This window comes from Bradyrhizobium sp. T-12 (genome assembly GCF_058314695.1).
The window spans coordinates 6,585,328-6,642,998 of sequence record NZ_CM177756.1; the positions used below are offsets into that span (position 1 = coordinate 6,585,328).

The following is a 57,671-nucleotide window of genomic DNA, read 5'->3' on the forward strand; positions in this document are numbered from 1 at the left end:
GAGCTGGCTCGCCGAGGACAATTGCCGCTGATCGGGCAGCTCGACCTTGACGATGTCGGCGCCCTCGCGCCTGAGCACCGCGATGGTCTCGTCGAGCACGCGCGCGACCTCGGCGTCGAGATCGTCGACATAGAACGAGGCGGGCACGCCGATCTTGAGGCCCTTCAACGAGCCCTTGGTGGCGGCGACGTAATCCGACAGCGGCTCGTGGCTGCAGGTGGAATCGGCGGGGTCAGCGCCGGCCATCAGCGCCAGCAACAGCGCGCAATCCTCGGCGGTGCGGGCCAGCGGGCCGACCGTGTCGAGCGATTGCGACAGCGGCATTGCACCGGCGCGACTGACACGGCTCCACGTGGTCTTGAGGCCGGTGACGCCGCAGAAATGCGCGGGCATTCGGATCGAGCCGCCGGTGTCCGAGCCGAGCGCCGCATAGGTCAGGCGCGCCGCGACCGCCGAGCCGGAGCCCGAGGACGAGCCACCGGTGATATGCGCGACGTTCCAGGGATTGCGCACCGGACCGTAATGCGCGTTGTGGCCGGTCGGGCCATAGGCGAATTCGGCGAGATGCAGCGTGCCGAGGCGGATCTGGCCGGCGTCCTTCAGCCGCTGCAAGGCGGTGGAGGTCACGGTCGGCACGAAGTCGCGGCGGATCAGCGAGCCGCAGGTCGCGACGTGGCCCGCGTCGTAATACATGTCCTTGTGCGCAAGCGGCACGCCATGCAGGGGACCGCGGACCTTGCCCTTGGCAAGCTCGGCGTCGGCGGCCTCGGCCGCCTTCAGCGCAGCCTCCGCCTCGACCGACATGAAGGCATTGAGATGCGGCTGCCACTGCCCGATGCGGTGCAGCAGTGCGCGCGTCACCTCATGCGAAGAGACCTGCTTCATCGCGATCGCACGTGCGACCTCGGTGAGCGTCATGAAGGCTGGCTCGAGGCTCATTTCGACACCTTTTGCGTCTGCGCGATCGGATAGAGCGCGGGCTCGAGATCGAACGGCAGCGTGCCGGCGATGGCCGCAAAGCCTTCGAAGGCGGGCCCTATCGAGTTGGAGATGCGGGTTGCGACCTCGTCGTCCACGGGCACGCCGGCGATCTGCGCCATCGGCCTGATCTCTTTCGGTGTCGGTCTCGTCATGCGGTTGTCTCCCTGGGCGCGCGGCTATGGCCTGAACCCGGAATTGCCATGTAGCACGCGGCCTCGTGGCCCATTCTATCGAGCGCGGTGAGCTTTGGTGTCGCATTTGCGCAGAGCGGCTCCGCAAACGGGCAACGGGTGTGGAAGCGGCAACCCGAGGGCGGATCGATCGGATTGGGCGGATCGCCCGTGATCGGCGGCGTCTCGGTGCGCCTGTCAGGGTCGGAGGACGGCATCGCAGCAAGCAGCGCGCGCGTATAGGGATGCGCAGGGCTATCCCAGACCTGATCGACCGGCCCGAGCTCGACGACCTCGCCGAGATACATCACCAGCACGCGGTCGCTAATGTATCGGACGACGTTGAGGTCGTGGCTGATGAAGAGATAAGTCAGTCCGAACTCGCGCTTGAGATCGGCGAGCAGATTGAGCACCTGTGCCTCGACAGATTTGTCGAGCGCGGAGACGGCTTCATCCAGGATCACCAATCGCGGCGACAGCGCCAGCGCCCGCGCGATGTTGACGCGCTGGCGCTGGCCGCCGGAGATCTCGTGCGGATAGCGATTGGCGAAGTTTTCGGGGCGTAAGCCCACCTTACCGAGCAGCTCGCGCGCGAGGGTGCGTGCCGCGCCGTCGGCCATGCCGTGGACTTTTGGGCCGAAGGCGATGGATTCTTCGATTGTGAGGCGCGGATTGAGCGAGGCGTAGGAATCCTGGAACACCATCTGCATGCCGCGCCGCAGCTCGCGCAAGCTCAGCGACTGACCCACGGTCATGCCGTCATAGATGATGTCGCCGGTATCGCGCGGCATCAGGTGCATCAGAAGCCGCGCAGTGGTCGACTTGCCGCAACCGGATTCACCGACGATGCCGACGGTCTCGCCCTTGGCGACGGCAAAGGAGACATTGTCGACGGCGCGCACGGTGCGTTTGGCGGCGAACAGCCCGCCGCGCACCGGAAAATGCTTGGTCAGCCCGTTGACCTGCAGCAGCGGCTGCGCGGCGCCGCCGCGGTCTTCGACCGGCTCGAGCATGGAGACAGATGCGTTGCTCTCGCTCATGGCTAGTTCCTGATGTCCATGGCGCTGCGCAGGCCGTCCGAGAGCAGGTTGAAGCAGATCGACACCGCGAAGATCATCGCGCCCGGCAAGGCCGCGACCCAGGGATTGACATAGATCGCGGTGCGCAAGGTGTTCAGCATCAGGCCCCATTCCGGCTCCGGCGGCTTGGTGCCGAGGCCGAGGAAGGACAGACCGGCCGCCAGGATCATCGAAACCGAGATCAGGCTCGTGGCGTAGACGAAGATCGAACCCAGTACGTTGCCGAGGATGTGCACGCGCATGATGGTGAAGGGCCCGGCACCCGAGGCGCGCGCGGCTTCGACGAAATCCATGTTGCGGACGCCTGTCGTGACGCTTTCGGCGACGCGGGTGATCTGCGGCACGAACACGACGGTCAGCGACACGATGGAGTTGAGGATGCCGGCGCCCAATGCGCCGGAGATCGCGATCGCCAGCAACACCGAGGGGAACGCATAAAACACGTCGATCGTGCGCATGATCGCGGTGTTGAGCTTGCCGCCGACATAACCGGCGACGAGGCCGAGCGAGGTGCCGATGCCGAAAGCGAGGATCACGGGCAGGATGCCGATCACCAGCGACAGCCGGCCGCCATAGACCAGCCGCGCCAGCATGTCGCGGCCAAGCTCGTCGGTGCCGAGCGGATAACCTGACGTGCCGATGTGGCGCAGGCGGCGGATCATCGAGCCCTTGTAGGCGTCCTCGAGACCCAGCCACGGCGCGAGAATCGCCGAGAGGAAGATCAGCAGCAGCACCAGCGCGCAGGCCATGCTGACCTTGTCGCGGGCGATGCGGCGGCCGACGGTCGCCCAATAGCCCCGCGCCTTGGTCGCAGGCGCGGCCTGCAGAGCGGCGTCAGTGGTGGCGATTAGCGGAAGCTCGCTCATCTCAGCCCCGCTTGATGCGCGGGTCGATCGCGGCTTGCGCGATGTCGACCAGGAGATTGAGGAAGACGAAGAACAGCGCGAGGATCAGGATCGTGCCCTGGAGCAGCGGCAGGTCGCGCTGGAAAATCGCGGAGTTGAGCAGGAAGCCCGAGCCCGGCCAGGAGAACACCGTCTCGATCAGGATGGAGCCGCCCAGCATGTAGCCGAGCTGGAGCCCCATCACCGCCAGCGCGGTCGGCGCGGCGTTCTTGATGACGTGGCGGAACACGCCGCGCTCGTGCAGCCCCTTGGCGCGCAAGGCCTCGACAAAATCCTGGCTGAGGATGTCGCCGGTGAGTGCGCGGACGGTGCGGGTGACGATGCCCATGGGAATCACCGAGGTCGTGATCGCCGGCAGCACCAGATATTTCAGATGGGCCCAGTCCCACGCCCAGGAGTTGGAGCCATTGGGCCCGGCGCCGACCGCGGGGAGCCAGTTGAGCTGCACCGAGAAGATGATGACGAGCAGCATGCCGAGCCAGTAATGCGGCACCGACACGCCGGCGATGGCGAAGGAGGTCGCGACCTTGTCGATCCAAGTCTCGCGGAAATAACCGGCGATCAGGCCGAGCAGGATGCCCATCGTGAAGCCGATGATGGCGGCCGCGATCGCGAGCGTCACGGTGTTGCCGACCGCACGCATGACCTCGGCCAGAACGGGGCGCCCGGTGGCGATGGAATTGCCGAGATCGCCATGCAGGGCACGGAGCAGCCAAAGTCCGAACTGCACCGGCAGCGGGCGGTCGAAGCCATAGGCGGTGCGCAGCTGCGCGGCGAGCTCCTGCGAGGCATCTGCGGGGAGCACCGCAACGAGCGGATCACCCGGCGTGATGTGCACGAGCAGGAAACACACCAGCGCGACGCTGATGACGATCGGGACGACATAGACGATGCGTCTGGCGATATAGGCGAGCACGTTTGGTTCTTTCTTCCTTCTCCCCTTGTGGGAGAAGGTGGCGCGCACTTGGCGCGCCGGATGAGGGGTCGTCTCCGCGGACGATCTTGCAACGGTCGAGGGGTCTGCTCCAGCGGAGAGAGACCCCTCACCCGGCTTCGCTTTGCGAAGCCACCCTCTCCCACAAGGGCAGAGGGTGCATCGCGCAAGCCGCTAGACTACTGCACGATCGACACCGGCGAGAAGTCGATGAACCAGCTCTTCGGCTGCACGACGCCTGTGACCTTCGGGCTCATCGCGCGCGGGCCGACGTCGTGGGCGACGTAGAGGAAGGCGGCGTCGTCGACGGAGGCCGCGTGCAGTTCGGCGAGCGCGGCGTCGCGCGCGGCGGGGTCGAAGGTCTGCCGCGCCTTCTTTACCAGCTCATCGAACTTGGGATTGTTGATGAAACCCCAATTGTTCGAGACCGGCGGCGCCATGCCCGACTGCAGGAAGCGCACCAGCGCGAAGAACGGGTCCATCGCGGCATAGGTGACGTTGGTAGCGTTCGAGCCGTTGGCGCTGGGATCCTTGGCGCCGCGGCGCCAGTTGGTGAACAGCGTGTTCCACTCGATGACGTCAAGCTTCACGTCGAAATAGCATTCGGCGAGCGCCTGCTGCAGATATTCGTTCATCGCCAGCGGCTGCATCTGGCCGGAGCCGGAGGCCGAGGTCTGCGTCTTCACCGTCAGCTTCTTGTTTGGGCCGAAGCCCGCTTCCTGCATCAGCTTCTGGGCGGCGGCCTTGTCGTATTTGATCTCGAAGCTCGGCTTGCCGCGCCAGGGATGACCGGGCTCGAAGGTGCCGGTCGCGGGCACCATCAGTCCGGCAAGCAGGCCGTCCTTGAGGCCTTCGCGATCGATGCAGAGATTCGCGGCCTTGCGCACGCGGATGTCGTTCCAGGGCGAGCCCTCGACGCGCGAGAATTGCCAGGGCCAGACATGCGGCTGCTCGTTGGCGTAGAGCTTGAAGCCGCGCTGCTTGAGCTCGGGCAGCGCATCCGGCGCCGGCGCCTCGACCCAATCGACCTGCCCGGAGAGCAGCGCCGCGGTGCGCGCGTTGGCTTCCGGCATCGGCAGCAGCACCATCTTGTCGATCTTGGGCACGCGTGCCTTGTCCCAATAGCTCGCGTTCTTCACCAGCTCGAGCCGCTCGCGCGGCGTGAAGCTCGCCATCTTCCACGGGCCGGTGCCGGCGGCGTCCTTGGCAAACGCGGTCCAGGCCGCCTGCGACTTCGCCTTGGCGTCAGCGCCTTCCGCCTTGTCGTAGAAGTGCTGCCACTTCGCCGGGCTCGCCATGAACAAATTGGTGAGGTTGATCGGCAGGAAGCTGTCGGGCTCCTTGGTGGTGAGCTCGACCGTCATGTCGTCGATCTTCTTCGCCGAGGCCAGCGTCGGCATGCGCGAGGCCGTGACGCCGACCTGGCTGGCGTCGAATTGCGGCGCGTCCTGCTTCAAGACCTTCTCGACGTTCCATACCACCGCATCCGCGTTGAACGGCGTGCCGTCGTGGAAGGTCACGCCGGGACGCAGCTTGAAGATCCACTTGGTCTTGTCGGCATCGTCGACCTTCCACTCGGTGGCAAGGCCGGGGATCACCACGCTCGCCTTTTCGGCAGACGACAGGTCCCAGCCGGTAAGCGCGTCGTACATGGTGAGGCCGGTGAAGCGATTGCCTTCAAAACCCTGATCGGGCTGGCCCAGCGTGCGCGGAATATCGGCAGCGGTCATGCCGATGCGCAGCACGGTCTCCGCGCTGACCGCACGCGGCCAGGCCGCCGCAGTCGTTAGAGCGAGCACCGCGATCAATGCCGCGCGTGTGTTCTTCTTCGTAAGCATCGCCTCAATCCTTTTCCGGCTTCGATGACTATTTTTGATGCAATCGTATGCAATGGCTATGCCAGAGAGAAACTTATTCTGCAATTTGGCCCTGCGACGACAAGTCCTTGTGTGCCGGAGGCGGGTGTACGCGCCGCGCTGCCTATTCTGGCATCAAGATTGCCGGTTCGCTCCCGCAATCCCCTGGGAGTTCTAGGCCATGCGTATCCGTCTATCGATTTGTCTCGCCGTGCTTGCGCTGGCGTCGTCCGCAATCTCGACGCGCGCCGAAACCGTGGTGCGCTACGGCATCTCGATGGCAGACATTCCGCTGACCACGGGTCAACCCGATCGCGGTGCCGGCGCCTATCAGTTCACGGCTTACACGATCTACGATCCGCTGGTCGCCTGGGAGATGGACGTCGCCGACCGGCCCGGCAAGCTGGTGCCGGGGCTTGCGACCGAGTGGAAGGTGGATGACGAGGACAAGACCAAGTGGCGCTTCACGCTGCGCAAGGGCGTGACCTTTCACGACGGCAGCGCGTTCAATGCCGATGCGGTGATCTGGAATCTGGACAAGGTGCTCAACGACAAGGCGCCGCAATTCGACAAGCGCCAGAGCGCGCAGGTGAAGACCCGCCTGCCCTCCGTCGCCAGCTACGCCAGGATCGACGATTTCACGGTGGAGATCACCACCAAGACGGTCGATTCCTTCTTCCCCTATCAGATGCTGTGGTTTCTGGTGTCGAGCCCCGCGCAGTACGACAAGCTCGGCAAGGATTGGGACAAGTTCGCCGGCCAGCCCTCCGGCACCGGGCCGTTCAAGCTGACAAAACTCGTACCGCGCGAGCTCGCCGAGCTCAGCAAGAATCCTGACTATTGGAATAAGAAGCGCATTCCCAAGGCCGACAAGATCGTGCTGGTGCCGATGCCGGAAGCGCTGACGCGCACCAATGCGCTGCTCGCGGGCCAGGTCGATCTGATCGAGACGCCGGCACCGGACGCGGTGCCACAGCTCAAAGCCGCCGGCATGAAGCTCGTCGACAACGTCACGCCGCATGTCTGGAATTATCACCTGTCCGTGCTGCCGGGCTCGCCCTGGACCGACATCCGCCTGCGCAAGGCGCTGAACCTTGCGATCGACCGCGACGCCGTGGTGGGTTTGATGAACGGCCTCGCCAAGCCCGCCAAGGGCCAGGTCGACCCGTCCAGCCCGTGGTTCGGCAAGCCGAGCTTCGAGCTGAAATACGACCTCGCCGCCGCGAAAAAGCTCGTCGAGGAAGCCGGCTACTCCAAGGCGAAGCCGCTGAAGGCTACCTTCATCATCGCGCAAGGCGGCACCGGCCAGATGCTGTCTCTGCCGATGAACGAATTCCTGCAGCAGAGCTTCAAGGAGATCGGCATCGACATCGACTTCAAGGTGGTCGAGCTCGAGACGCTCTACACGCATTGGCGCAAGGGCGCGGCCGACGAGATCAACGCCGGCATCACCGCCAACAACATCGCCTATGTCAGCTCGGACCCGCTCTACGCTATCGTCCGCTTCTTCCATTCCGGCCAGATCGCGCCCGTGGGCGTCAACTGGGGCGGCTACAAGAACCCGAAAGTCGACGCGCTGATCGACGAGGCCAAGCAGACCTTCAATGCCGCCAAACAGGACGAGTTGCTGGCGCAGGCGCACGCTTTGATCGTCGACGATGCCGCGCTGGTCTGGGTCGTCCACGACACCAACCCGCACGCGCTGTCGCCGAAGGTGAAGCAATTCGTGCAGGCCCAGCACTGGTTTCAGGATCTGACCACGATCGGGATGGAGTGAAGGCCGCGATCACCGCTGCCGTACGGTGGGCAAAGCGTAAGCGTGCCCACCAATTCAACATTGCGGAGTGAGATCGTGGGCACGGCGCTTCTCACAAGTGGACTGGCTACACGCTCGAAACACTACTTCGTCAGCAGCGCGTACGCCCCGGTCCAGCCCTCCGGCGGCGGGTTGAGTTGGAAATCCTCGATCCGAGCCTCGTAGAGCCTGAACAGCTTCTCCAGGGTGTCGGCGTCCTCGCTTCGGCGGCCGCGCTCGATCGCATCGAGCGCGCCCTGCCAGTCGCGGCCGCGATAGCAGCCTAGCATCTCGATGGTGATGTTGCGCAGGCGCTGGAAGGCGGCCGAATGCATCACGTCCTCGCGTCCGGCGATGGCGTAGATCACCTCCGGCTCGGTCTTGCCCTTGACCATGATGAAGTCGAGCTCGAGGATCGCGAACCTGTCCTTGGCGGCGAGCGCCGTGCGGGAGCCGACGATGATGGGAAAACCGTATTCCTTCGACTGGCCTTCCAGCCGCGAGGCGAGGTTCACGCTGTCGCCGAGCACCGAATAGTTCTTCTTCAGGTCGGAGCCCATGTTGCCGACCACGCCGATGCCGGTGTTGAGACCGATGCCGACATTGAGCGGGATGTAGACGCGGCCGCCTTCGGCGGCTTCCTCCTCGCGCTCCCTGTTGACCGTGTCGATCTTCTCCAGCATCTGAATCGCGGCCTCGCAGGCGTTGACCTCGTGCTCGGCATCGTCGAGCGGCGCGTTCCAGAACGCCATGATGGCGTCGCCCATGTATTTGTCGATATAGCCCTTTCGTTCGATGATGACGTCGGTCAGCGGCGTCAGGAACCGGTTCATCAGCGCAATCAGGCCTTGCGGGTCGTGCTTGTAGCTCTCCGAGATCGTGGTGAAGCCGCGCACGTCGGAGAACATGATCGTCATCTCGCGCTCCTCGCCGCCGAGCACCAGCTTTTCCGGCGACTGCGCCAGCTGCTCGACCAGGACCGGCGACATGTATTGCGCGAACTGCCCACGGATCTGCACGCGCTGGCGCTGCTCGCGGACGAAGCTGGCGAAGATCAGCGTCAGGTAGACCGCCGTGGTCGAGAGCAGCGGATAGGTGAAATCGATGAGGTAGCGGTACTGCGCGTAGAAGAACCAGGACACGCCGACCAGGATGGCGGCGAAGGTCGCACCTGCAAGCACGAGGCGCACGGGACCGAGATTGGGCGTGAAGATGATCACCAGCAGGCCGATGATCAACGCCGCGAGCAATTCGACGCCGAGCGCGTAATTCGGCTGCGAGATCACCGCGCCGCTCAGCACGCTCTCCAGCACCTGGGCATGAATCTCGACCCCCGGCATGGTTGCGGACACCGGCGTGGTCTTGATGTCGTTAAGCCCGGCTGCGGAGGTTCCGACCAGCACCAGCTTGCCGGCAAACCTGCCCGGCGGCTCGCTGTTGTCGAGCACGTCGGCCGCCGAGACATAGATCGAGGGATCCCGACGCGCGTAGTGCACCCAGAACTGGCCGTTCTTGTCGGTGGGGATCTCGACGCCCTTGAGGCGGATCGACCTGACACCGGTCTTGTCGGTCCGGACCAGCAGCGTCGGCGTGCCCGTGACGACGCGCAGGATCTCGAGGCTGAGCGAGGGCATGATGTTGCCCTGTGCGCGCATGATCATCGGCACGCGGCGGATGAACCCGTCCCGCTCTTTCCTGATCGAAAACAGGCCGCGGCCGGCTGCAACCTTCTCGATGACAGGCACGTTGCGCAGCAAGCCCGGAAATTCGAACAGGAAGCGTTCGGCCCCCTCCTCGCCGACCGTCGCCACCCCGGTAAACGGCAGCGATTTGTCCAGCTCCGACAAGACGGACGGAAGCCCGGTCTCGCCCAGCACCACGCGCGAGCGCTTGATGGCGTCGGCGAGAATCTGGTCGTTGGTCGGCAGCTCGCGCAGCTTGGCGCGGGTGGCATCGTCGAGATAGCGCATCTGGTTCGCGACCAGATCCGGGTTGAGCCGGTCGGGTTCGGAGAACACCACGTCGAAGCCGATCGCCACCGCGCCGCTATTGGTGAGGTTCTGGATCAGATCGGCGATCCGCGTGCGCGGCCACGGCCACTGCCCGAGCTTGGCCAGGCTCTTGTCGTCGATGTCGACGATCACGACCGGACGCGCCGCCTTGTGGCGCGGGTCGATCAGCTGGAACATGTCGAAGGTGCGCAGCCGCAATTCCTGGATCGGCGGCGGATCCCACAGGCGCGCGCCGGCGAACAGCACCAGCAGCGCAAGGCACATGAGCCGCGCGAAGCCCAGCTTCCGCGCAAACCACCGCCGCAGGATCTTGAGACGTTTCATTCCAATCGGACTTCCTGGCCTGCACCATGCCGTGCGTGCCGATCATGGAGCGTCGGCGCGCGGTTGGCTATTCCCCGAACGCCAGGAACTAAGGGTTTTTTGCTGCGGTCAAGGTGGCAAGGCCGCCGTCACTAGGTGACATGAGGACCGAAGATGAAGTCGCTGGCCTGCAGGTTCGCGCTGACCACGCCCTTCAGCAGGATGGTCTCGTGATTGTCCAGCGTGAGGAGCGTACCGCCATCCTGCGACGCCGGTGACAGATCGCCGATCGAGCTGATGCCGCTGAACTGGCGCAGGTCGATCTTGTCGAGGCCAATCTCGAAATCGTTCACGGTGTGCTGGATGGCATCCTGCGATGCGGCCGGCGCGAACACGAACTGGTCCTTGCCGCCGCCACCGATCAGCGTGTCGCTCGACTCGGTCGCGAAAATGACGTCCTTGCCGTCGGCGCCCGAAAGAACGATTTGCTGGCTGGTCTCTCCCTCGACAAAGATGAAATTGACCGTGTCGGAGTGGCCGGACGAGTCGGCGACGGTCAGCGTGATCTGGTCGAATTCGGGCGGCTGCGGGTAGTCATCGGTGCTGGCGCCCGTCGGATCGTAGACGACGCCGGTGCCGCCGCTCGCGAGGCCGGCGTTGATCTGCTCGAGCGAACCCGTCATCGGAGCGAAATAGACGCTGCTGACGTCCGGATGTGCGGTCGACAGCGTGACGGTGAACGTATCCGCCGCCGCGCCTGCATCTGTGTCGATGACGACGAGATCGTTGACGATGTCGTTGCCGTTCTCGATGATGTGCTCGACCTGGAAGCTTGCGGTATCGATGACCGGACCGTTGGCATCGTTCGCCCCCGTCACGTCGACCGTGAGCGTGGCCGTGCCGGTCGCACCGTGCACATCCGTGGTCTGGACCGTAAAGGTATCGGCGTAGGAACCTGCCGCCAGCGCATTGATCGCCGCGGCGTTCGGGACGTAGCTGTAGCAGCCGTCGGGATTGATCGTCAGCGTGCCGTACAATCCGACAGCCGTCGTTGCCGGGTGATGATCCGCATTGAGGACGGCATAGGTCAGCGTCGCCGTCTCGCCGGTATCGACGTCGTTCCCCGTCAGCGTCCCGTTCAGATCCGAGAAGGTGTCGGCAGCGGCCGTGTCCGTGAGCGGACCGATGTGGAGATCGGCGAGCGTCGGCGCATCGTTGCTGCCGGCGATGTTGACGGTGACGATCGCGCTGGTGCCCGCACCGTACCCGTCATCCGGAACGGTGGTGTATTGCAGCGACAGCGTCTGGCCGGCGGCGAGGAAGTCGAAGGCATGGCCTTGCGAATCGAAATTCCAGGTGAGTTGCGTCTGCGTGGCCGTGCCGTCGAGGATATCGCCGGACGGAACGCTGAGATAGTTCAGGAGGTCCGCATGCGACAGCCCGCCGACGCTGCCGGACTGCGGCGCGCCGTCGAGAGCAACCTGCAGCTCGCCGACCGACACCGTGACATGATCGGTCGCGTCGACGTCGGAGAGCGCCAGCACGCCGTGCGCAAGCTGGCCGGCATTGGTTTCCACGAGATCGGCGACGGCGCCGCCCGGTCCTGACGTGCTGCTTGCCCAGTCCGCATCGCCCTCAATGGCGAGGCTCTTGGCGGGATTGACCGCATTGGCGGCCGTGGTCCCGCTACCGTCGCCGAGCTGGTAATACGCGGCGAGGTTCGTCTCGCTGCCGGTGAGCGCCGTGAAATCGAGCGACTGGATCTGCGCCTGCGTCAGCGCGGCGTTCCAGACGCTGACATCGGCGATCGAGCCGAAGAAGCCTTCCGCGCCAAAGCCCGCCGCGCCCGGCTCGCTCGCGGCGCCGATCATCATGTAGGACGCCGACGGATTCGACGGACTGCCGTCGATGGGGTTGATCGACCAGGCCTGCGAATATTCGAGGTTGCCGTCGAGATAGAGCGAGAAGGCGCCGTTGTCGCGGGTCAGCGCGACGTTGTGCCATTGCGATGCCGCGAGCGCCACGCCGGTATCGGCGATCTGAACGCCGCCTGCGAGGATCTGCAGCTCCATCGTGCCATCGGCATTGACCGTACCGAGCAGGCCGAAGCCCGTCGTCGAAGTGTTGCCGTTGTAGAACAGGATCTGGCCATGACCGGCCTCTGCGCCCCCGTTCCAGTTCACCCAGCCGTCCAGCGTCACCTCGTCGGAAGCGACCGTCGGCACCTCGCCCACCGCGATGGTCTGGCCGTCGAAATTCATGTAGTCCGACGTGACATAGGAGACCGCCGGCGCATCGTTGGTGCCGGTGATCGTGACGGTGACGTCCTGGCTGACCGTGCCGCCATGCTGGTCGTCGAATGTGACGGTGTAGACCTGAGTGATGGTCTGCCCTTCCGCCAGCGATTGCAGCACGGGATCGCTGTTGTCCAACGTGAAGTGCCAGCCGAGCGTCGCAGCGTTGCTGGCATCGCTGCCGGATTCGGACACGGCGTCGATCGTGAAAGTGCCGATATTCGTGCTGTCGTCCTCGAAGCCCGGCAGGGCCGAACTGACCGACGACGACTTGAACACCGCCTGCGCGGTGTGGGTGTCGATCAGGTCGACATCCTGGATCGCCAGCGTGCCGCCGGCCGTCAGCGAGGCGTCGTCATCCTCGGTCACCGCGCCCGTCGCCGCGGCGGCATCGCTGGTGATGGTCGGCGCATCGTTGGCGCCGTTGATCGTGACGGTCACATCCTGCGAGACATACGCGCCGTGATCGTCGGTGAAGGTGACGGTGTAGACCTGGGTGATGGTCTGGCCCTGCGCCAGCGACTGCAGCACCGCATCGTTATTGTCGAGGCTGAAGTGCCAGCCAAGCGTCGCACCGTTGCCGGTGTCATCATTGAACTCGGCGATTGCGGAATCGATCGTGAAGGTGCCGAGCGGCGTGTCGTCGTCGAAGCCCGGCAGATGCACGCTCGAGGTCGACGATTTGAACACCGTCTCCGCAGTGTGGGTGTCGACCAGATCGAGGTCCTGGATCGCCAGCGTGCCGTCGATCGACAGCGTCACGCAGGCGTCCTCGGTCACAGCTCCGGCGGCATCCGCGGCACTGCTGGTCATCGTCGGCGCGTCATTGGCGCCGTTGATGGTGACGGTCACGTCCTGCGAGACGTATGCGCCGTGATCGTCGGTGAAGGTGACCGTGTAGACCTGAGTGATGGTCTGGCCCTGCGCCAGCGACTGCAGCACCGCATCGTTGTTGTCGAGGCTGAAGTGCCAGCCGAGCGTCGCACCATTATCGGTGTCGATGATGGATTCGAGCACTGACGGATCGATCGTGAAGGTCCCGAGCGGCGTATCGTCGTCAAAGCCCGGCAGATGCACGCTCGACGTCGACGACTTGAACACCGCCTGCGCCGTATGCGCATCGATCAGGTCGAGATCCTGGATCGCCAAAGTGCCGTCGATCGACAGCGTCACGCTGGTGTCGTCCTCGATCACCTCTCCGGCGGCGTCCGCGGCACTGCTGGTCACCGTCGGCGCGTCGTTGGTGCCGGTGATGGTGACCGTGACGTCCTGGGTGACCTCCGCACCGTGATTGTCGGTGAACGTGACGGTGTAGATCTGGGTGATGGTCTGGCCCTTGGCCAGCGACTGCAGCACCGGATCGTTGTCGTTGAGCGCGAAATGCCAACCCAGCGTCGCGCCGTTGTCGGTGTCCCCGTTGGATTCCGTCACCGACGGGTCGATCGTGAAGGTCCCGAGCGGCGTATGGCCATCGAAGCCCGGCAGATGCGCGTTCGACGTCGCCGACTTGAACACCGCCTCCGCGATGTGGGTGTCAATCAGGTCGAGATCCTGGATCGCCAGCGTGCCGCCGGTCGAGAGCGTCAGCGTGGCCGCATCCTCGGTCACGGCCCCCGCCGCAGCGTCTGCATCGCTCGCGATGGTCGGCGCGTCGTTGGTGCCGGTGATGACCACCGTGACGTCCTGCGTCACCGTCCCGCCATGATGGTCGTCGACGGTCACGGTGTAGACCTGCGTGATGGTCTGACCTTCCGCCAGCGACTGCAGCACCGGATCGTTGTCGTCGAGCGTGAAGGTCCAGCCCACCGATCCACGGGAACTGACGCCCGGACTCTCGACCACCGGATTGAGCGCGAACGTGCCGATATGCGACGTGCCGTCGCCGAACCCGGGCAGGTGCGCGCTTGAAACTGTCGACTTCAGGACGTAGCTCGCAGTGTGCGTATCGGTGAGATCGGGGTCGTTGAAGACAATGGTGCCGTTCGCCGCGAGCGTGGCCGCTGTATCTTCGGTCACAGCGCCGGCCGGATTGGTGTCGTCCTCGACGATCGTCGGCACGTCGTTGGTACCCTCGACATTGACGTCCGCACCGTTGATGGACACGGTGATCGGCGTGCTGACGACGCCGCCGTGTCCGTCATCGACCTGCACCACATAGTTGAGGGTCAGCGTCTCGCCTTCGGCGAGGAAATCGAAGAGATGGTCGGAAACGCTGTAGGTCCAGATGGCCGAGCCGTTGTTGCCGTTGCCCGCACCCTGCAGCACGGTGAGCGGCACCTCGACGGCGGCGATCGCCGCGAGTTGCTGCGGCGTCAGCGTCGCGCTGATATCGTGGCCCTGCGCATCGAGATATTTGAAGGGCTGGCTGGACGAGAGCGCCGCGCTCACGATGGGCCGGTCGGTCAGATCGACGTCGGTGAAGGTGACCGTTCCCGTGATGGTGTCGAGAGCCTCGTTGCCGGTGCCGATCTTCTCGATGACGGTTCCGCCCGACGTCGCGACGGTGGGCTTGTCGTTGGTCCCCGTGATCGTGATGGTGATCGGGATGAGCTTCGACTCGGGGCTCACCGAGAAATTGGTATCGACGCGGACCATGTAGGTCAGCGTCAGCGTTTCGCCGGCGGCGAGGAAGTCGAAGACGTTGTCCGGGATCGTGTAAGTCCAGACCGCCGAGCCGTTGTTGTCGTTGCCGGCGCCGGGGACGACGTTGATCTGGATCTGCGTCGCTGCGATGTCCTGCTTCTGGAGATCGGTGAGCGAGCCGGTGACGTCGTGCTGTCCGGCGTCCTTGTAGGCATAGTTCGGCGCTTCGGCGAGGCTGATGCTCACCGTCGGCCGGTCGCCGAGGTTTTGGTCGACGAACCTGATCAGGCCGGAGATCGTATCGGCATGGGTGTCGCCGGTCGCGTCAGCACGCTCGGTCAGCGAGAACGCCGTCTTCAAATTGCCACTGGCGTCGAAGCTCTGCGCAATCGGTTGGCCGGGAATACGCAAGGCGGGCGGCGTGGAGGTGCTCGGCCCTTCCGATCCCTGCGTATTGAGATTGACGAAGGTCGCGGTCACGATGGGGCCGGACGCCGACTTGAACACCACGTCCAGGCTCATCGGCGTGAGCGTGTCGGTGAAGTTCGTGGTCAGCTTGGTGTTGGTGTTGTTGTCGGTGAACTTCAGCGTGAACACGTCCGTGATCAGCTTCTGAACGTCCGGCGACATCAGCGCATTGGAGATCGAGACGTTGCCGCCGCTGATCTGGATCATCTGGCCGGCCTGGTTGACCGTCGCGATCGGCAGCAGCGTGATCTTGTCGAACAGGATGTAGGAGCCCGTCGTGCCGTTCGGCTCGACCAGCACCTGGAAGCTGGCCTGCGGCTGCGGATCGCCGCCGCCGGCCGGAACGACGAAGTTGATCTGTGTCAGCACCGCCGTGCCGCGGATGCCCATGGTGGCGACCGGCGTGTCGATCTTCATGTCGCCGTGCTTGGCGGTCTCGCCGGCGACGAAGGTGATGGTGCCGGCGACGAGGCTCAGCAGCGAGGAATTGCTCGACCCGTTGGGGTCGTAGACCATCTCGTTCAGCACCATGCGCGCGTTCGAAGACAAGCCGAACACGGTGCCGTCGATGAAGGTGATGCCGAGGGTCGAATCGGCGCCGGTCGAAACCACGTCGCCCTTCTCGACGTTGTCGCCATTGTTCAGGATGACCGAGACGCCGTTGCGGATCGCGGTCGCGCTTCCGGAGAGCTTGGTGACGTGGCCGATGACCTGGGCCGCGGCAGCGCCGGGCGCGGCTTGCGCAACCTGGACATAGCCGGTGAGCGCGTTGACGATGTCGCCGGTGAGGTGGGCGCCATCGGGCGAGGCGAGCGCTGCGCGCTTGTCACCCCGGAAATAATCGTGAACGACGAATTCATGCCCCTCGTGGGACAAGACGAGATCGAGGCCTGCGCGCTTGAACTCGCCGTTGAAGATCAGGTTGGGGTCGGGAACAACGAACGCGCCGTCAGGCACGTGACCGTGCGCCTTCGCGGTAAAGGAATCGACATGGGCATTGGTCGGGGCAATGACGGGCGAGCGGGAACCCTGGCCGTCCAAGGAAATCGCGCCGTCAAATTGGCCAGCGTAATTCAACCGGGCACCGTAAAAAGGGTTAAAATTTAAGTAAGTATCGACTGCCTAAGCTTGCATAGCATTACCAAGTCCTTAGCGATACCACCTAATGCTTGTGTGATTTCGCATCACTTGGCCGTAGGCGCCCCTGCGGAGCGGCGCCTCCATAGAGAAGCCGAAGTAATCTTTCAAATATTCTGAAGTCGAATTCGGCCTATTTGCTCGCATTTCCAGTCTTCCAAGGCAGCCTGCCGTATAGTCACGGCACAGATACTTGCGTCATCTTTTGTTGGCGGGGTCCCGCCCCATCCTGCGGTAAATACAGAGCTAAATCTGTGACCTAAGTAACAGACCCCGTGAAATAGCGGACTGTTAGGCATAGGACGCAGATTCGACGCCCCCACAACTTGTGCCTGCAATTGGCTCCATTTCGCGGCAGCAGAACACCTCCTAGCCCGGGAATCGTAAAATTTTACGCAATTTGGGCAGGTCGGTTTCAGCCTGTTCCCGGTTTTAGGAACCCCTGCCGGGCGCATTAAGCAGAACAAAACGGCCCGTCTCGCACTATCTCCCCGAAAGCAACAAAGCCCGGCGCGTCGAGGTCGAGGGGGACCCGGTGAAGCCAGGAAGGGGATGTCAGATGGAGACCGCTGCTCGCTCGCGCGCCTGGCGCGCAATGCTTGTCCTGTGCGGATTGATCCTGTTCGGATCGGCCGCCGAGCTTCGCGCCGGCTCGCTGCTGTCGCCGGGAGCCGGCCTTCTCGTGCGCAAATCCGCCGAGCCGTTCGGCGTATTCGCCTTCGCGATTTCGTCCGGCAGCCTGCGGCAAAAATGGCTCGCGCTGAAGGACAGGCTCGACGACGACATGGTGCAGCTTGCGCTGTGCGACGGCGACCGCGACAATTGCGCGTCGCCCGCGGCCCTGAAGCTGCTCGCCATCGTCGACCAGGCCCGTACTCGCGACGGCCGCGCGCGGCTCGGCGAGACCAACCGCGCCATCAACCTTGCCATCCGGGCCGCCAATGACGGCATGGACGACGTCTGGAGCTCACCGCTTGCGACCTTCGCCAGCGGCACCGGCGATTGCGAAGACTACGCCATCGCCAAGCTGGCCGCGCTGCGGCTGGCAGGAATCGCCGCCGAAGACCTCCGCATCGTCGTGGTGCGCGACGCCAGGGCCGGTGAAGAGCATGCGGTTGCCGCAGCAAAGCTCGACGGCCGCTGGCTGATGCTCGACAACCGCCGCATGGCAATGGTCGAGGACGACGCCGCGCGCAGCTATCAACCGCTGTTCACACTCTACCAGTCGGCCGTGCTGAAATATGTCGACGACCCCGCGCGGTTCTCGATGGCGTCCGGCGCGAATTGACCCTCTTGTAAACCAGACCTCCCCACACAACCCCATTCCACCACGCGATCCCAGACGCTAGCATGGCGCTTCCATGCGGGGGCGAGGGAATGCGGTTCATCGTGCTGACTGTGATTGCGCTGCTGACGCTCGCCTCATCCGCGTCAGCGCAGTCCGACCGCTCCATCGCCGACAGGCTGCCGCTGTTTGCCAAGAACAACTGCGCGCAGATCCGCGACCCTGGCAATCAATTGTTCTGCGGAGACGCCGCGCTTGCGGCCGCCGCCGAGACGTTGAGCACCGCGATCGAGGCGCGGCTCGCCCGCCTGCCCGATCGCCTGCCTGCGATCGAAGAGAATGCGATCTGGATCCGCCAGCGCAATCTCGGTTGCGGCATCGTCGGGCAGACCGCGGTCCGCCCTGACGAATTCGACCGGGTGAAGGCGTGCCTGCTCAAGGTGACCGAGGAGCGCGCTGCGATCGTGCGCGATCCCGACTTCGACTGCCTGGCGGCCAACACCGCAGCAGGCGCGCTGATCTGCGCGGACCCGTCGCTGACCCTGGCCGAAGCAGAGCTCAATGGCCTCGTGCTCGGACTGATCAGCAAGCTGGATTCGACCGCGGCGCGCTTTGCCTTCGCTGAATACGGCAGGTGGACCCGCGAACGCGACCGCAAATGCAATTTGGTCGGCAAGGAGAACGTGCCGCTCGAGGAGCTCGAATCCGCGGAGGACTGTGTTGCGGAGCATTTGAAGCGCAAGACCGACGAAGTGCGCGCCGCGAAGGGAGATCCCAAGAAGGTGTTCGGCCGCCAAGTCGCGGCCCGCATCCCCGACACCGACGCGGTCGACTTCTGCGCCGCACGGATCCATGCGGCCAATTCGTGCGGCAACTTCCTGCGCATCAACCGCGTCTACGCGCTCGACAGCCAGGTGACCGAGCAGGAGGCGCAGGTCACGGGCGAGATCGAAATGGCGGTGCTGGCGCCCTTCACTGTGTGTAGCAAGGTCGCGACCACCTGCACCGGCACCTGCTGGGACGCCAGGACCGGTCGTCCGCAGCCAGGCGCCGCCAACAAGGAACGCTCGGCGGAAGCCTTCAACGTGACGCGCCGCCTCAGGATCCAGCGGACGTTTGCGTTCGTCAAAGCCGCCGACGGCTGGCGCTGCCGCGAGGACGAACTGGCGCCGGTGAATTCGGGGACGGCCGGCGGGGGATCGTAGCACTTACCCTCCCTTGGAGGGGGAGGGCCGGCTCACATGGAGCGCAGCGAAATGTGAGACGGGGTGGGGTGACGAACTCTCGGCTTGGCGGCACTGCCCGTGCTGAGAGATCACCCCACCCCGCTCGCGCTACGCGCGATCGCCCCTCCCCCACCAGGGGAGGGTGAAAGCGAAGCATCAGAACATCAGATTGTCCTTCACCAGCACCCAGCGGCCGCCCTTGACCTGCTGCACCTGGGTGATGGTGTTCGCGAGGTGGTCGGTCTTGGAGAACTTGGTCGGCGGCGAGTTGAAGATGTCGAGGAATTTTTCACCCGACTCGAGCGCATCAAGCATCTTCTGGCCCGTGAGGTCCTTGCCGGCCTTCTGCGCATAGAAGGCGAAGGTCATCATCGCATTGTAGCCGATGATCGCCTGCGTGTTGGCGTCGGTGCCGAACATCTTCTTGTAGTTGACGAGCCAGTCCTTGACCTTGCCTTTCGCGGTGTCCTCATAGGGGATCTCGAAGCCGCTCGCGGCGTAGAGGCCTTCGACGGCGTCCTTGCCGAGCATCGGCACTTCCATCACGTTGGTCGGCGTTGCGCCGAGGAAGGTGACGTCCCAACCGAGCTTCTTGGCCTCGGTCATGGCGCCGATGGGTTCACGCAGCACCGCGCCGAGCACGACGAGGTCACAGCCGTCGGACTTCATCTTGGCGACCTGCGCGCTGAAGTCGGAGGCGCCGCGCTTGTAGCTGGTGATCGAAGCCGGCTGCACCTTCATGGCTGTGAGCTGCTGGTTGAAGCCGTCGAGCACGTTTTTGCCGTACTCGTCGTCCTGGTGCATGATGCAGGGCTTCTTGAAGTTCTTCCACTCCATCATGTATTTCAGCGCCGCGCGCGTGCTCTCGACATAGGGCAGCAAATTGTTGAACTTGAGCCGCTCCTGCGGCTTGGCCGGATCGAACTTGAAGGTGAACTCGGCGGCCGTCAGCGGAAAGAGCTGAAGCACGCCGGCGTCGAGCAGGATGTCCTGCGCGGCGAGCACGGTAGGCGATCCCATCGCCCCGACCATTGCGAAGATCTTGTCGCGCTCGATCAGTTTTTGCGACGCCAGCACGGCCTTTTTCGGATCGTAGCCGCTGTCCTCGATGACGAGGCGGATCTTGCGGCCGTTGACGCCGCCGGCCGCGTTGATCTCCTCGGTCGCCATCTTCATGCCGTTGGAGACCGGAACGCCCCAGCCCTTGATCGGGCCCGAGAGATCCTGATGCGTACCGATGACGATCTCGCTTGCCGAGATGCCCTCGTTGGTGACCTTGGTTTGCGCCGCGGCCGGCAGACAGGTGAGCACCACGGCACTCACAGCAAGGCCGAACGCGCTGAACGATTTCGACATTGACGTCTCCTCTCCTAAAGGCCCGTGTTACGCGGAGGGCGGGGGCCGTCGCTCCTTCGCTTTCTCAGACGTGACTTTTCTTCAGCGCATGCCCCTTCTCGGAAAACCGGTTTCCACTCTTCCGGGGCATGCGCATGCCTCACGCCACCGCGCGTTGGCGATACATCGCTTCGATCTCGGCGGCGTAGCGCTTGTTCACGAAGCCGCGCTTCAATTTCATGGTCGGCGTCAGCTCCTCGTCCTCCGGCGTGAGCTGGCGCTCGATCAGGTAGAACTTCTTGATGGTCTCGACGCGGGCGAAATTGCCGTTGACCTGCTCGATCTCGCGACCGATCAGATCCTGAATCTCCGTCGCCCGGCACAGGCTCGCATAATTGGTGAAGGGAATGTCGTGATCCTGGGCGAACTTCTCGACATTCTCCTGGTCGATCATCACGAGGCAGGTCAAATACGGCCGCTTGTCACCGATCACGACGGCATCCGAGATGTAGGGCGAGAATTTGAGCTGGTTCTCGATCTCGGACGGCGTGATGTTCTTGCCGCCGGAGGTGATGATGATGTCCTTCATCCGGTCGGTGATCCGAACGAAGCCCTCGTTGTCGATGGTGCCGACGTCTCCGGTGTGCAGCCAGCCGCGCTGATCGATCGCCTCCGCCGTCTTCTCCGGCTGGTTGAGATAGCCCATGAACAGGAAGTCGCCCTTGATCAGGATCTCTCCTTCGGGCGACAGCGCGACCTCGCCCCAGGACACCGCGGTACCCACCGAGCCGAGCTTGATCCGCTCCGCCGGCATCATGGTGGCGACGCCGCAATTCTCGGTCTGGCCGTAGAGCTCGTGCATGTCGATGCCGAGCGCGAGATACCAGCGGATCAGTTCCGGCGCGATCGGCGCCGCGCCGGTGAAGGCGACGCGGCAGCGATCGAGCCCGATCATGCGGCGGATGTTGCGGAATGCGACCCGGTAGGCGACGCGGCTTGCGAGCCGCAGCGACAGCGGCGGCGCCTTGCCCTCGAGCCTGTAGTCGACCATGCGGTAGCCGATGCCGATGGCGCGGCGATAGACCCATTGCTGGAGCGGCGTCGCATCCTTCAGCGCGATGGTGACGGCGGAATAGAATTTCTCCCAGATGCGCGGCACCGCCAGGAAGACGGTCGGCTGCACCTCGCGCAAATTGTCCGGCACGGTCTCCGGGCTCTCGGCGAAATTCATCACCGAGCCGAGCGCGACCGAGATGTAGTAGCCGCCGATGCGTTCGGCGACGTGGCAGAGCGGCAGGAAGATCAGGCGGTCGTCGTCCTCTCGCGCCGGGATGAAGTCATTGGCATGCCGCATCTGGTGCGTGACGCTGCGGTTGGCGTGCATCGCGCCTTTGGGCGGGCCGGTCGTGCCGGACGTATAAACGAGGATGGCGAGATCGCCGGCGCTGCGGCTGTCTATCATCTCCTGCCACAGCGCCTCGCGCCCGACCATGTGATTGCGGCCGAGCGCGCGAAACTCGTCGAGCGACATCACCATGTCGTCGGAGAAGCCGCTGAGCCCCTCCATGTCGAACACGATGATCTTCTGCAGGCTTGCACAGCGGGCGCGGCAGGCGAGGATCTTGTCGAGCTGCTCCTCGTCCTCGGCGAAGATCACCCTGGTTCGGGAATCGTTGACGAGATATTCGACCTGGGACGACGCGTCGGTCGGGTAGATGCCCGAGGAGACACCGCCGGCGCACAGGATGCCCATGTCGGCATGGACCCATTCCGGGACGGCGTTGGCGATGATGGAGGCGACGTCGCCGGGCAGGAAGCCGATCGCATTGAGCCCGTAGGCGATCTCCTTGGAGATCTCCAGCCATTCGCGCCAGCTCGTCGGCTGCCAGATCCCGAATTTCTTCTCGCGGATCGCCGGCCGATCGCCGCGCGCCTCCGCAGCGCGCAGAAAGCTCTTTGCGATCGTATCAGCGACCGTCAGCACCGCCGGTCGGGCCATGCGCCTCTCCTCCCTGTCGCCTGCCTCCGCTGCCTGCCTTGCCGGCGGTCTATGTCGCGGATGGCAAGCTCATCTTACTGCCAGCTTGTCCTCACCGCCACGTCTTCTTCTTTTTCCAGCGCCGCTCGCCGCGGGCGCCCGCTTCCTTGGCGCCAAGGTAGAACTCCTGGATGTCCTGGGAATGCATCAAGCGGTCGCAGCTGTCGTTCATCACGATGCGGCCGATCTCCAGCACATAGCCGTAATGCGCCGTCTCCAGCGCCACCTTGGCGTTTTGCTCGACCAGCAGGATCGACATGCCCTGCTCCTCGTTGACGCGCCGGATGATGGTGAAGATCTCCTTCACCAGCAGCGGCGACAGGCCGAGCGAGGGCTCGTCGAGCAACAGCAGCGTCGGCCGGTTCATCAGCGCGCGTCCGATCGCGAGCATCTGCTGCTCGCCGCCCGAGAGCTGGCCGGCCGGCTGGTTGATGCGCTCCTTCAGGCGCGGGAAATAGCCGTAGACGCGCTCGAGATCGTCAGCGACGCCGTCGCGGTCCTTGCGCGGATAGGCCCCCATCATCAGGTTCTCGCGCACGGACAGGAACGGGAACACCTCGCGCCCCTCCGGCACATGGCTGAGGCCGAGCCGCACGATCCGGTCGGCCTCCATGCGCTGGATCGGCTTGCCCAGGAATTCGATCGAGCCCTTCTGCGGATCGAGGATGCCGGAGATGGTCTTCAGGACCGTGGTCTTGCCGGCGCCATTGGCCCCCAGCAGCGTGACGATGCGGCCGCGCGGCACTTCCAGCGAGATGCCGCGGATCGCCATGATCGGTCCGTAATAGCTCTCGATGTTGGAGAGCTTCAGGATGATATCGGGTGTCACCGCGGCATCCATGGGTCAGGCTCCAAGATACGCGGCGACGACGTCGGGGTGCTGCTGAACCTCGGCAGGCGAGCCCATCGCCAGCACGCGGCCGTAGTTCAGTGCGATGACGCGGTCGGAGACCCGATTGACCAGCGACATGTCGTGCTCGACCATCAGCACGGTGATGCCGAGCTCGCTCTTCATGTCCCGGATCCAGAACGACATGTCGTCGGTCTCCTCGACATTGAGGCCGGATGACGGCTCGTCGAGCAGGATCAGCTTGGGCTCCGAGCACAGCGCGCGGGCCAGCTCGATCACCTTGCGGACACCATAGGGCAGGCCGGAGATCAGCTTGTCGCGATAGGGTTCGAGATCGAGGAATTCGATGACCTGCTCGACCCTGCGGCGGTGCAGCTTCTCGTTGGCCCGCACACTCGGCAGGAACAGCAGTTCCTGCCAGAGCTGCGTGCTCGAGTGCCGGTGGCGGCCGACCAGGAGGTTGGAGAGCACGGTCGCGTTCTCGAACAGCTCGATGTTCTGGAAAGTGCGGGCGATGCCGAGCTTGGCGATGTCGTAGGGCGGCTCCTCCGTGATGTCCTGATCCTCGAAGAAGATACGGCCCGAGGTCGGCCGGTAGATCCGCGAGATCAAATTGAAGATCGAGCTCTTGCCGGCGCCGTTGGGCCCGATGATCGAGAGGATCTCGCCCTTCTCGATCGCGAAGGACACCGCATCGACGGCCTTGAGGCCCCCGAAATGCAGCGACAGGTTCTCGGCGCGGAAATAGCTCATCGGTTCCGCTCCGACTTCACATAGATCTTCTGCCGCTTGAAGGTGGCGCGCTTGTAGAGCGGGAACAGCTGGAAGAAGAGCTTGATCTTCAGCCAGCGGCCGTAGAGGCCGAGCGGCTCGAACAGCACGAACAGCACGATGATGATGCCGTAGATCGCGCCCTTCAGGCCGTTGAGCGAGGCGAAGGCCGCGACGTTCGACTTGATATTTCCCGCGATCGCCGGGCCGGCGCCAAGCGTCGCCGCGATGCCGGAGATCATGCCGGGCATGTCGTCCTTGAGGTAGGTGAGGAACGGATCGATCATCACGATGAAGATCGCGCCCAGCACCGCACCGTGCAGGCTGAAGGTGCCGCCGATCAGGATCACGATGATGAACTCGATCGAGAGCTGCAGCGTGAACATCTCCGGCGAGATGAAGGAGAGCTTGTGGGCGAACAGCACGCCGGCAAAGCCGGTGATCGCCGCCGAGATCGCAAAGGACTTCACCTTATAGAGCGCGACGTTGACGCCCATGCTGCGCGCCGCCGTCTCGCTGTCGCGGATCGCGACGAAGGCGCGCCCCGTCGGCGAGCGCAGCAGATTGAGCGTTCCGACGATGGTCAGCACCAGCACGGCAAGGCAGAGGAAATAGAAGGCCGGGCTGTCGCGCGGCACCGTGACGCCGAGCAGCGACAACGTCTTGACCCGCATGCCCTCGTTGCCGTTGGTGACGCTTTCCCAGCGCGCCAGGATCTCCTCGACGATCAGGGCGAAGGAGATCGTGGCGATGACGAGGTAGATGCCGGTGAGGCGCAGCGCGGGAAAGCCGACCATCGCGCCGATGATGCCGGTCAGGCCGCCGGCGGCGAGGAAGTAGACCGGGAACGGCACGTTGTATTTCTGCAAATAGGCGGCGGTGTAGGCGCCAATGGCGAGGAACGCGGCGTGGCCGAGCGAGGCCTGGCCGGTGAAGCCGGTGAGGATCAAGAGCGCCACGCCGACGGTCGCATAGATGCAGACGAAGACGAGCTGGCTCATCAGATAGCTGGAGAGCACATAGGGTGCGATCAGCAGCAGGGCGAGCAGGATGCCGTAGGAGACGAAGTAGCCCGAATGCGGGAACAGCTTGATGTCGTCCTCATAGTCGGTCTTGAACAGGAAGCGCATGGCGTTCAGACCTTCTTGCGGACGTGGTGGCCGAACAGGCCTTCGGGCTTCAAGAGCAGCACCGCGAGCAGCACGAGATAGGGCGCGACGTCCTTCCAGCCTTCGGGCAGGTAGAAGCCGGCCATGCTCTCGATCACGCCGATCAGGACGCCGCCGACCACCGCACCCGGAATCGAACCGAAGCCGCCGAGCACCGCGGCCGGAAACGCCTTCAGGCCGAGCACGAGGCCGACATTGGAATGGATGAAGGTGATCGGCGCCAGCAGGACGCCGGCGCAGGTCGCGACCGCCGCGCTGATCGCCCAAACGATCGACACCACGCGCTTGACGGGGATGCCCATGTAATAGGCGGCGAGCATGTTCTCGGAGCTGGCACGCATCGCGGTGCCGAGCGTGGTCTTGTTGAAGAACAGCCAGAGCAGCGTGCACAGGATCATCGTCGCCGCGATCACCGACAGCTTGTCGTAGGCGAGCACCAGCGAGCCGATGCGCAGCACGCCCTGGCTGAACGGCGTCTCGATCTTCAGATCGTCGGTGCCCCAGATCATGCCGGCGATCGAGCGCAGGAAATAGCCGAGGCCGATGGTCGCCATGATGATGGAGAATTGCGGATAGCCGAGGATCGGCCGCACCACCACGCGCTCCGCCAGCATGCCGAACAGCGCCATTGCGGCCACCGCACCGGCAAAGCCGATCCAGTAGTTCAAGCCCATCATGCCGATGAAGGTGAAGGCGAAGAAGCCGCCGAGCATCATCAGATCGCCCTGGGCGAAATTGACGACCTCGGTGGCCTTGTAGACGAGCACGAAGCCGAGCGCGATCAGGCCGTAGACGCAGCCGAGCGCAACACCGCTGACCAGCTGCTGAACGAAATCCAGCATTGACGCGCGTCCTCCCGATACAACCGGCGGTTCTTCCCGACCGCCTTGCCGCATCTTGTGTCCAGTCGCTACGCAGTCGTTTCGCCGCGTTAGCGCCATTTGTCCGGAACCAATTCAGCCTGAACCACTCCGCGCTGTCAACAAACGGTGACTTGCCTTTAGTCCAATCCGGATGACGGAATTTGCTGCAGCGCGATTCACCGCGCCGAAACATCTTCGGGTCATGGTCCAAGCGATGCAAAACCGTATGGTGTGGCCGTCATGAAGCCGGACAGCTCGGCGCTGGAGGTTAAGGGGTTAACGAAGCGTTTTGACCGTCTGGCGGTCGATAGCCTCGATCTCACCATCCACGCCGGCGAATTCTATGCGCTGGTCGGCCCCAACGGCGCCGGCAAGACCACGACTTTGCGCATGGTGGCGGGCCTGCTGCGCCCCGATGCCGGCGCGGTCTCGATCTTCGGCATCGATGCGCTCCAAGACCCCGTCGCCGCCAAGCAGGCGATGGCGTGGGTCTCCGACGAACCGATGATCTACGACAAGCTGACCCCGCTCGAATACCTCGAATTCGTCGCCGGCCTCTGGGGCATCGCGCCGTCGGTCTCCGAGCCGATCGCGCAGGACCTGCTGGATTCGCTCGGCCTCGCGCCGCACCGGCACGAGCGCTGCGAGGGCTTTTCCAAGGGCATGCGCCAGAAGGTGGCGCTGGCCGGCGCGCTGGTGCACGACCCCCGCCTCATCATCCTCGACGAGCCGCTGACCGGGCTCGATGCCGTCTCGGCCCGCCATGTGAAGGGCCTGCTCAGCGAGCGTGTCCGCGCCGGCTGCACCGTCATCATGACCACGCATATTCTCGAAGTGGCCGAGCGCATGGCCGACCGCATCGGCGTGATCGCCTCGGGCCGCCTCGTCGCCGAGGGCACGCTGAGCGAGCTGCGCCAGCAGAACGGCGATGCCGACACCAGCCTGGAGGATCTCTTCATCGCGCTGGTGACGCTTCCGGAAGCCGCATGAGCTCGGCGACCGCGCTCTCCTGGTTTGCCCGCCACGAGCTACGGCTCGCCTGGCGCGAATGGTTCGCCATGATGACCGGCGGACGGCGCAAGCGGACGCGCGCCGCTGTCATCGGCCTCGTCTGCTTCGCCGCGCTGCTGCACCTGCCGGCCTGGGCGGTGATCGGCCGCTTCGCCGATCTGCAACTGCCGCTCGACAAATCCTCGCTGATCGTGATCTCGGCGACGATCTTTCTCGCCTGGACCCTGATGTTGTCGCAGGCGATCGAATCGGTGACGCGGGTGTTCTACGCCCGCGCCGATCTCGACCTTATCATGTCCTCGCCGGCAACGCTTGCCAATCTGTTCTCGGTCCGCATCGCCGCGATCGCGCTGACCGTCACGGTGATGGCGCTGCTGTTTTCGACGCCCTTCATCGACGTGCTCGTGATCGGCGGCGGGCCGCGCTGGCTCGCTTCATTCGGCGTCGTGGTCGCGATGGGCCTGTCGGCCGCGGCGATCGCCATCGCCGTCACCATCCTGTTGTTCCGCCTGATCGGCCCGGCGCGGACGCGCCTGATCGCCCAGATCCTCGCCGCGATCATCGGCGCCGGCTTCGTGATCGCGCTCCAGGTCGCCGCGATCATGTCCTACGGCACGCTGTCGCGCTTCACCATCCTGACCTCCGGTAGCCTGGCCGCTCACGCCCCCGACGTCGACAGCATCTGGTGGTGGCCGGCGCGGGCGGTGATGGGCGACAGCGAAGCGTTGCTGCTGCTCCTGGCGCTCGCTTTGGTGCTGCTCGGCAGCGTCATGGCGATGTTCTCTCACCGCTTTGCCGACACGGCGATCGATGCCGCGGCCTACGGCACATCGGGCGGCCGGCGCGCCAAGGAACGGCCGTTCCGCGCCGGCTCGCGGCAACAGGCGCTGCGGCGCAAGGAATTTGCGCTGCTCTGGCGCGATCCCTGGCTGATCTCACAGACCCTGATGCAATTGCTCTATCTGGTGCCGCCGGCGCTGCTGCTCTGGCGCAATTTTGCCGACAGCTCCGCGGCGCTCACGCTGATCACGCCCGTCATCGTGATGGCGGCCGGGCAGCTCGCCGGGGGACTTGCCTGGCTGACGATCTCGGGCGAGGACGCCCCCGACCTCGTCGCGACGGCGCCCTTGACGCCCTCCAACGTCATCCGCGCCAAGATCGAGGTGGTGCTGATCGCGATCGCCGTGATCTTCTGCCCGCTGATCGCCACACTCGCTTTCGCCTCGCCTTACCAGGCCGCAATCAGTGCCGGCGCGGTCATCACAAGCGCGGCCTCCGCGACCGCGATCCAGCTCTGGTTCCGGGTGCAGGCCCGGCGCAGCCAATTCCGCCGCCGCCAGACCTCGTCGCGGCTCGCGACCATTGCTGAAGCTTTCTCCTCGATCGGTTGGGCCGCGAGTGCAGCGCTGCTGCTCGCTTTGCCTCTGGCAGGCCTGATCAGCGGCCTGATCACCGCCGGCCTCGTCGCGGTCACCTGGAAGTTCAGCCCAAGACGCGAATAGAGGGCGGGAGCGACAGGTGCGACACTGACGCGCTGTTGATCGCTGGCAGTTGGCCACATGCAGCATTGCACGCTAGACTTTCCCCGAGGCGTCATCGGGGACGGAATTCATGTGGCGACTGGTTTCGGCGGCTCTGGCGCTGTTCGGCGCAGTTCTCTCACCTGCCCTCGCCCAGCAGCCACAACGCAGCGAATGCCTGGCGATGGCCAATGCCGCGCCCAGGGCCATGCCGGTCGCGCTCCGGCAGGCCGCCGGCACCGCCGAGGCCGAGATCACCTATGCCGGCCACTCCACCTATTTCATCGACACGCCCGGGGGCTTGCGCATCGCGACCGATTACAGCGGCGCCTATCAGGTGGGACGGCTGCCCGACGTCGTGACCATGAACCGGGCCCACAGCACGCACTACTCGCTGTTTCCCGACAAGCGCATTCCTCACGTGCTGCATGGCTGGGGCGAGGACGGCAAGCCGGCGATCGTGTCGGAGCGTATCAGCGACACCTTCATCCGCAACGTCACGACCGACATCCGCCGCTATTTCGGCGACGATGCCGGCACCGACATGATCCGCGACGGCAATTCGATCTTCATCTTCGAGGTCGCCGGCCTCTGCATCGGCCATCTCGGCCACCTCCATCACAAGCTCGACGACAGCCATTTCGCCCAGATCGGACGGCTCGATATCGTGATGGTGCCGATCGACGGCACCTACACCATGTCGCTGGACGGCATCTCCGACATCACCAGGCGGCTGCGCGCCTCGGTGGTGCTGCCGATGCACCGCTTCGCCACCCCGCTCGACGACTTCATGCGCCGGATCGGCCAGCAATTCGAGATCGACCGCCGCTCCGGGCGGTCCTTCCGGATGTCGCGGGATGCGTTGCCCTCGAAGCCGACGGTGATCATCCTCGACGGGGTCTGAGGCGCAATTTTCTCCAAGCCGGCCGCCGGCGGAAAGTGCTGATTTCCTCTCAACAGGAGATCGACATGACCGACTTTGCCAAACTCTTGCACGCGGACGGACCGAATCCCGAGCACACGGCGGCGCTGCAGCTTTACGGCCGCTTTGTCGGCGACTGGGACGCCGAGATTACGGCCCATGGATCCGACGGCACGAAGCATACCGCGCCTGGCGAGATCCATTTCGGCTGGGTGCTGGAGGGCCGTGCCGTCCAGGACGTCTGGATCATTCCCCGCCCCGCGGACTCTCAAGCGTTTCCGATCGCCGGCAATTGGTACGGCACGACGCTGCGTGTCTACGATCCGACCATCGACGCGTGGCGGATTTCCTGGTTCGATCCCGGCCGCAGCGTCTTCCGCCAGCAGATCGGCCGTTCGCGCGGGCAGGACATGGTGCAGGAAGGCACCACCGAAGCCGGCGAACTGACGCGCTGGAGCTTTACGGAGATCACCAAGGACGCCTTCCATTGGCTCGGCGAGGTCAAAACGGCCGATGCAGCCGATTGGCGACTGGTCGTCGACGTGAGGGCCAAGCGGCGCAAGAGCTGACGACAGCGCCGCATTGCCCGCGGCGACGGGTGCGGTTGCGCAGCACGCGCTGCTGCGTGGCGAGACGAGATGATAGGCTCCCGGCACAATAACATGAGGGAGCGAACGCCGATGGCTGCAAGCGGGTTGCCCGCCAACACGAGCGGGTTGTTCGTCGAACCGCGCGAGGACTGGCTTGCGCTGCATCGGGAGGAGATCATCGATCCCGCGCGGCCGATCGTCGATCCCCATCACCATCTCTGGAATCGCGGGCACCGCTATCTCATCGAGGAGATGGCTGATGACATCGCCTCCGGCCACAACATCATCGCGACCGTCTATGTCGATTGCCGCTCGATGTATCGCGCCCACGGACCGGAGGCATTCCGGCCCGTCGGCGAGGTCGAGTTCGCCAACGGGATCGCGGCGATGAGCGCGAGCGGCGCTTACGGCAAGGCCGCGATCTGCGCCGGCATCGTCAGCCACGCCAATCTGCTGCTCGGCGACGCCGCAAAACCGGTGCTGGAGGCCGAGATCGCGGCCGGCAACGGCCGCTTCCGCGGCATCCGGCATTCCTCGGCCTGGGACGAAGATCCTGTTGTCGCCGGCATGTATGCGAACAGGCCGAAGGGCCTGTTGCAGGACCCGGCCTTTCGCAAAGGCTTTGCCTGCCTCGCGCCGTTGAACCTCAGCTTCGACGCCTGGCTATTCCATCCGCAGATCGGTGAGCTCACCGCGCTGGCACGGGCCTTCCCCGACACCAGGATCGTGCTCGACCATTGCGGCGGCCCGGCCGGGACAGGTCGCTTCGCGGGACGGCGCGAGGAGGTGTTCGCGCAATGGCGTGCGTCGATCCGGGAGATCGCGAAATGCGAGAACGTGGTGGTCAAGCTCGGCGGGCTCGCAATGTGCCTGCTCGGCTACGACTTCCATTTGCGCGAGAGGCCCCCGGCATCCGAAGAGCTCGCCGCGGCCTGGCGGCCCTATGTCGAGACCTGCATCGAGGCGTTCGGCGTCAAGCGCGCGATGTTCGAGAGCAATTTCCCGCCGGACAAGGGCCAGTGCAGCTACCAGGTGATCTTCAACGCTTTCAAGCGTATCGCCGCACCGCTGAGCGAGGACGAGAAGACGGCCCTGTTCTCGCAGACTGCAACCGAAGTCTACCGGCTCGAGCTGCCGTCATGACGAGAAGAGGGGCCGGGATGTTAGTCCCGACCCCTCTTCGTCGTGGCCGCTGGGAAGCGTCCTTGAAACCTGACTGGTAGCCCTAGCCTGCGCCCATCAGCGAGGCCGGGCGGCGCTCGCCGGTGGCGGTGAAGATCTTCTTGAGCTTGTTCACCACCCGGATCAGGAAGCCGATCATCACGGGATTGGTCTTGCGGCAGAAGGCGATCTTCTTGACGTAGCCTTCGACATGCCATTTGGCATGCGCGCCGTCGCGGAAGAAGATGACATCGCCGGGGCCGTAGCGCTTCGGCGGCATGCCGTCGCTTTCGAGCACGATCGATCCTTCCATGATCATGATCGTCTCATCAATATCGTAGTACCAGTTGAAGCGCCCTTCGGTGCAGTGCCAGATGATGGTCGAGGCGGTGCCGTCGGCGCTGGTGGACAGGATGTGCGAGCGCGACACCGGGTTGCCCTCGATGATCCAGGACGGCTCGATCGGCCGCAGCTCGAGGTCGACATTGCAACTACCGATTTCAATCAATGAGCGCGACATCTTCTTCCCCAGGGGATATAATAAGTATGCCCGGGTCTCGGCCCGGATTGTTTCGAAAGAAGTTGGAACGCTAGTCATCGGTTTTTAATTCTTTCTTACGCAGGCCTCGAAAATCAGCCGGAAGTTGCAGCCGCAACGCGGTTAACGCCGCGATTTCCCTGCAAATTCGCGCACATGAACCGGTCCCTTTTGGGGTGCGACAAAGTGCGCGGAAGCACCAAGACGGAGCCACTCCGATGCCCCTCACGCCCGAGGTTGTGACAGCCAATCGCGCGGTCGTCGCCCGGCTCGCCAGCCTCGACGTTTCCTTCGTGCCGGACGAGGAGCCCTGGTTCACCATCGACGGCATCGACACCCCCCGGCAGATCGGCAGTGACGGCTCCGGCGGCGCGCTCGTGCTTCTGCCGTCGCAGACTGTGCTCTACGTGTCGTCGGAGGGCCGCGCGGGAATTATCGCGGACACTTTCGAAGCATTCGTCCAGCTCGTCGTCGCCCGCCCCTATTGGCTCGACATCCTCAAATTTTCCGCCGGCGGTGACCTCCAGGAGATGCGGCGCGCGGCGGAGGCACTTGAGGCGACGCTCGACGACGAGGACGAGATCAACGTGGCCCGCGCGGAGATCCGCAAGAGCCTCGAGCTCAGCGAGGCGAACGATCCCGTCGGCGCGCTCTACGAGGCAATCGCTGCGTCCGACGCCATCGTGCGGGCCACCGACGGCAGCCCGTTCACGACGCTGTTCAACCGTTTCAGCATCGACAACAATCCAATGCTGCGCAACGCGGCAGCGTGAGAGGTAGCGAGACTGTTGCGAAGACGTCCACCTCTCCCTGCGGAAGAGGTGGGCCACGCCTCGGGCCACCTATTGGATCGAACTGGATACTACTTCGCCCACTCGCCCTTGCGGAACACCGGGACCTTGCTGCCATCGGGCAAGATGCCGTCGATATCGGTCTCGGCCGAGCCGATCATCCAGTCGATATGGATCAGGCTCTGGTTGCCGCCTTGCGCCGCGATCTGCTGCGGGGTGAGCTGCGCGCCGTTGACGAAGCACTTCGAATAGCACTGGCCGAGCGCGATGTGAGACGCCGCGTTCTCGTCGAACAGCGTGTTGTAGAACAACAGCCCGCTCTGCGAGATCGGCGAGGAATGCGGCACCAGCGCCACCTCGCCGAGGCGGCGGGCGCCTTCGTCGGTGTCGAGCACCTTGTTCAGCACCTCAGCGCCTCGCGAAGCCTTTGCGTCTACGATCTTGCCGTCCTCGAAGCGCACCGCGATGTTGTCGATCAGCGTGCCCTGGTAGGACAGCGGCTTCGAGCTCACGACATGGCCATAGACGCGACGGCAATGCGGCGTGGTGAAGACCTCTTCGGTCGGGATGTTGGCGTTGCAGCTGATGCCGTTCTTGGAGAGCGAGGCCCCGCCCTCCCATTCGTGGCCGTCGGCAAGGCCAATGGTGAGGTCGGTGCCCGGTCCCGAATATTGCAAGGCACGAAAGCGCTGGCCGTTGAGCCAGTTGGTCCGCTCGCGCAGCACCGCATTGTGGCTCGCCCAATTGCCCATCGCATCCTCGCGATCGACGCGGCTTGCTGCGAAAATCGCATCCGCGAGCTTGCCGATGGCAACGTCCTCGGGATCATCGGGGAAGACCTGCTTGGCCCAGGACGGGCTCGGATAGGCGATGATGTTCCAGTTGGTGTCGAAATTGACGATCTTCTCCAGCGCGGGCTGATAGGCCATCGAGTTCGCCTTGCTGGCGCGTGCCACCTTGGAAGGATCTTCGCCCGACAGCAGCATCGGATTGTCGCCGACGATGGCGAGCCGCGCGGTGTTGTCAGCGAATGCCTTGGCCATGCCCTCGTAGAGCCACCCGGCGGCGCGATCGAAGCTGTTGTCGTGGCCGTGGCGGTAGCGCGCCAGCGTCATCTCCTCGTCCGACAGGATCGGCGTCACGATACCGGCGCCGGCCTTGTAGGCATGCACGGCGATCCGTCTCACCAGCGGCAGCGCGATCGCAGGCGCGGTGAGAAGAAGATCCTGTCCCGGCCGCAAGCCCAGGCCCACCTTCACCGCCACCTCGGCCAGCCGGTCGAGCTTCACGGGATCAATGGAAGCGGTGGAATTGCGGTGGTCGGTCATGCGGGGCCCTCTGCCGAAGTCTCTCGTTCAATCTAAGTCTAGCATCGCGAGGCGCAAGTGCGCGAGCACCTTGCGACACCGAGAAGATACGCAGTTTCACGCATATTGGTTTTCAACGCGTTGCCGATTTCAGCACCCGGTCAACCATGTCGGGCGCGAGCCCGAGGTAATTTTTCGGTGAGGTGAGTGCCTCGATTGTGGCGCGATCGATGCGGCTCGCGATCCGCGAGTCCGCCGACAGCGCATCGGCCAGGCTCATTCCCTTGTCGTTGGCCTGACGGCAGGCGTCGTAAACCACGTCATGGGCCTCTTGCCGGCCGAGCTGCGGCGCGAGCCCCATCATGACCGCTTCGGCCACGATCAGGCCGCGGCTGACCGCGAGATTGTCGTTCATCTTCGCCTCGTCCACGATCAGGCCGGCGAGTGCGAACTTCGCCTGATGCAGCGCGCCGGCGGTCAGCACGAAGCTTTCGGGGATCGCCATCCATTCGGCGTGCCAGGGCCCCGTGGCGCGCTCGAAATCCTGAACCATGGCGTCGAGCATCAGGCCGGCATGCTGGCGCACCGCCTTGGAGGCCGCCAGCATCAGTTCCGACGAGATCGGATTGCGCTTCTGCGGCATGGTCGAGGAGGCGCCGCGCCCCTTGACGAAAGGCTCGTAGACCTCGGCGAACTCGGTCGAAGCCATGATCATGATGTCTAGCGCGATCTTGCCGAGCGAGCCGGTGACGAGCGCCAGGAAATTCACGGCTTCCGCAAATCCGTCGCGCGCAACGTGCCAGGTCGAGGCGGGAACGCCGAGCTTCAGCTCGGCGCAGAGTGCCTCCTGCACATCGAACCCCTTATCGCCGAGCGAGGCCAGAGTACCGGCCGCGCCGGCGAACTGGCCGACCAGCACGCGCGGCTTCAGCTGCGCCAGCCGCTCGGCATGGCGATCGAACATGGCGAGCCAGATCGCGGTCTTGTAGCCGAAGGTCACCGGCAGCGCCTGCTGGAGATGGGTGCGGCCCGCCATCGGCGTGTCGCGATGGCGTTTCGAAAGATTCGCCAGGATGCCGCGGAGCTCGTCGATGTCGCGCGCGACGATCTCCAGCGCGGCGCGGAGCTGCAGCACCACGGCGGTGTCCATGATGTCCTGCGTGGTCGCACCCCAATGCACGTAGCGGCCGGCCTCCCCGCACTGCTTCGCCAGCTGATGCACCAAAGGGAGGATGGGGTAGCCGACGATGTCGGTTTCCTGCCTGAGCAGATCGAAATCGAGCGCGGCGACGTCAGTCCGCGCCGCGATCTGCTCAGCAGCGTCTCGCGGAATGACGCCGCATCTCCCTTCCGCCCTCGCCAACGCCACCTCGACCTCCGCATAGCGGGCGACCGTCGCGACGTCGGAAAACACCTCGCGCATCTCCGGCGTGCCGAAGGCATCGCGGAACAGCATGGAATCGAGCACAGTGGTGGAAGCGCTAAAGGCGGGCATGGGCGTTTCTTCGTGGTTGGTGTTTTGTATGGGCGATAGCTTATGCAGGCCGCGCGGTTCAGGAAAGGACATTCACGGCTCATCGCATCGACCGCACGGCGACATCATGACGGCACTTCCCGTTAATTCGTCATCCTGAGGCGCGGGCGAGCGATGCTAAGCAGCGCACGAGGAGCCTCGAAGGATGAGCGGCCGCGCTGCAGCCGGGCCGTGCATCCTTCGAGGCCTCCGCTGCGCTCCGGCACCTCGGGAGGACGGAGTTGGATATGCGAAGATGATCTTTTTGGTGATTTGTTCAGCGCAACATCCTGGCAGTGGTTGTATTCCCTCGGACAACGGCATGGCTGCCATCACACGATGGCGGTGAACCAGGCACCCCTCTCGGCAGACTCACAATTTTCGACCCAAATTTCCTTTTTGTCGTTTGCTTGCCCGATGTCGTTGTGAAGCCTGAGTTTTCGACGTGCAGTTTCTGTTCCGGGACCACCTCCTCGATACCGACCTGCGCGAACTGAGCCGCGAGCAGGTTCCAATTGCCGTGGAGCCGCAGGTCTTCGACCTCGTCGTCCACCTCATGCAGAACCGCGACCGCGTCGTCAGCAAGAACGAGCTGATCGACAAGATCTGGCACGGGCGCAGCGTCTCCGAATCCACTCTGACCAGCCGGATCAACGCCGCGCGCAAGGCGATCGGCGACAGCGGCGCGAGCCAGACCCTGATCCGCACCATCGCCCGCAAGGGTTTTCGCTTCGTCGGCGATGTCGAGGCTAAAGGTGGCGCGATCCTGCCGGAACACGGCCGCGCCGCCTCTATGCCGCGGGCTGCGCTGGCGCTTCCCGAGCGACCCGCGATCGCCGTGCTGCCCTTCACCAATATGAGCGGCGAGGACGGGCAGGATTATTTCTCCGACGGCATCAGCGAGGACATCATCACCGCACTGTCGAAGCTGCGCTGGTTCTTCGTCGTCGCGCGCAATTCCTCCTTCGTCTACAAGGGCCGCGCCGTGCACATCCGCGAGGTCGCGCGCGAGCTCGGGGTACGCTACGTGGTCGAAGGTAGTGTGCGGCGGAGCGGCGAGCGGGTGCGCATCTCGGCCCAGCTCAACGATGTCTCGACCGGCAGCCATCTCTGGGCCGAGCGCTACGATCGCGAGCTCGCCGACATCTTCGCCGTGCAGGACGAGATCACCGAAGCGATTGTCGCCGCGATCGAGCCACAGCTCTATGCCGCGGAAAATTTTCGCGCCCAGCAGAAGCCGCCGGGGAGCCTCGACGCCTGGGACCTCGTGATGCGCGCGCTGTCGCATCATTGGCGCATCACGCGCGAGGACAACGCCGCCGCGCAGGGGTTGCTGGAACAGGCTGTCGCGATCGATCCTGCCTATGGCAAGGCGCTAGGCCTGCTCGCGACCAGCCACATCTTCGGTGCGCATATGGGCTGGGCCGACATGGCGACGACAGTGCCGATCGCCGAGCGCGCGGCGCTCGCGGCGGTGGAAGCCGATCGCGAGGACGCCTTCGCCCACCACGGGCTCGCCTACACCTATCTGTTCCGCCGCCGCTTCGACGACGCGCTGGCCGAGTTCGAGCTGGCGCTGCAGCTCAATCCGAATTTTGCAATGGCGCACGCCTTCCATGGCGTGACGCTGTGCTACGCCGGCCGGTGGCAGGACGGCGACGCCGCCGCGCGCCGCGCATTGCGGCTCAGCCCGCGTGACCCGCTCGCGGCGATCTATTGCGGGGTTGCGGCCTATGCCCGGTTCGTCGGCCGCGACTATGAGGGAGCCGTGCAGATGGCGCGGGAGTCGATGCGGCAACGCGGCGATTTCGTCGGCGCGCACCGCGTGCTGACGGCTGCCGCCGGGATGTCAGGAAATCCGGCGCTCGCGGCGACCGCCCTGGACGGTCTGCGCCGCGCTCAGCCCGGTATCTCGCTCGGCTGGATCACACGCGAGCTGCCGATGCTGCGAGACGAGGATCGTGCGCATTATTTGGAAGGGTTGCGGCGCGCCGGAATGACGTGACGGCGGCGCGACAGCGCACCTTCTTTGCTGGCAGCCGCGATCGCGGCTAAACGCTAATCGTCGTCGGAGCCGAACAGCCGGATCTGCGGGAAGCCACCGCGCGGCCGGCCGGCGTAATCGCGGGAATCCGAGTCCTCGCGGACGTTGCGCGCGACGTCGTCCCAATCGGTGCGATCGCGCACGCCGCGCTGCTCGCGGCCCTCGTAATAATGGCGGCGCTCTGCCCAACGATCGCGGCGCTCCATTCGGCGCCGCTCTGACGCTGCGCGCTTCATGTCGGAATCTTTCGCCTTGGCATAGGCATTGTCAGGCGAAGTGGCGGGATCGACCGATGCTTGCTGCTCGCCCGGTTTTGCGGCCTTTGGTGACGATGCGAGGGCCGGTTTGGACTGTTCCTTCAACTGTTCCTTGGGTGGCTCAACCGCGGCCGCCTGTGACGGCGGCGGCGGTGCCGGCGGTTCGGCATTCGCTTGAGTGGGCTGCGGGTCAGGTTTGGCCACTTCGGGCTTGGCCGCTTCAGGTTTGGCTTCGGCCTGCGCCGGTGTGGCGATCATCCCGCCAAAGGCTTGCGAGCCCGTGAGATAATTCACGCGTTCCGACGGCGCGTTGGTCGCCGCCGGCGCGCCAGCGGATTCGGCGCGTTGCGCCATCTTGCTGGTGTCCGGGCCGTGCTTGGACGTGACCGGATTCATGATATTGCCGGCGACGATGCCGCCGCCCAGACCAATGGCGATGGCTGCGACAATGGTTCCGGCACCGACGAAATAGGCTGTCGAGGCGCGCATTGATCCACTCCCTCTTTGGGGCGAGCAACGCGCGTTGATTGCCGGATGTTCCTGGTGGGAAAGCAGTTCCTGAAGGAACTTGAGCGTCAGATCTGCTGCGCGACCTTCTCGAGCCCGATGAGGCGAGCGAGCTTGCGCACTTCCTCTTTCTGATCGTCACGCAGCTGGAATAGCAGTGGCATGGCCGCCGACTTCAACTGCTGGACCTCATCGCAATTCGGGTCGATCTGCGCGCTGGGCGGCGCGTTCGGATTGGAGAGCTTGTTCGCCGAAATCTTCCGGACGACGTTGCGCAGCGCGCTCTCAACCGAGGGCCAGTAATATTCCTGCGACGAGGACAGTTTCAGGCGGTCCCTGATGCCCGCAATCTGTGCGTCGGACAGCAGGGTGTAATGTTTCTGCGGCTGCGGCTTCGCCACCACCTTCGGCTTGGCCGGAACTTCGACGGCGGGAACCTCCGCGGCGGCGGGCGCTTCGGACACGCTTGGCGCGGCCTTCGGCATTGGGAAGTCGGTAGGCGTTGCAGCGGCAAAGGCCTGGCGCAGTGGCTCGGTCAGCACGGGCGCCTGGGAAAGCCTGTCGGCGGGAACCTGCACCGGCTCGATCGCCGCAGAAGCCAGGGCGAGGGTCGGGACCAGGCGGTCGGCCTTGGCGGCGCGGTTGGTTGCGAGCGGCTTGGGCGGAGGCGTCTGGGCGATCATGTCTTCGCTGACGCTGGGTACGCTGTCTCGGCCAAGGATGGCGGTGGTGGCGGCGCCCAGGACGAGGAAACAGGTCAGCACAACGATGGTGATGGCTTTGGACAAACGTCTCTCCGGGAACGGACGCTTCACGAGTTTGTTAACGATGCCCGGGAAAAGGGCACGAATTATGGCTTGAGTGTGCCTTCGTTGCGACAATCAGCATGCTTGCAGCGACATCCCGCGCAAAAAGCCAAGGAAATCAGGCTGCTGCCGACAGGTCGTAGGCGTCCTGGATGTCGGCGACGATCTCCGAGGCCTCCCAGACCGCGCGCGGCTCGACCGATTGCAGCGCCACCGTCCAGTTGCCGCCCCGGCGGGTGCGCGGGACGCTGACGATGTCGAAGCGGACGTTGCGGCACAGCGGGTGGCGGGCCAGGGCATGAGCGACGCGAACGCGAATCTCGTCCAGCGTCGCGGCTGTCTTGCTGTTGAGATAATCGAAATCCATCGCCTGTCCCTCTCGTCCTGATTGGCGGCCGTGAGGGGATTCTTGGCGGGCGTTGGTTAATCTGCCGTTAAGTGAGGCGTTTCGAGCGAGCGCTCGATTAACTGTGATCGAGACCGGCGGGCCCTGCCCCTCCGCAATTCTACGGGGATGGACGCGTCCTCGCCTCGCGATATTCGATCACGGTCCGCGCAACGAGATCCTCGACAGCGAGCACGTCGGTGACACCCGAGGTGGAATGTCCCCCGCTCCAGATGTCCCGCCAGCGTTTCGGACGATTCTCGCGCTTGGCGACGTCGATATCCTTGGCAATGTCGATCGCGCCGCGCGCCGGCAGGTCGTCAGGATCAAGCCCGGCGGCCACGATCGACGGCCGCAGCATGCTGGTCTGCAGGCCCGTGAATGCGGTGGTGAGTAGGATGTCGTCGGCGCTGCTGTCGACCAGCATCCGCTTGTGGCGGTCGTCCGCCATGCTCTCGCGCGTCGCGATGAACTTGGTGCCCATATAAGCGAGATCGCAGCCGAGCACTTCGGCCGCATGCAGCGCATGGCCGTCGCTGATGCCGCCGGCGAGCACGATGATGCCGTCATAGAACGCGCGCACCGCGCGGACGAAGGCGAACGGGTTGAGCCAGCCGGTCTGCCCGCCCGCGCCCGCGGTGAGCAGCACCAGCCCGTCGGCCCCTGCTTCGGCCGCGCGTTCGGCGTGGCGGATGGAAGCGACGTCCGCCAGCACCAGCGCACCCGCATCGTGCAGCGGCTTCACCACGGGCGCGGGCGAGCCGACCGACGTGATGACGATCTCGGGTCTGTGCCGCAGTAGCACGGCGAGATCCTGCCCCAGCCGCGCATTGGAGCGATGCACGATCAGGTTCGGGCAGAGCGGCGCGGCCTTGCGGCCGGTCTGGTCTTCGTGCCGGCGCAGACGCGTCTCGATCGTGGTGAGCCATTCATCGAGCTGGTCCGGACTGCGGCAATTCACGGTCGGGAAGCTGCCGATCACCCCGCTCTGGCAGGCCGCGGCCATGAGCTCGACGCCCGACACCAGGAACATCGGCGCCGCGATCAAAGGCAGCGCGAGACGATCGCGAAAGCGTTGCAGTCGATCGGATGTCACGCATGCCTCCCCTCGCGCGGGCTTTGTCGTTTCCTCCCGCAGTCTCTGTGCTAGCGTCATCGGCAACATTGGCACGTCAGAAGCCGGTGACAAAGCAACGAGGAAACATATGTCCGATCCGCTCCATGCATCGTCCCCGACTTGTGCGCAGACGCTACGGGCGCTGTCGCGCTATCCCGGCCGCATTGCCTTCGCCTGGCCCGGCGGATCGCTGAGTTACCAAGGCACCATCGACCTGATCGGACGCATCCAGAATGTATTCACGCGGCTCGGCTTGCAGCCGGGCGCGCGCGCCGCCTTCCTCACCGCGAACCGTGCCGACACCTGGTGCGCCGGCGTCGCCGCACAATTGTCGCGGCTCTGCATCACCTGGCTGCATCCGCTGGGATCGCTCGAGGACCAGCTGTTCCAGCTCGACGATTCCGAAGCCGAGATGCTGGTGGTCGATGCGGCTGCCTTCCGCGATCGCGGCGGCGAGCTTGCGGCGAGAGCGGGCCGGCTGAAGGCGGTCTTCACCATGGGGCCGGCCGGCTACGGTGTCGATCTGCTGGCCGCCATCGAGAGCGCGGGACATGCGAGCGCGCAAAACCTCGCCAGCCTCGATGATCTCTCGACGCTGAACTACACCGGCGGCACCACCGGCAAATCCAAGGGCGCGCTGCGCTATCACCGCGAGAATGCAGGAGCAGCCGCCGCGATCCTCGCCGATTTCGAAATCCCCGACGCAGCGCGCTACCTCACGGTCGCCCCGATCAGTCACGTCGCCGGCACGAAAGTGCTGCCGACCCTGATGCGCGGCGGCACCGTACACATGCTCAAGGGATTTGATCCCGAGGCGGTGCTGACGACGATCGCGCGCGAGCGCATCAATTTCACGCTGTTCGTGCCGACCATGATCTACGTGCTGCTCGACCATCCCGCGCTTGACAGGACCGATCTCTCCTCGCTCGAGCTGGTGCTCTACGGGGCGTCGGCGATGTCGCCGAGCCGGCTGATCGAAGGCATCGAGCGGATCGGCCCTGTGTTCTCGCAGCTCTACGGCCAGACCGAATGCTATCCGGTCTCGGTGCTGCGCAAGGCGGATCACGATCCCAAGACGCCGGAGCTGTTCCTGTCCTGCGGCTTCCCGATCGCAGCCTGCGAGGTCAGGATCCTCGACGACAACGACGAGGAGGTGAAGACGGGCGAGGCCGGCGAGATTTGCGTGCGGGCCCCGCACGTCATGGCGGAATACTGGAAGCGGCCGGACATCACCGCCGAGACGCTGAAGAACGGCTGGGTTCACACCGGCGACATCGCGCGGAAGGACGAGCGCGGCTACATGTTCATCCTCGACCGCAAGAAGGACATGATCGTATCAGGCGGCTTCAACATCTTCCCGCGCGAGGTCGAGGACGTGCTGTCGCAGCATGCCGATGTCGCCATGGTCGCGGTCGTCGGCATTCCCGACGAGAAATGGGGCGAAGCCGTCACCGCCATTGTCGTGCCGCGCGAGGGCGCAAGGCCGGATCCGGACGAGCTGATCAATTTGGTCAAGACCCGCAAAGGCTCGGCGCATGCGCCCAAGCAGATCCAGTTCGTCAAGCAATTGCCGATGACCGGCGTCGGCAAGGTCGACAAGAAAGTGCTGCGCGCGGGCTTCTGGAGCGGCCGGGATCGGATGGTGGGGTAAAACACCCCGGAATTCTACGGGGATGTTGTGGCCCGGACAGCACAACGCGCAACGGAGTGCGCGCGCGTGGCGCCCAGACAATTGCCGGCGAATCCGGGAATCGCCTAGACCGCTGATGGGGCTGGGAAGCGGAGTGGGACATGAGAGTCGCTTCCCTGGAAAGTGCAGTCGCCGCGGTCACGTTGATCACGGCTATCATCGTGGTGCTGTGGGAGATCAAGATCTTCTACGGACTATGAACTGGCAGGATGCCCGGGTCGAACACGACCACGCATCCCTTCCGCGGCGGCGGAAGCCTGCCCGTTCAATCGCGCGATCCGTGTCCTCACCGCTTCTCGATCACGAGACTCTGCACCGCGCGGCCGAAATAGCCCTGGCGATCTGCGAGGCGCGACATGGCAAGTCCCGCGCCGTCGGGCCCGATCCAGGACTCGCCGTCGAGCAGGATCCACTCACCGACCGGCTGACGCGCGAAGCTCACGGTGAGGTCTGCATTGATGTAGGTCCAGGCGCGGAAGTCGAGCGTCGAGGCGGTGCCGTTGGAGAAATCGGCGGCGACCACGGCGCGCATGGCCTGCGAGATCGCCTCCCCCTCGATCAGCGGATTATCGACGCGAAACCAGATCGCGCCGGCACCGGCCTGACCGAAGCGGCCGCGCGCGGCACGCATCGAGACCGAACGCACGAACGGGCTGGTGGCGGCGTGACCATCCTCGGCCAGCGAGTCCTCCGGCGACGGCAGCGTGACCGGCAGCTCCTCGACATCATCGGGCAGGCTCAAGGCCTGGCGCCTGATCTTGAGCACGGTCGCGCCGACGACCTGCACGCCATCGGCCAGCAGCTTGATATTGCATAGCTGGATCTTGCGGCCCTCGCGCAGGACCTCGGTCTCGATCGTGAGCGGCGCCACCGGCACCGGACGCATCAGGTCGATGGTGACGCGCGCGATGTCCATTGCAACAGGCGTCGGAATGCGCTCGGCTGCCCACGTCACCAGCGACGCCGGCGCCGAGCCGTGCTGCATGCGCCGATCCCAGGGACCGGCGGCATCCGGGCTGGTGACGACGCTGTTGCCGTCGACGCGGTAGATGGCGGACATCACTCAAATCTCTGTTGGCTTTGAATGTCGGAGCTTAGCAAAAAAGTATCGTCCCTGCGAACGCAGGGACCCATAACCCCAGGGAGAAGTTGTCGCGCGAGACTGGCAACCCCGAGTGTTCGCCAAACTCCTCGTGGTGGCTATGAGTCCCGGGTCTGCGCTGACGCTTGCCCGGGACGATGGTGACGGTGGAGAGAGGCGGGACGACAGTGTTCTACAACGGCGGATCGACCGCTTCGTCGTACTCCTTCTTGAAACGGGCGATCAGTTCGGCGGCGGGCACGATGCCGTCGACGCTGCCGATGCCCTGGCCCGAGCCCCAGATCTCCTTCCACGCCTTCGGCTTGGCGCGCTCGCCGGAGGCGTCGGTGCCGAAATTCATCTTGGAGGGATCGGAGGTCGGCAGATTCTCGGGATCCATGCCGGCAGCGAGAATCGAGGGCTTCAGATAGTTGCCGTGCACGCCGGTGAAGAGGTTGGAATAGACGATGTCGTCGGCGGTCGATCCCGCGATCATCTCCTTGTACTTCTCGACCGCGTTGGCTTCCTTGGTCGCGATGAAGGCCGAGCCGATATAGGCGAAGTCGGCCCCCAGGATGCGCGCCGCGCGGATCGCCTTGCCGTTGCCGATCGCCCCGGACAGTGCGATCGGTCCGTCGAACCATTTGCGCGTCTCGGCGACGAAGGCCAGCGGCGAGATGGTGCCGGCATGGCCGCCGGCGCCCGCTGCGACCAGGATCAGACCGTCGGCGCCCTTCTCGATCGCCTTGTGCGCGAATTTCTGGTTGATCACGTCGTGGAAGACGATGCCGCCCCAGCCGTGCACGGCCTGGTTCAGCTCCTCGCGGGCGCCGAGCGAGGAGATGATCATCGGCACCTTGTACTTGGCACAGAGCTGCATGTCGTGGTCGAGCCGGTTGTTCGACTTGTGCACGATCTGGTTGACGGCAAACGGCGCCGACGGCCGTTCCGGATGGGCGCGGTCATAGGCCGCGAGCTCTTCGGTGATCCGCGCCAGCCATTCGTCGAGCAGCTCGGGCGGCCGCGCGTTCAGCGACGGGAAAGAGCCGACCACACCCGCCTTGCACTGCGCGATCACGAGATCGGGCACCGAGATGATGAAGAGCGGCGAGCCGATCACGGGGATCGACAGGCGCCCTTTGAACAGGGCAGGCATGGACATTGCGAAACGATCCTCTGTTGGTCGGCCGATGGCAGGTTGGGCGCCATACCAACAAGGCAATCTTTCCACTGTCAAGTATTGCGTTTTGGCGCCGTGGCGACACCAGCGCCACTATTCCAATGTGCGGAATTCTCTCCTCGTCATTCCGGGGAGACGCGTCAGCGTCGAACCCGGAATGGCAGCGCCCCCCTACCCGATCAGATCCGGATTGATCAGCCGCTCGAACGAGAACATCTCGTCCCACTTTGCCTGCGTCAGCAGCTTGCGCTCGGTCACCACGATCTGGTGCAGCGACTTGCCGCTCTTGTAGCCTTCACGCGCGATCTCGGCGCATTGCTTGTAGCCGAGCAGCGGCTTGAGCACCGTGACGATGCCGAGCGAATTCAGCACCATGTTGCGGGTGTGCTCCGCGTTGGCGGTGATGCCGACGACGCAATTCTCGCGCAGGCTGTTGACGGCGCGCTCCATGGTGCGGATCGAGAAGAACAGCGCGAACGAGATCACCGGCTCCATCACGTTGAGCTGGAGCTGGCCCGCCGAGGCCGCGAGCGTCACCGTGGTGTCGAGCCCGATGACGAGGAAGCTGGTCTGGTTGACGACCTCGGGGATGACAGGATTGACCTTGCCGGGCATGATCGAAGATCCCGGCTGCAGCTGCGGCAGGTTGATCTCGTTGAAGCCGGCGCGCGGGCCGGAGGCGAGCAGGCGGATGTCGTTGCAGATCTTCGTCAGCTTGCTCGCCGTGCGCTTGAGGACGCCCGAGAGCTGCACATAGGCGCCGGTGTCCGAGGTCGCCTCGACGAGATCGCCTGCGAGGATGAAGTCGACGCCGGTGAGTGCGCTCAGATGCCGGACCGCGAGCTTGGGATAGCCGACTGCCGCGGTCACGGAGGTGCCGATCGCGGTGGCGCCGAGATTGATCTCGCGCAGCAGCGCACGTGCTTCCGAGATGCGGTCGACCTCCTCGCCGATCGTGGTGCCCCATCCCCGGAATTCCGCGCCGAGCGACATCGGCACGGCATCCTGCAGATGCGTGCGGCCCATCTTCAGAACGCGGTCGAACTCGCGCCCCTTGGCGAAGAACGCTTCCTGGAGCTGGCGCAGCGCGGTCATGTAGCTCTCGAGCCGCAGGACCAACGCGAGACGAAAGGCCGTCGGATAGGTGTCGTTGGTGGACTGGCCGTAATTGACGTGATCGTTGGGACTGACGTGCTGATAGTCGCCCTTGCCGAAACCGAGCGATTCCAGCGCGAGGTTCGCGATCACCTCGTTGGCGTTCATGTTGGTGGAGGTGCCGGCGCCGCCCTGGATGAAGTCGGTGACGAACTGGTCCATCATGTCGCCGGCGATGACGCGGTCGCAGCCGAGGATGATGGCGTCAGCGACCCTGGCATCGATCGCGCCGAGATCGCGATTGGCCATCGCGGCGGCCTTCTTGACGTAACCGAGCGCCTTCACGAAGTAAGGCTCCTGGTTCATGGGAATGCCGGTGATGTGGAAGTTCTCCTTACCCCGGATGGTCTGGACGCCGTAATAGATGTCGTCGGCGATCTCACGCTGTCCGAGGAAGTCCTGCTCCGTACGGCTCATAGGCGCTCCTTGTTGCATGCGCGCGAGGCCTTCACCTCAGTTCTGGCACAGCGCGCTGGTCACGAAAGTATCGGTGCGGCAGTCGTCCGGCTTGCGTTGCCTACCCGGGATCAGGACCTTGGCCGAGCATTTCTCGGCGGAATCGGCATTCAGGCTCTTGCCTTCCTTGTAGCCCTTGCTCTGGCAGAGCTGGTCGGCGGCCTGCTTGCAGTCGGGCGCGCCGTTCGACGAGGCCGGACAGGCCACGCGCCCTGACACCATGGTCGAGGGCTTGGTGAGCCGTGACAGGTCGTTCATGGTTTCGCCGGGGCTTTTGATCGGCGGCAGGATCGAGGGCAGCTTGTCGAACAGCTTGCCCATTTCATTGATCAATCCGGGATTTTCCTCGCGGGCCGGCGGCGCCGGTGGAGCGGGCGTCGACGGTGGCGGCGCGGCCTGCGTTCCCTGCTGCTGGAGGCCGAGCGATTGCGGCCATCCGGTCCCGCCGGCACCGAGCAGGAGCAGCAGCGCTGCTGACATCAGCGTCCCGAGCCGCAGAGCCGGATTGCCGGATCGAACCATCATGCCGGCAACCGTAGCCGAAGCCGGCCCGGCGGCAAAGCCGCCAAGACGTTAGATCAGCTTGATGGCGATGACGAAGCCGAGCACCAACGCCGCGGCGCCGACCGCCACCACGAGACCGAGATGCTTCTCGATCTTGACGCGTATCCAGTCGCCATAGCGATTGAGCAGGATCGCGACGATGAAGAAGCGTCCGCCGCGTGCAATGACGGAGAACAGGACGAAAAGAAGCAGGTTGTATCCGGCAAAGCCGGACGTGATGGTGACGAGCTTGTACGGGATCGGCGTCAGCCCCTTGAGCAGGATGATCAGCGCGCCCCATTCGGCATATTTGGCACGGAAGCCGTCGACCTGATCGCCGAGCCCGTAGAGCTGGATCAGCCAATGACCCAGCGAGTCGTAGAGCAGCGCGCCGATGGCGTAGCCGAGGATGCCGCCAAGCACCGAGGTCGCGGTGCAGACGGTCGCATAGAGCCAGGCGCGCTGCGGGCGCGCCAGCGACATCGGGATCAGCATCACATCCGGGGGGACCGGAAAAAAGGAGCTTTCGGCGAAAGACACGATGCCCATGATCCAGAGCGCGTAGGGCTTATGGGCGGCGTCGATGCACCAGTCGTAGATACGTTTCAGCATGGCGCCGCGATGAAGCACCATGGGGCGGATTTGTCCATCGCGAGTTTTGTGACGATTTTGTCGCGCTTTAGTGGCGCTTGCGCGCGGCGCGCCCCTCGAGCGCGACAATTGGCCGCCTGGCAGCCACGCGCGGTGAGGCGACCTTGGGCAGCTTCATCGACGATTTCGGCAACTTCTCGGCGATGCCGAGCATGTCTTCCCGCCGCGTCATCTCGCGCCAGACGTCCTCGGGGCGCACGCCGGCCGAGGCCCAGAGCACGGTGAGATTGTACAGGAGGTCGGCGCTTTCCCGGATCACAGCGTCGGTGTCGCCATTGACCGCATCGATCACGACCTCGATGGCCTCTTCGGCAAGCTTCTTTGCCATCTTCGAGGGCCCGCGCTGAAACAGCCGGGCCGTACGCGATGTTGCCGGATCAAGATCCCTGGCCGCGAGCACAGCCAGATATAGCCGCTCAAGCGAATCACTCATGGTACTCAAAACTACTCTAAACAAATGGCGAGCGTGTTAACGCGCGGGCATAAAAGCAGAAAACAGGCCGGCGCGGCAAGCGCGACGGCCTGTTCGGGTCAAGTTCGGTAACCCGCTTAGTAGCAGGTTGAGAGGTTGCCCTGGCCGCCTTGCGCAGACTGGTAGGGACCGCCGCAACGATGGAACGGGCGCGGGCCGATATAGGAATCGCCGCCGTAGTAGACCGGGCCGTCGTCATAGTAGACCGGACCGCCGCCATAATAGGCCGGTGCGTCGTAAGCATAGGCGTCGCGGGTGGCGGCGATCGCAAGGCCGGTGCCGATGGCGCCGGCGATGGCCGCGCCGGCAAAAGCCGCGCCGCCTCCGCCATGCCAGTGGCGACCGCCGGCGTAGGAGGCAGTCGGGGCGACCGCGGTCAGCGCCAGCACCGCGGCAGTGGCGAGAACGGCCTTGCGGCCGGTAAACTTCGAAAAACGATCAAACATGTCCTGGACCCTCCTTGGGACCTCGAATGGTGCCTGCAGACAAGGCTCATGTCTTTCAAACACGCACCTCCATGTTGGGTTCCCCAACCCCAACACAAGCTGAACGGGGTTGCGTAATCGTGACGCAACCGCCGCTCATCCTCCGTTCATGTTGGCGCGCGCACGGTGTCGCTGGCCGGCGCTGCAAGCGTCACGAAACCACAACAATGCGGGGCCGGCGCAACTGATGTCGGAATTTCGGACGATCGCGCTTCGTTGCCTGCTGGCCCTCTCGATCTCGCTTGCGACACTGATCACACGCGGTGTCAGCGCGGCCGAGACGCCTGCGCCGTCGTCCGTTGCGATTCACTTCACCTTCGACCGTCCGTTCGACGCGAGCATGGCGCCGTTCTTCCTTGCGGCGAAGGACGGCAGGTTCGGCGCCGAGCGTCTCAACGTGTCCTTTGGCAGCGCGAGCGGATCGCCGGAAGCGCTCGCGCGCGTCGCCAAAGGCGAGAGCGAGCTTGCGCTCGTCGACATCAACGAGCTGATCCGGTATCGCGACAAGGAGGACGCCGCGCCGGTCAAGGCGGTGTTCGTGCTGTTCAATCGCGCGCCCTACGCGATCGTGGCGCGCAGCAGCCGGGGCATCCATGTGTTACCGGATCTCGACGGCAAGACCGTCGGCGTTGCCGACGGCGATCTGTCGATGCGGCTGTGGCCGGCGCTGGCGCAGCACAACGGCATCAAGTCATCGCGCGTCAAATTCCACAAGATCAGCGCGGCGGTGCGCGAGCCGATCCTGTCCGCGGGACAGGTCGATGCCGTCGCGGGCTTCAGCTATCTGTCGGCGGTGAACCTGCGCGATCGCGGCGTGCCCGGAGCCGATCTCGTCGTGCTGCGTTATGCCGATTATGGCTGCGAGGCCTATGGCTTCGCCGTGGTGGTCAATGCCGCCTTCGCCGCAGCAAAGCCGGATGCCGTGAAGGGCTTCATTCGCGCCTTGATCGCCGGCGTCGCCGCGACCGTCAAGGAGCCGGCGCGTGCGGCGGACGAGGCCGCGAGCCGCATCGACGACGGCGACCGCGCCCTGGAGCTGGAGCGCCTGCGCGCCGTCCTCGCCGACAACATCCTGACCGACGAGGTCAAGCGCAACGGTCTCGGCGGTATTGAGCCAGTGCGCCTGGAGCGCTCGATCGACCAGATCGCGCAGGACCTCAAATTCCGCAAGCGGCCAACTGCAGCCGACATCTTCGACGCCCAATTCCTGCCGCCGGTCGCGGGGCGGTTGATCAATTGAGCAAAGCCGCCAGCTTTCGCTATATCTCGCGCGCGATCCCTGCTTAGAATAAGGGCTCCGTCATCCGCTCGAGTCTGTCGTCCGCATGTCCATCCTCCGTCTCTATACCCGCGTTCTCGAGCTGCTCGGCAGGGAGGCGCGGCTGGGCTGGCTGCTCGCCGTCGCCAATCTTCTGCTGGCGGGTTCGCAATTCGCCGAACCCGTGCTGTTCGGCCGGATCGTCGACGTGCTCTCCGGCAAGACGGTGGCCGGCTCGAACTCGGCCTGGCCGTTCCTGGTCGCCTGGGTCGCATTCGGGCTCTTCACCATCCTGTGCAGTGCGCTCGTGGCTCTGCAGGCCGACCGGCTCTCGCATCGCCAGCGCCAGGCGGTGCTGACCGACTATTTCGAGCACATCCTGCAACTGCCGCTGACCTTCCACTCCGGCACCCATTCGGGCCGTCTGATGAAAGTGATGCTCAACGGCACCGACGCCCTGTGGCGACTGTGGCTCGGCTTCTTCCGCGAGCACTTTGCCGCGATCCTTTCGGTCGTGGTGCTGCTGCCGCTGTCGCTCTACCTGAACTGGCGGCTCGCGATCCTGCTGTTCGTGCTCTGCATCGTCTTCACCGCCCTGACCACCTTCGTGGTACGCAAGACCTTCGGCATGCAGATGGAGGTCGAGGAGCATTACAGCGAGCTCTCCGCGCGCGCCTCGGATGCGCTCGGCAACGTCGCGCTGGTACAGAGCTTCGTCCGCGTCGAATCCGAGGTGAAGGGGCTGCGCTCCGTCGCCGACCAATTGCTCGAAGCCCAGATGCCGGTGCTGTCGTGGTGGGCGCTCGTCACCGTCATCACGCGCGCCTCCACCACCATCACGGTGCTGGCGATCTTCACGCTCGGCATCGCCCTGCACGACCAGGGCCTCACCTCGGTCGGCGAGATCGTGATGTTCGTGAGCTTCGCCACGCTCCTGATCCAGAAGCTGGAGCAGGTCGTGAGCTTCATCAACAACGTGTTCATGGAAGCGCCGCGCCTGCGCGAGTTCTTCAATGTGCTCGACGCCGTGCCCGCGGTGCACGATCGTCACGACGCGATCGATGCCGGCAGGCTGTCCGGCCTCGTCGAGTTCAACGACGTCACCTTCTCCTATGACGGCAAGCGGCCGGCGATCGAGGATCTCACCTTCACCGCGCTGCCCGGCCAGACCATCGCGCTGGTCGGCCCGACCGGCGCCGGCAAATCGACCGCGATTGCCCTGCTGCATCGCGCCTTCGATCCGCAGTCCGGCTTCATCAAGATCGACGGCATGGACGTGCGCGGCGTGACGCTGACCTCGCTGCGGCGGAACATCGGCGTCGTGTTCCAGGAAGCGCTGCTGTTCAACCGCTCGATCGCGGAGAATTTGCGCGTCGGCAAGCCGGATGCGACCGAGGCCGAGATGCGCAAGGCGGCCGAGCGCGCGCAGGCGCTCGAATTCATCGAGCGCAGCGGCGGTTTCGAGACCAATGCCGGCGAGCGTGGCCGCATGCTGTCCGGCGGCGAGCGGCAGCGCCTGTCGATCGCCCGCGCGCTGCTGAAGGACCCGCCGATCCTGATCCTGGACGAGGCGACAAGCGCGCTCGACGCCGTCACCGAGGCCAAGGTGAATGCCGCTCTCGACGAAGTGATGAAGGGACGCACCACCTTCGTGATCGCCCATCGCCTCTCCACCATCCGCAACGCCACCCGGATCCTGGTGTTCGAGAATGGCCGCGTGATCGAAAGTGGAACTTTCGATGAACTCGTGGCCAAAGGCGGCCATTTTGCCGAGCTCGCCAGGGCCCAGTTCATGGTCCATGAAACCGCACGGGCCAGCGTGACGGCCTCTGAGGCTGCCGCGACGGCAGCCAAATCCCCGTAGCAAGTCCCGACAGCACCGTCGAAATTCGGCCTATTTCATTGCGGAATACCGCACCCGGCCCCCTATTCTCGACGCATCAGCCGGTATAGGTTTGCGGCGCCGCAAGCGGCGGCGCTGGATTTCAGAACCGACAATCAGATCACGAGAGCCGCCTGGAACAGCGGGTCTCCAAGGACCGGAATCGGATAGTGCACGCCCTACGCCCGCTGCTTCGCAAATCCTTGTTCAACCTGTTTGCTGCGAGCCTCGCCTGTGCCGCGCTGCTTGCGCCGCGCGCTGCGAGCGCCGAAGCGCTGCTGCTGATCGAGGCCGACAGCGGCAAGGTGCTACAGGCGGATAACGCGACCATTCCCTGGTATCCGGCCTCCGTCACCAAGATCATGACCGCCTATGTGACGCTGAAGGCGGTCAAGGACGGCAGACTGACGCTCGACACGCTGCTCACGGTATCTCCGACGGCGGCCTCGCAATCGCCCTCGAAGATGGGGTTCCGTCCGGGAACGCAGCTCACCGTCGACAACGCGCTGAAGATGATGATGGTCAAGTCGGCGAACGACATGGCCGTGGTGCTCGCCGAAGGCGTCGGCGGTTCGATCGACGGCTTCTCCGCGATGATGAACGACACCGCGAAGAAGCTCGGCATGACGCAGACCAGCTACGTCAATCCGAACGGCCTGCCCGCCGATGGCCAGATCACGTCGGCGCGCGACCTCGGCATCCTCGCGCGCTCGTTCCTGCGCGACCTGCCGGAGTACGAATATTTCGTGCACATCCCGGCGATCCGCTTCGGCAAGCGCGTGACCGGTAATTTCAACAAGCTGATCGGCCGCTATCCCGGCGCCGACGGCTTCAAGACCGGCTTCATCTGCGCCTCCGGCTACAATCTCGTGGCCTCGGCGACGCGCAACGGCCGCCGGCTGATCGCGGTAGTGCTGGGCGCCAATTCCGGCACCGCGCGCGCGGTGAAAGCGGCGCAGCTGCTGGAACGCGGCTTCGCTCAGGACAATCTCACCTGGCTGCGCCCCTCGCTCGGCACGGTCGACAACCTCGTGCCGGTCGACGCCTCGCCGCCGAACCTGCGCGACGAGATGTGCGGCGGTCATCGCAAGCGGCCGGCCAGCGACGACGACGATGCGCTGATCGCCGCCAATGGCGGCACGTCAGGATCGGCCTCGGCCACCGGCGGCGAAGCCCAGGTGACCTTCTTCACCGCCGGCCTCCAGCCACCCCTGATGAAAGCCTCCGAACTGATGGCCTCGGCGCCGGCGGCGACCGAGCCCGTGCTGGTCTATACCGGCCCGACCCGCACCGGCACCGCCCTGATCGCGGCAGTCGCGGCCGATGCCGATCAGCAGGCAGCGTCCAAGCCGCGTGGCAAGAAGTCGCGCGTCGCCAAGAAGCCTGATGCGGCCGACAAGCCGAAAGACGGCGGCAAGGACGCGAACACCAGGACGGCAGCGGTAAAGCCGGATGCCAAGCCGGCCGGAGCCAAGAACAACGGCAAGAACGACGCCAAGAGCGACTCCAAGAGCGACTCCAAGAGCGACTCCAAGACTGCAGCGAAGCCGGCACCGCCCAAGCATGCGGCCGCCAAGCATGACGCGGCGGCAAAACCCGCCGAGAAACCTGCGGCGGGCGGCGACCCGAAGCCGGCCAAGCCGAAGGCCGCGACTAAGCCCGCGACCAAACCCGCCAACAACAGTTAACCGCGCGGGCCGGCCGATCCGGCCCGGCTTCGCACCTGCGGCAGCACTTCGCGCGGATTCCAGTAGCCACTCCCCAACCTTTGCCCTAAGCGTCGACCGCTTGCCACCCGTTCCGGCAGGCTCGATACTGGCGGCAATGAGGCAAGCCCGAGACACAACGGGCTCAGGTCAATGAGGGGAGTTTTCCATGGAGCGCATCTGGCTCAAGCAATATCCGCCCGGCGTGCCTGCCGATATCGAGCCGACCCAGTACGCATCGCTGGTCGACCTGTTGGAGGAGAGCTTCACCAAGTTCGCCGACCGCAAGGCGTTCATCTGCATGGACAAGTCGGTCAGCTACCGCGACCTCGACCAGATGTCGGTCGCGCTGGCTGCCTATTTGCAGGGCCGCGGGCTGCAGCGCGGCGCCCGCGTCGCCATCATGATGCCGAACGTGCTGCAATATCCGGTGGCGACCGCGGCCGTGCTGCGCGCCGGCTTCGCGGTGGTCAACGTCAATCCGCTCTACACGCCACGTGAGCTCGAGCACCAGCTCAAGGATTCCGGCGCCGAAGCCATCATCGTGCTGGAGAACTTCGCCCACACCGTCGAGCAGGTGATCGCGAAGACCGCGGTGAAGCATGTCATCGTCGCCAGCATGGGCGACCTGCTCGGCTTCAAGGGCGTGATCGTCAATCTCGTCGTCCGCCGCGTCAAGAAGATGGTACCGGCATGGTCGCTGCCGGGCTCGGTCTCCTTCAACGACGCGCTGTCCGCGGGACGCGGCATGACGTTCAACAAGCCGAAGCTCTCGCCCGGCGACGTCGCCTTCCTGCAATATACCGGCGGCACCACAGGCGTCTCCAAGGGCGCCACTTTGCTCCACCGCAACATCGTCGCCAATGTCCTGCAGAACGACGCCTGGCTGCAGCCGGCGATGGCCGCGCCGCCGCATGTCGATCAGCTCATGATCGTCTGCGCGCTGCCGCTCTATCACATCTTCGCGCTGACGGCCTGCTACCTGCTCGCGGTGCGCGCCGGCGGCTGCAATCTCCTGATCCCCAACCCGCGCGACATCGCGGGCTTCGTCAAGGAGCTGGCGAAATACCAAGTCAACAGCTTCCCGGCCGTCAACACGCTCTACAACGGCTTGATGCACCATCCCGACTTCAAGAAGCTCGACTTCTCCAAGCTGAAGATCTCCAACGGCGGCGGCATGGCGGTGCAGCGTCCCGTGGCCGATCAATGGAAGGCGATCACCGGCTGCTTCATTGCCGAAGGCTATGGCCTGTCGGAGACCTCGCCGACGCTGACCTGCAATCCGGCGACCGCGACCGAGTTTACGGGGACGATCGGCATCCCCGTGCCGTCGACCTACATCTCGATCCGCGACGACGACGGCAACGAGGTGCCGCTCGGGCAGCCCGGCGAGATCTGTGCCAAGGGTCCGCAAGTGATGTCGGGCTACTGGAACAGGCCGGAGGAGACCGCCAAGGTGATGACCGCGGACGGATTTTTCCGCACCGGCGACATCGGCGTGATGGACGAGAAGGGCTACACCAAGATCGTCGACCGCAAGAAGGACATGATCCTGGTCTCGGGCTTCAACGTCTATCCGAACGAGATCGAGGAAGTGATCGCGAGCCATCCGGGCGTGCTCGAATGCGCCGTGATCGGCATCCCCGATTCCAAGTCGGGCGAAGCGGTGAAGGCTTTCGTGGTGAAGAAGGATCAAAACCTCACCGCCGAGGCCGTGATCAAATTCTGTCACGAGCAGCTCACCGGCTACAAGGTGCCCAAGCACATCGAGTTCCGCAACGACCTGCCCAAGACCAATGTCGGCAAGATCCTGCGCCGGCAGCTGCGCGACGAGAAGAAGGCCGAGGCGGCGTAAGCCGCACCGCTGATGACGGACGTCGGTGACATCGCGCCATTGGGCATTCTCGCCTTCTGGCGCGAGGCTGGCCGCGAGCGCTGGTACGAGCGCAACGAGGCTTTCGACGCCGAGGTCCGGCACCGCTTTCTTGCGCTGTGGCAGCAGGCGATCGCCGGCGAACTGGCGTCATGGGAAGACAGTGACGACGGCGCGCTCGCGCTGGTCATCGTGCTCGACCAGTTTCCCCGCAACATGTTTCGCGGCACGCCGCAAGCCTTTGCCAGCGACGCGCTGGCGCGCGACGTCGCCCGCCGCGCCATCGACCGGGGTGTCGATACCAGTGTCGACCCGGTCCTGCGCGAATTCCTCTATCTGCCCTTCATGCATTCGGAGCACCTGCCCGACCAGCTGCATTGCGTCGCGCTGTTTCAAAGTGCCGGCAACGCCAGCAGCGCTGACCATGCCGAGAACCTGAAATACGCCCGGGTGCACGCCGACATCATCCAGCGGTTCGGCCGGTTTCCCCACCGCAACCGCCTCCTCGGCCGCGACACCACGGAGGAGGAGCAGGCCTTTCTCGACAATGGCGGCTTTTCCGGCTGATGACATCGCGGTGAAGGCCCCCCGCCCCGGCCGCTTTCCCCGCCGGCAATATTGTGCAGGCCCGCCGCACGGTCTAAAAAGCGGGACCGATTTTCAGGGAGACTGACGATGGCGATCCAGATTGGCGACAAGCTGCCCGAGGCGAAATTCCGCGTAATGACGGCGGAAGGCCCGCAGGTGAAGACCACCGACGATATCTTCAAGGGCAAGAAGGTGGCGCTGTTCGCGGTGCCCGGCGCCTACACCGGCACCTGCCACAAGATGCATCTGCCGAGCATCTTCCTCAACGCCTATGCCATGAAGGACAAGGGCGTCGAGACCATCGCCATCGTCTCCGTCAACGACGCCTTCGTCATGAACGCCTGGAAGCGCGACACCGACCAGCGGGACGAGGCGATCTTCCTCGCCGACGGCAATGCCGAGTTCGCCAAGGCGATCGGCATGGAGCTCGACGCCTCCGCCAACGGCCTCGGCATCCGCTCCAAGCGCTATTCGATGCTGGTGGAGGACGGCGTGGTGAAGAAGCTGAACCTCGAGGCGATGCCCGGCAAGGTCGAGGTCTCCGGCGGCGATACGCTGCTCGGACAGCTCTGAGCTTTCGGCACCGCTCTTAGCCACAAATGACACTGTCATGCCCCGGCTCGACCGGGGCATCCAGTACGCCGAGAATTCTCGGATCGATCACAACCGTCTCTGGAATACTGGATCGCCCGCCTTCGCGGGCGATGACAATTGAGATCGAGGCGCGCGCCCCTACTCCGCGACCCGCTGCTGCAGCCGCGCCTTCACGATCCCATCGCGCGCGAGCTGATCGGCGCGCTCGTTCTCGGGGTGGCCGGCGTGGCCCTTGACCCAGTGCCAGCGCACCTCGTGCTGCTTCAGCGCGGCATCGAGGCGCTGCCATAGCTCGACATTCTTCACCGGCTTCTTGTCGGCGGTGCGCCAGCCATTGCGCTTCCAGCCGTGGATCCAGCCGGTGATGCCCTGCCGGACATATTGGCTGTCGGTGTAGAGATCGACGATGCACGGTTTCTTCAGCGCTTCGAGCGCCGAGATCGCCGCCATCAGCTCCATCTGGTTGTTGGTGGTGTGACGCTCGCCGCCGTTCAGCTCTTTTTCCTTGTCGCCGAACTTCAGGATCGCGCCCCAGCCGCCCGGCCCGGGATTTCCCGAGCAGGCGCCGTCGGTATAGATCGTGACATTGGGACGCTCGCTCACGCCACCAGCCCCGACGGCATCAGCCCATAGTCGCGCACGCTCGTGACGCTCTGGTGGAAGCGCAGCTTGCGGACATATTCGAGAGGGTCCTTCGGCTTCACCAGCGCACCGGGCGGCACGTTGAGCCAATCCACCAGGCGCGTCAGCAGGAAGCGGATCGCAGCGCCGCGCGCCAGCAGCGGCAGCGCGGCCTCTTCCGCCTCCGAGAGCTTTCGCACCCGGCCATAGGCGTTGAGGAAGGCACGCGCCTTGGTGACGTTGAAGGAATGATCCGGCTCGAAGCACCACGCGTTGAGGCAGATCGCGACGTCATAGGCCAGCATGTCGTTGCAGGCGAAGGTGAAGTCGATGATCCCGGAGAGCTGATCGCCGAGGAAGAAGACGTTGTCGTTGAAGAGGTCGGCGTGGATCACCCCTTCCGGCAAATGTTGCGGCCAGACCCCGCTCTCGAGGTGGTCGAGCTCGGCCGCGAGGAACGCGCGCAAGCCCGGCTGCACCTCGTCGGCCCGGTGCGAGGCCGCGTCGAACAGCGGCCGCCAGCCCGAGACCGACAGTGCGTTGGCGCGCCGGACCGCAAAATTCGCGCCGGCGAGATGCATCTTCGCCAGCCCCGCGCCGACGCCGGCGCAATGCGCCACGTTCGGCTTGCGCGGCCACATGCCTTCGAGAAAGGTGATGATCGCCGCAGGCCGCCCCGACAGCTCGCGCAGCGCCTCGCCGTCGCGTCCCTTCACCGGCAGCGGACAGTTGACGCCGTGCTCGGCCAGATGCGTCATCAGCGCGAGGAAGAACGGCAGGTCGTTCTTCGCAACGCGCTTCTCGTAGAGCGTGAGGATGAACGACCCCTGACTGGTATGCAGCAGGAAGTTGGTGTTCTCGACGCCCTCGGCGATGCCCTTGTAGGAGAGCAATTCGCCGAGATCATATTGCC

47 protein-coding genes (2 of these 47 only partly in view) are annotated in these 57,671 nt (G+C 64.7%); 17 read left to right on the forward strand and 30 right to left on the reverse strand.

The window, feature by feature from the left end; translation table 11 throughout:
* From AC0WRY_RS31395 to AC0WRY_RS31420, 6 genes are all read right to left on the reverse strand, one after another.
* Window positions 1-939 carry the 5' portion of an amidase gene (locus AC0WRY_RS31395; RefSeq protein ID WP_491122300.1) on the reverse strand. It extends 477 nt beyond the left edge of the window, so 939 of the gene's 1,416 nt are visible here — the first part of the coding sequence; the start codon lies at window positions 937-939; its stop codon lies off the left edge, out of view.
* Window positions 936-1,133 (reverse strand): hypothetical protein, encoded by a 198-nt coding sequence (locus AC0WRY_RS31400; protein WP_211415770.1) that lies wholly within the window; start codon window positions 1,131-1,133, stop codon window positions 936-938. The genes AC0WRY_RS31395 and AC0WRY_RS31400 overlap by 4 nt, the downstream gene beginning before the upstream one ends.
* Entirely contained in the window at window positions 1,130-2,191 is a 1,062-nt protein-coding gene (locus AC0WRY_RS31405; RefSeq protein ID WP_194404588.1) for an ABC transporter ATP-binding protein, read from the reverse strand. The genes AC0WRY_RS31400 and AC0WRY_RS31405 overlap by 4 nt, the downstream gene beginning before the upstream one ends.
* A gap of 2 nt (window positions 2,192-2,193) precedes the next feature.
* Window positions 2,194-3,096 carry an ABC transporter permease gene (locus tag AC0WRY_RS31410; protein WP_491122301.1) on the reverse strand — a complete coding sequence of 301 codons (903 nt, stop codon included), beginning with the start codon at window positions 3,094-3,096 and terminating at the stop codon, window positions 2,194-2,196.
* A gap of 1 nt (window position 3,097) precedes the next feature.
* Window positions 3,098-4,051, reverse strand: coding sequence for an ABC transporter permease (locus AC0WRY_RS31415; RefSeq protein ID WP_211415768.1), 954 nt, complete (start codon window positions 4,049-4,051; stop codon window positions 3,098-3,100).
* A gap of 197 nt (window positions 4,052-4,248) precedes the next feature.
* Window positions 4,249-5,907 (reverse strand): ABC transporter substrate-binding protein, encoded by a 1,659-nt coding sequence (locus AC0WRY_RS31420; RefSeq protein ID WP_491122302.1) that lies wholly within the window; start codon window positions 5,905-5,907, stop codon window positions 4,249-4,251.
* Window positions 5,908-6,106: 199 nt separating this feature from the next.
* Here AC0WRY_RS31420 and AC0WRY_RS31425 point away from each other — a divergent pair, with 199 nt between their 5' ends.
* Window positions 6,107-7,702 carry an ABC transporter substrate-binding protein gene (locus AC0WRY_RS31425; RefSeq protein ID WP_491122303.1) on the forward strand — a complete coding sequence of 532 codons (1,596 nt, stop codon included), beginning with the start codon at window positions 6,107-6,109 and terminating at the stop codon, window positions 7,700-7,702.
* 122 nt (window positions 7,703-7,824) lie between these two features.
* Here AC0WRY_RS31425 and AC0WRY_RS31430 read toward each other — a convergent pair whose 3' ends face one another.
* Window positions 7,825-10,056 (reverse strand): CHASE2 domain-containing protein, encoded by a 2,232-nt coding sequence (locus tag AC0WRY_RS31430; protein ID WP_491122304.1) that lies wholly within the window; start codon window positions 10,054-10,056, stop codon window positions 7,825-7,827.
* Between the two features lie 131 nt (window positions 10,057-10,187).
* Entirely contained in the window at window positions 10,188-16,457 is a 6,270-nt protein-coding gene (locus AC0WRY_RS31435) for a VCBS domain-containing protein (protein ID WP_491122305.1), read from the reverse strand.
* A 619-nt stretch (window positions 16,458-17,076) separates the two neighbouring features.
* On the opposite strand from AC0WRY_RS31435, the gene AC0WRY_RS31440 reads away from it, so the two are divergent.
* Entirely contained in the window at window positions 17,077-17,805 is a 729-nt protein-coding gene (locus tag AC0WRY_RS31440; protein WP_194404594.1) for a transglutaminase-like cysteine peptidase, read from the forward strand.
* An 89-nt stretch (window positions 17,806-17,894) separates the two neighbouring features.
* Window positions 17,895-19,007, forward strand: coding sequence for a lysozyme inhibitor LprI family protein (locus AC0WRY_RS31445; RefSeq protein WP_491122306.1), 1,113 nt, complete (start codon window positions 17,895-17,897; stop codon window positions 19,005-19,007).
* Between the two features lie 177 nt (window positions 19,008-19,184).
* On the opposite strand, the gene AC0WRY_RS31450 is transcribed toward AC0WRY_RS31445, so the two are convergent.
* The 6 genes from AC0WRY_RS31450 to AC0WRY_RS31475 all read right to left on the reverse strand — a co-directional run bounded on the left by AC0WRY_RS31450 (window position 19,185) and on the right by AC0WRY_RS31475 (window position 26,033).
* Complete coding sequence (locus AC0WRY_RS31450) at window positions 19,185-20,384, reverse strand: ABC transporter substrate-binding protein (RefSeq protein ID WP_194404595.1); 1,200 nt, start codon at window positions 20,382-20,384, stop codon at window positions 19,185-19,187.
* Between the two features lie 139 nt (window positions 20,385-20,523).
* Window positions 20,524-22,362 carry an AMP-dependent synthetase/ligase gene (locus AC0WRY_RS31455; RefSeq protein WP_194404596.1) on the reverse strand — a complete coding sequence of 613 codons (1,839 nt, stop codon included), beginning with the start codon at window positions 22,360-22,362 and terminating at the stop codon, window positions 20,524-20,526.
* Between the two features lie 91 nt (window positions 22,363-22,453).
* Complete coding sequence (locus AC0WRY_RS31460) at window positions 22,454-23,242, reverse strand: ABC transporter ATP-binding protein (protein ID WP_194404597.1); 789 nt, start codon at window positions 23,240-23,242, stop codon at window positions 22,454-22,456.
* A 3-nt stretch (window positions 23,243-23,245) separates the two neighbouring features.
* Window positions 23,246-24,004, reverse strand: coding sequence for an ABC transporter ATP-binding protein (locus AC0WRY_RS31465; RefSeq protein WP_491122307.1), 759 nt, complete (start codon window positions 24,002-24,004; stop codon window positions 23,246-23,248).
* Window positions 24,001-25,152 (reverse strand): branched-chain amino acid ABC transporter permease, encoded by a 1,152-nt coding sequence (locus AC0WRY_RS31470; RefSeq protein ID WP_194404599.1) that lies wholly within the window; start codon window positions 25,150-25,152, stop codon window positions 24,001-24,003. Before AC0WRY_RS31470 ends, AC0WRY_RS31465 begins: the two co-directional genes overlap by 4 nt.
* 5 nt (window positions 25,153-25,157) lie before the next feature.
* Complete coding sequence (locus tag AC0WRY_RS31475; protein ID WP_194404600.1) at window positions 25,158-26,033, reverse strand: branched-chain amino acid ABC transporter permease; 876 nt, start codon at window positions 26,031-26,033, stop codon at window positions 25,158-25,160.
* A gap of 261 nt (window positions 26,034-26,294) precedes the next feature.
* Here AC0WRY_RS31475 and AC0WRY_RS31480 point away from each other — a divergent pair, with 261 nt between their 5' ends.
* The 5 genes from AC0WRY_RS31480 to AC0WRY_RS31500 all read left to right on the forward strand — a co-directional run bounded on the left by AC0WRY_RS31480 (window position 26,295) and on the right by AC0WRY_RS31500 (window position 31,240).
* Window positions 26,295-27,044, forward strand: coding sequence for an ABC transporter ATP-binding protein (locus AC0WRY_RS31480; protein WP_491122308.1), 750 nt, complete (start codon window positions 26,295-26,297; stop codon window positions 27,042-27,044).
* Window positions 27,041-28,567 carry a permease gene (locus AC0WRY_RS31485; protein WP_194404602.1) on the forward strand — a complete coding sequence of 509 codons (1,527 nt, stop codon included), beginning with the start codon at window positions 27,041-27,043 and terminating at the stop codon, window positions 28,565-28,567. The genes AC0WRY_RS31480 and AC0WRY_RS31485 overlap by 4 nt, the downstream gene beginning before the upstream one ends.
* A 109-nt stretch (window positions 28,568-28,676) precedes the next feature.
* Window positions 28,677-29,489, forward strand: coding sequence for an MBL fold metallo-hydrolase (locus AC0WRY_RS31490; protein ID WP_491122309.1), 813 nt, complete (start codon window positions 28,677-28,679; stop codon window positions 29,487-29,489).
* Between the two features lie 65 nt (window positions 29,490-29,554).
* On the forward strand, window positions 29,555-30,076 hold the full coding sequence (locus AC0WRY_RS31495; protein ID WP_491122310.1) for a hypothetical protein: 522 nt from the start codon (window positions 29,555-29,557) through the stop codon (window positions 30,074-30,076).
* A 111-nt stretch (window positions 30,077-30,187) separates the two neighbouring features.
* Window positions 30,188-31,240: an amidohydrolase family protein gene (locus AC0WRY_RS31500; protein ID WP_491122311.1), complete on the forward strand. Its 1,053-nt coding sequence runs from the start codon at window positions 30,188-30,190 to the stop codon at window positions 31,238-31,240.
* Between the two features lie 82 nt (window positions 31,241-31,322).
* On the opposite strand, the gene AC0WRY_RS31505 is transcribed toward AC0WRY_RS31500, so the two are convergent.
* Complete coding sequence (locus tag AC0WRY_RS31505; RefSeq protein ID WP_194404606.1) at window positions 31,323-31,778, reverse strand: cupin domain-containing protein; 456 nt, start codon at window positions 31,776-31,778, stop codon at window positions 31,323-31,325.
* A 236-nt stretch (window positions 31,779-32,014) separates the two neighbouring features.
* On the opposite strand from AC0WRY_RS31505, the gene AC0WRY_RS31510 reads away from it, so the two are divergent.
* Window positions 32,015-32,569 (forward strand): hypothetical protein, encoded by a 555-nt coding sequence (locus AC0WRY_RS31510; RefSeq protein ID WP_491122312.1) that lies wholly within the window; start codon window positions 32,015-32,017, stop codon window positions 32,567-32,569.
* An 89-nt stretch (window positions 32,570-32,658) separates the two neighbouring features.
* Here AC0WRY_RS31510 and AC0WRY_RS31515 read toward each other — a convergent pair whose 3' ends face one another.
* A complete protein-coding gene (locus AC0WRY_RS31515; RefSeq protein ID WP_194404608.1) occupies window positions 32,659-33,915 on the reverse strand; it encodes an aminopeptidase in 1,257 nt (418 codons plus the stop codon).
* Between the two features lie 112 nt (window positions 33,916-34,027).
* A complete protein-coding gene (pcaB, locus tag AC0WRY_RS31520; protein ID WP_194404609.1) occupies window positions 34,028-35,389 on the reverse strand; it encodes a 3-carboxy-cis,cis-muconate cycloisomerase in 1,362 nt (453 codons plus the stop codon).
* Window positions 35,390-35,852: 463 nt separating this feature from the next.
* Between pcaB and AC0WRY_RS31525 the strand changes: the two genes are divergently transcribed.
* Window positions 35,853-37,412, forward strand: coding sequence for a winged helix-turn-helix domain-containing tetratricopeptide repeat protein (locus AC0WRY_RS31525; protein ID WP_194404610.1), 1,560 nt, complete (start codon window positions 35,853-35,855; stop codon window positions 37,410-37,412).
* A gap of 53 nt (window positions 37,413-37,465) precedes the next feature.
* Here the strand turns inward: AC0WRY_RS31525 and AC0WRY_RS31530 are convergent, their stop codons facing one another.
* The 4 genes from AC0WRY_RS31530 to AC0WRY_RS31545 all read right to left on the reverse strand — a co-directional run bounded on the left by AC0WRY_RS31530 (window position 37,466) and on the right by AC0WRY_RS31545 (window position 40,502).
* Window positions 37,466-38,197, reverse strand: coding sequence for a hypothetical protein (locus AC0WRY_RS31530; RefSeq protein WP_491122313.1), 732 nt, complete (start codon window positions 38,195-38,197; stop codon window positions 37,466-37,468).
* 86 nt (window positions 38,198-38,283) lie between these two features.
* Window positions 38,284-39,003: a hypothetical protein gene (locus AC0WRY_RS31535; RefSeq protein WP_194408465.1), complete on the reverse strand. Its 720-nt coding sequence runs from the start codon at window positions 39,001-39,003 to the stop codon at window positions 38,284-38,286.
* 136 nt (window positions 39,004-39,139) lie between these two features.
* The gene (locus tag AC0WRY_RS31540) at window positions 39,140-39,388 is read right to left on the reverse strand and encodes a hypothetical protein (RefSeq protein ID WP_194404612.1); all 249 of its coding nucleotides are present in this window, start codon (window positions 39,386-39,388) and stop codon (window positions 39,140-39,142) included.
* Between the two features lie 139 nt (window positions 39,389-39,527).
* On the reverse strand, window positions 39,528-40,502 hold the full coding sequence (locus AC0WRY_RS31545; protein ID WP_491122314.1) for an NAD(P)H-dependent flavin oxidoreductase: 975 nt from the start codon (window positions 40,500-40,502) through the stop codon (window positions 39,528-39,530).
* Between the two features lie 109 nt (window positions 40,503-40,611).
* Between AC0WRY_RS31545 and AC0WRY_RS31550 the strand changes: the two genes are divergently transcribed.
* Complete coding sequence (locus tag AC0WRY_RS31550) at window positions 40,612-42,174, forward strand: AMP-binding protein (protein WP_491122315.1); 1,563 nt, start codon at window positions 40,612-40,614, stop codon at window positions 42,172-42,174.
* Between the two features lie 325 nt (window positions 42,175-42,499).
* Here the strand turns inward: AC0WRY_RS31550 and AC0WRY_RS31555 are convergent, their stop codons facing one another.
* The 7 genes from AC0WRY_RS31555 to AC0WRY_RS31585 all read right to left on the reverse strand — a co-directional run bounded on the left by AC0WRY_RS31555 (window position 42,500) and on the right by AC0WRY_RS31585 (window position 48,197).
* On the reverse strand, window positions 42,500-43,273 hold the full coding sequence (locus AC0WRY_RS31555) for a thioesterase family protein (protein ID WP_491122316.1): 774 nt from the start codon (window positions 43,271-43,273) through the stop codon (window positions 42,500-42,502).
* Window positions 43,274-43,487: 214 nt separating this feature from the next.
* Entirely contained in the window at window positions 43,488-44,456 is a 969-nt protein-coding gene (locus AC0WRY_RS31560) for an NAD(P)H-dependent flavin oxidoreductase (RefSeq protein ID WP_194404616.1), read from the reverse strand.
* A 189-nt stretch (window positions 44,457-44,645) separates the two neighbouring features.
* Window positions 44,646-46,046, reverse strand: a complete 1,401-nt coding sequence (locus AC0WRY_RS31565) for an aspartate ammonia-lyase (protein ID WP_491122317.1) — start codon at window positions 46,044-46,046, stop codon at window positions 44,646-44,648.
* Window positions 46,047-46,082: 36 nt separating this feature from the next.
* Window positions 46,083-46,610 carry a hypothetical protein gene (locus tag AC0WRY_RS31570; RefSeq protein WP_194404618.1) on the reverse strand — a complete coding sequence of 176 codons (528 nt, stop codon included), beginning with the start codon at window positions 46,608-46,610 and terminating at the stop codon, window positions 46,083-46,085.
* A 48-nt stretch (window positions 46,611-46,658) separates the two neighbouring features.
* Window positions 46,659-47,261, reverse strand: coding sequence for a YqaA family protein (locus AC0WRY_RS31575; protein ID WP_194404619.1), 603 nt, complete (start codon window positions 47,259-47,261; stop codon window positions 46,659-46,661).
* A 46-nt stretch (window positions 47,262-47,307) separates the two neighbouring features.
* Entirely contained in the window at window positions 47,308-47,712 is a 405-nt protein-coding gene (hisE, locus tag AC0WRY_RS31580; RefSeq protein WP_028140691.1) for a phosphoribosyl-ATP diphosphatase, read from the reverse strand.
* Window positions 47,713-47,828: 116 nt separating this feature from the next.
* Window positions 47,829-48,197 carry a hypothetical protein gene (locus tag AC0WRY_RS31585; protein WP_194404620.1) on the reverse strand — a complete coding sequence of 123 codons (369 nt, stop codon included), beginning with the start codon at window positions 48,195-48,197 and terminating at the stop codon, window positions 47,829-47,831.
* Window positions 48,198-48,423: 226 nt separating this feature from the next.
* On the opposite strand from AC0WRY_RS31585, the gene AC0WRY_RS31590 reads away from it, so the two are divergent.
* The 6 genes from AC0WRY_RS31590 to AC0WRY_RS31615 all read left to right on the forward strand — a co-directional run bounded on the left by AC0WRY_RS31590 (window position 48,424) and on the right by AC0WRY_RS31615 (window position 56,116).
* A complete protein-coding gene (locus AC0WRY_RS31590) occupies window positions 48,424-49,476 on the forward strand; it encodes an ABC transporter substrate-binding protein (RefSeq protein WP_491122318.1) in 1,053 nt (350 codons plus the stop codon).
* An 85-nt stretch (window positions 49,477-49,561) separates the two neighbouring features.
* Window positions 49,562-51,358 (forward strand): glucan ABC transporter ATP-binding protein/ permease, encoded by a 1,797-nt coding sequence (locus AC0WRY_RS31595; RefSeq protein ID WP_194404622.1) that lies wholly within the window; start codon window positions 49,562-49,564, stop codon window positions 51,356-51,358.
* Between the two features lie 188 nt (window positions 51,359-51,546).
* Window positions 51,547-53,064, forward strand: a complete 1,518-nt coding sequence (locus AC0WRY_RS31600; protein ID WP_491122319.1) for a D-alanyl-D-alanine carboxypeptidase family protein — start codon at window positions 51,547-51,549, stop codon at window positions 53,062-53,064.
* A 187-nt stretch (window positions 53,065-53,251) separates the two neighbouring features.
* A complete protein-coding gene (locus AC0WRY_RS31605) occupies window positions 53,252-54,937 on the forward strand; it encodes a long-chain fatty acid--CoA ligase (protein WP_194404624.1) in 1,686 nt (561 codons plus the stop codon).
* Window positions 54,938-54,949: 12 nt separating this feature from the next.
* The gene (locus AC0WRY_RS31610) at window positions 54,950-55,522 is read left to right on the forward strand and encodes a DUF924 family protein (protein ID WP_491122320.1); all 573 of its coding nucleotides are present in this window, start codon (window positions 54,950-54,952) and stop codon (window positions 55,520-55,522) included.
* Between the two features lie 108 nt (window positions 55,523-55,630).
* A complete protein-coding gene (locus tag AC0WRY_RS31615; RefSeq protein WP_194404626.1) occupies window positions 55,631-56,116 on the forward strand; it encodes a peroxiredoxin in 486 nt (161 codons plus the stop codon).
* A 159-nt stretch (window positions 56,117-56,275) separates the two neighbouring features.
* On the opposite strand, the gene rnhA is transcribed toward AC0WRY_RS31615, so the two are convergent.
* Window positions 56,276-56,740: a ribonuclease HI gene (rnhA, locus tag AC0WRY_RS31620; protein ID WP_491122321.1), complete on the reverse strand. Its 465-nt coding sequence runs from the start codon at window positions 56,738-56,740 to the stop codon at window positions 56,276-56,278.
* Window positions 56,737-57,671: the 3' portion of a homoserine kinase gene (locus AC0WRY_RS31625; RefSeq protein ID WP_194404629.1), read on the reverse strand. 49 nt of this gene lie beyond the right edge of the window; the window shows 935 of its 984 coding nt (coding positions 50-984); the start codon falls outside the window, past its right edge; its stop codon occupies window positions 56,737-56,739. Before AC0WRY_RS31625 ends, rnhA begins: the two co-directional genes overlap by 4 nt.

Excerpts from the sequence above, each read along its gene's own strand:
- AC0WRY_RS31540 (WP_194404612.1), bottom strand. The coding sequence starts at position 39,388 with ATGGATTTCGATTATCTCAACAGCAAGACAGCCGCGACGCTGGACGAG.
- AC0WRY_RS31485 (WP_194404602.1), top strand. The coding sequence starts at position 27,041 with ATGAGCTCGGCGACCGCGCTCTCCTGGTTTGCCCGCCACGAGCTACGG.
- AC0WRY_RS31495 (WP_491122310.1), top strand. The coding sequence starts at position 29,555 with ATGACCGACTTTGCCAAACTCTTGCACGCGGACGGACCGAATCCCGAG.
- AC0WRY_RS31480 (WP_491122308.1), top strand. The coding sequence starts at position 26,295 with ATGAAGCCGGACAGCTCGGCGCTGGAGGTTAAGGGGTTAACGAAGCGT.
- AC0WRY_RS31590 (WP_491122318.1), top strand. The coding sequence starts at position 48,424 with ATGTCGGAATTTCGGACGATCGCGCTTCGTTGCCTGCTGGCCCTCTCG.
- AC0WRY_RS31425 (WP_491122303.1), top strand. The coding sequence starts at position 6,107 with ATGCGTATCCGTCTATCGATTTGTCTCGCCGTGCTTGCGCTGGCGTCG.
- AC0WRY_RS31565 (WP_491122317.1), bottom strand. The coding sequence starts at position 46,046 with ATGAGCCGTACGGAGCAGGACTTCCTCGGACAGCGTGAGATCGCCGAC.
- pcaB (WP_194404609.1), bottom strand. The coding sequence starts at position 35,389 with ATGCCCGCCTTTAGCGCTTCCACCACTGTGCTCGATTCCATGCTGTTC.
- AC0WRY_RS31405 (WP_194404588.1), bottom strand. The coding sequence starts at position 2,191 with ATGAGCGAGAGCAACGCATCTGTCTCCATGCTCGAGCCGGTCGAAGAC.
- AC0WRY_RS31465 (WP_491122307.1), bottom strand. The coding sequence starts at position 24,004 with ATGAGCTATTTCCGCGCCGAGAACCTGTCGCTGCATTTCGGGGGCCTC.
- AC0WRY_RS31605 (WP_194404624.1), top strand. The coding sequence starts at position 53,252 with ATGGAGCGCATCTGGCTCAAGCAATATCCGCCCGGCGTGCCTGCCGAT.
- AC0WRY_RS31560 (WP_194404616.1), bottom strand. The coding sequence starts at position 44,456 with ATGTCCATGCCTGCCCTGTTCAAAGGGCGCCTGTCGATCCCCGTGATC.
- hisE (WP_028140691.1), bottom strand. The coding sequence starts at position 47,712 with ATGAGTGATTCGCTTGAGCGGCTATATCTGGCTGTGCTCGCGGCCAGG.
- AC0WRY_RS31470 (WP_194404599.1), bottom strand. The coding sequence starts at position 25,152 with ATGCGCTTCCTGTTCAAGACCGACTATGAGGACGACATCAAGCTGTTC.
- AC0WRY_RS31585 (WP_194404620.1), bottom strand. The coding sequence starts at position 48,197 with ATGTTTGATCGTTTTTCGAAGTTTACCGGCCGCAAGGCCGTTCTCGCC.
- AC0WRY_RS31430 (WP_491122304.1), bottom strand. The coding sequence starts at position 10,056 with ATGAAACGTCTCAAGATCCTGCGGCGGTGGTTTGCGCGGAAGCTGGGC.
- AC0WRY_RS31455 (WP_194404596.1), bottom strand. The coding sequence starts at position 22,362 with ATGGCCCGACCGGCGGTGCTGACGGTCGCTGATACGATCGCAAAGAGC.
- AC0WRY_RS31440 (WP_194404594.1), top strand. The coding sequence starts at position 17,077 with ATGGAGACCGCTGCTCGCTCGCGCGCCTGGCGCGCAATGCTTGTCCTG.
- AC0WRY_RS31575 (WP_194404619.1), bottom strand. The coding sequence starts at position 47,261 with ATGGTGCTTCATCGCGGCGCCATGCTGAAACGTATCTACGACTGGTGC.
- AC0WRY_RS31445 (WP_491122306.1), top strand. The coding sequence starts at position 17,895 with ATGCGGTTCATCGTGCTGACTGTGATTGCGCTGCTGACGCTCGCCTCA.
- AC0WRY_RS31595 (WP_194404622.1), top strand. The coding sequence starts at position 49,562 with ATGTCCATCCTCCGTCTCTATACCCGCGTTCTCGAGCTGCTCGGCAGG.
- AC0WRY_RS31610 (WP_491122320.1), top strand. The coding sequence starts at position 54,950 with ATGACGGACGTCGGTGACATCGCGCCATTGGGCATTCTCGCCTTCTGG.
- AC0WRY_RS31475 (WP_194404600.1), bottom strand. The coding sequence starts at position 26,033 with ATGCTGGATTTCGTTCAGCAGCTGGTCAGCGGTGTTGCGCTCGGCTGC.
- AC0WRY_RS31510 (WP_491122312.1), top strand. The coding sequence starts at position 32,015 with ATGCCCCTCACGCCCGAGGTTGTGACAGCCAATCGCGCGGTCGTCGCC.
- AC0WRY_RS31410 (WP_491122301.1), bottom strand. The coding sequence starts at position 3,096 with ATGAGCGAGCTTCCGCTAATCGCCACCACTGACGCCGCTCTGCAGGCC.
- AC0WRY_RS31555 (WP_491122316.1), bottom strand. The coding sequence starts at position 43,273 with ATGTCCGCCATCTACCGCGTCGACGGCAACAGCGTCGTCACCAGCCCG.
- AC0WRY_RS31500 (WP_491122311.1), top strand. The coding sequence starts at position 30,188 with ATGGCTGCAAGCGGGTTGCCCGCCAACACGAGCGGGTTGTTCGTCGAA.
- AC0WRY_RS31570 (WP_194404618.1), bottom strand. The coding sequence starts at position 46,610 with ATGATGGTTCGATCCGGCAATCCGGCTCTGCGGCTCGGGACGCTGATG.
- AC0WRY_RS31490 (WP_491122309.1), top strand. The coding sequence starts at position 28,677 with ATGTGGCGACTGGTTTCGGCGGCTCTGGCGCTGTTCGGCGCAGTTCTC.
- AC0WRY_RS31515 (WP_194404608.1), bottom strand. The coding sequence starts at position 33,915 with ATGACCGACCACCGCAATTCCACCGCTTCCATTGATCCCGTGAAGCTC.
- AC0WRY_RS31460 (WP_194404597.1), bottom strand. The coding sequence starts at position 23,242 with ATGGATGCCGCGGTGACACCCGATATCATCCTGAAGCTCTCCAACATC.
- AC0WRY_RS31450 (WP_194404595.1), bottom strand. The coding sequence starts at position 20,384 with ATGTCGAAATCGTTCAGCGCGTTCGGCCTTGCTGTGAGTGCCGTGGTG.
- AC0WRY_RS31505 (WP_194404606.1), bottom strand. The coding sequence starts at position 31,778 with ATGTCGCGCTCATTGATTGAAATCGGTAGTTGCAATGTCGACCTCGAG.
- AC0WRY_RS31420 (WP_491122302.1), bottom strand. The coding sequence starts at position 5,907 with ATGCTTACGAAGAAGAACACACGCGCGGCATTGATCGCGGTGCTCGCT.
- AC0WRY_RS31550 (WP_491122315.1), top strand. The coding sequence starts at position 40,612 with ATGTCCGATCCGCTCCATGCATCGTCCCCGACTTGTGCGCAGACGCTA.
- AC0WRY_RS31400 (WP_211415770.1), bottom strand. The coding sequence starts at position 1,133 with ATGACGAGACCGACACCGAAAGAGATCAGGCCGATGGCGCAGATCGCC.
- AC0WRY_RS31615 (WP_194404626.1), top strand. The coding sequence starts at position 55,631 with ATGGCGATCCAGATTGGCGACAAGCTGCCCGAGGCGAAATTCCGCGTA.
- AC0WRY_RS31530 (WP_491122313.1), bottom strand. The coding sequence starts at position 38,197 with ATGCGCGCCTCGACAGCCTATTTCGTCGGTGCCGGAACCATTGTCGCA.